Genomic DNA, 47,704 nt, shown 5'->3' with positions numbered 1-47,704 from the left:
TTTGCGCAAGATGCCAGTCTTCAGGTTGTGAACACCATTTGGGTGGGCGGTTCATCTCAGAATTGGGGGCGCGGGTGTGGATTTTTGATATTCGCACGAATAAAAATATGCTTAAAATTCTAATGTGCTGTATCATTAATATTTAGCCTGATGACTTTCCAAAATTTTCAGCTGCTGCATTGTATTACATGAAATTTTTCGTAAATTGCCAGATTAATAACGCAGAATATTTTTTCAAATGTGTATGGCAATAAATATGGGCCTAGTGGTATATATCGAGGTTTTTGCCAGTGTTGTCAAACAAATAATAAACCATTGAATATAGTTATTTGGAAATCTTTTTTTAATCAGATTCAGACACAAAACACTAAAAATTTACGCCCCCAAGGTTGTAAAATGAGTTCCCCGGCGAAGGGTGGTTCACAGCCATGCGGCTGGCAAATCGCATCAAGCCGGGACCTGTTTTGTGACTTTGGGAGAAAATTAGAAACTCTTAGGATGCCTGTCCGTAACACAGTGTTGTGCTGCCACGGACGGCAGCACAAGTCCTAATGTGCCCGGATGGCGCATTTAGGACGCACACGTCACTCCGCCCCAACCTGAATCAGGCATGCTTAGAGTTTCTTATTTTCGGACAACGGAACAAAGCAGTCCCTGCTTGATGCAATTTGCCAATCACAAAACTGCGATATCACCCTTCGCCGGGGAACTCATAGCCCAACAAACCAGTATTTATTGCGTAACCAGTGAATATCAGAATATACGGAGGTATTACTATGGTGGAAAGAATCGTAGGTCTGATAGCATGTGTTATGTGTGCAATCCCTTTTTTATTGTATAAACAATGTTCCATTGCATTTCTCATTACCTGGGCTGGATTTATGGTGATGCCCATTGTGGGAATAATACTGATATGTCTTGACTGTACGTTTGGAATTTATGTTATGTACAAAAAATACAAAAGAATTTTAAATATGCATTCATAACTTTCAATTTTAAGATAGCTTTGTTACCGGACAATATCGAAGAATGGCAATCAGATTGCACTGTATGAAACTTCCGAAAGGAATTTTGCCGGGATCTTTATATAATCCGGACACTATGTTGAAATGTCTGGAGTGGATAAAAGAAAAAAGCAAAGATAAAAATTGTTTGGGAGTATTATGTGCTCATGAATATATGTGATGAAGAAAAAATCTGATTGTGAAACGAAAAGATTTTTATGCCACTTCCACCAAAAAGAAAATTTACAGTAAAAAATAAGAACAGAAAGGACATACACATGAGACAGGTAAAAGTAGCCGCAGTTCAGATGAAATGTGAACCGGAGCAGGAAAAAAATTTGAAGAAGGCAGAAGAAATGATCCGCAAGGCTGCAGCGGAAGGTGCAAATATCATTTTACTGCCGGAACTTTTTGAAAGAGAATATTTCTGCCAGCAGCGCAGATATGATTTTTACAGCTATGCAAAACCCGTGAAAGAGAGCGAGGCTGTAGCAATGGGAGTACGCCTTGCAAAAGAATTAGGCGTGGTGCTGCCGGTCAGCTTTTATGAGCGTGACGTCAATAATCTTTATAATTCGATTGCCTGTATTGATGCGGATGGAACAATCCTTGGTGTGTATCGGAAAACACATATTCCTGATGATCATTATTATCAGGAAAAGTTTTATTTTACACCAGGAGATACCGGATTTAAAGTATTTGATACGAAATATGGCTGCATTGGTATCGGAATATGCTGGGATCAGTGGTTCCCGGAGACGGCGCGTGCGATGGCACTGCTCGGTGCAGAATTATTGTTTTACCCGACAGCGATCGGCTCGGAACCGATTTTAGAATGTGACAGTATGCCGCACTGGAGACGCTGCATGCAGGGACATGCGGCTGCGAATCTGATGCCTGTCATTGCCGCAAACCGGATCGGCAGGGAAGTAGTGCAGCCATGTGCGGAAAATGGCGGACAGGAGTCGGCACTGGAATTTTATGGTTCCTCATTTCTGACGGATGAAACAGGAGAGGTGATCTTAAGTGCTTCCAGAGATAAAGAAGAAATCCTGAGCCAGACCTATGAACTGGATGAACTTCGGGCAAAACGACTGGAATGGGGACTTTTCCGGGACAGAAGACCAGAATATTACGGAATCATAGCAGGAGAAAAAAACGGGAGATAGTGAGAACCAGACGGGATTGAAAAGACCGGAAGATTGTGGAAATCACACGGGATTGAAAAGACCGGAAAATTGTGGAAATCGCACAGGACTGAAAAAACAGAAAGGTGAAAAAAACAGGTATGTTTTTGTCAGCAGGGAGCAGGGAAAGCTCATTGCTGACATTTGAAACATACCTGTTTTTTATCAGGCATCAGTGTTGATGACAGGATATCTGCGGAGCATATGCCCGTTCCTGTTACAAAAGCTGAATACCGTTCTTTTCACATTCTTTTGCGATAGCTTCCGGCCACAGGGAAGACTGTACTTCTCCAATATGTGCCTTGCGAAGGAAGAACATACAGATACGGGACTGTCCGATTCCACCACCGATTGTATAAGGAAGCTCTTCGTTGATGATCGCTTTCTGGAAAGGAAGTTTTGCACGCTCCTCACAGCCTGCTTTTTTGAGCTGGGAGAGAAGCGCTTTCTTGTCAACCCGGATACCCATGGAAGAAATCTCAAGTGCGATGTCAAGTACCGGATAGTAAACAACGATATCTGCGTTTAAGGACCAGTCATCGTAATCCGGAGCACGTCCGTCGTGAGGCTCTCCGTTTTCCAAAGTATCGCCGATCTTCATGATACATACGGCACCTTTGGTTTTTGTAATATAATATTCACGTTCCTTTGGTGTGTTGTCAGGGAACATTTCTTCCAATTCCTGAGTCGTGATAAAGAAGATATCATGTGGAAGAATCTCTTCTATATAATCGTACTGGATCGCCATATATTTTTCTGTCTTGCGCAGGCAGTTATAAACAGTGGTAACTGTTTCTTTTAATGTCTCGATATTACGATCCTCTTTATGGATGATTTTTTCCCAGTCCCACTGGTCTACGAAAATAGAGTGGATGTTATCCGTGTCTTCATCTCTGCGGATCGCATTCATATCGGTATACAGGCCTTCACCGTAGTCGAAACCGTATTTCTTTAATGCGTAGCGTTTCCATTTTGCGAGAGACTGTACAACCTCTGCCTCTTTCCCGTTCTGCTCTTTGATATCGAAAGTAACCGGACGTTCAATACCGTTTAAGTTGTCATTGAGACCGGATAACGGATCAACAAAAAGTGGAGCCGAAACGCGGGACAGATTCAGACGAAGTGCAAGCAGGTTCTGGAAAAAATCTTTTACTGTTTTGATTGCAATCTGTGTATCGTGCAGATTTAATTCTGAATGATAATCTTTTGGAATGATTAAATGTTCCATCTAAGGTTCTCCTCTCTGGTATAAACCGCATGCAGCGGCATGATACCAATCCCGTGTGCCTGATATATGTATGAAAAAGAAAATGGCACACTAATTTATTATAGCACAGCAGGTCTCATTTTCAAGAAAAGATCATACGATTTCTTGAAAAATACATGTATACAATATAAATTTTAGCGAAAACGGTTTGTGATACATATTGACGAAAAACGACGAAGATTTTATAATTTATGTTGTAAATTTTATGTAAAAAAGAGAGGACAGCTTATGAAAAAACAAAAAACGGTGTCGATTAAGGCAAAGTTACTTGGTGTGATCATACCAGTCGTAATTGCGATCGTTGTGGTACTTGTTGTGGCTGCTTATCAGATATCTGCAGGGACGATCAAAAAATATTCCCAGAATTTACTGCAGTCTTCGGTAGAGAACCAGGCATCCCAGATAGAAGCATGGCTGAATGAAAACCTTGCTTCATTTCAGATGGCGAAGACGATCATTGAGGATTTGAAGCCGAGTGATGAAGAGTTAAAGACAATACTGGATGGTTATTATGGCTATAACAGTAATTATCCGGAGGGACTTTATGTGGCAGATTCCACAGGACAGCTCATAACGGCATCAGAATCAACAAAAAAGGAATCAGATGTAACAAACAGTACCTGGTATAAAGAAGGACTTACCAGGGTGAATATGGCAGTCGGTTCAGCTTATCAGAATGCAGATGGCGTGAATGTGATCAGTGCCTCCGGTATTTTAAATGACGGATCTGATAAAGTGCGTGTTATTTCAGCAGACATGACATTAGACCGTATTGCAATTATCGTAAACTCTTTTATTGAAATGAATGATGCGGAAGCATTTCTGGTTGATAAAACCAGCGGTGTGATCCTGGCAAACCGTGATTCATCTCTTATTTCCCAGACACTCGGGGCAGAAGGACAGAGTCATTTTTACCAGCTTACGGCAGAGAAAGCTGCAGAGAAAGACTATAATTTTGCTACACTTGATGGAAATATGACGGTATTTCAGGAAGTAGACGGAACCAACTGGCTTTTGATATCGTATATTCCGACCAGCATTGTACTTTCGGATCTGACACAGCTTCGTAATATTATGATCGTGATCAGTGTGATCTGTATTGCATTGCTCTGTGTACTGATCGAACGTGTAACTCATGTTGTAATCAAACCTGTCAAGGAAATGACAAGAGTGATCACAGCGATGACTTCCGGTGATTTTACGGTTTCTATTAAGACAAAAGGCAATGATGAGATCGCAGTCATGAGCCAAAGTGTGGAGAAGTTTATTGCTTCCATGAAACAGATGATCTCCGAGATGGGAAATGTTTCCGGCAAGTTGAAGAATCAGGCTGACTCAAGTAAGGGTGTTTCCGGTGAGATGAGTTCTGCAGCGGGAATCCAGTCACAGTCGATGAGCGAGTTGAACGCGACGGTTGATCAGTTGTCTGTATCTGTAAATGAGATCGCGGAAAATGCAACACAGCTTGCAGGTGTGGCAGCAGATACCAAGAGCGACAGTGATATGGTTGAAAGCAAGATGCAGGAGACAGTTGCTGTTTCTGAAAAAGGACGTAAGGATATGGAGCGCGTTGGTGAGGCACTCTCAAATATCGAAGTTTCCATTCACAATCTGGAAGAGGCTGTTAATAAGGTAGGAACCGCTTCCGGCGAGATCGTGCAGATCATCAAACTGATTGGTGATATTGCTGACGAGACGAACCTGTTATCTTTAAATGCATCAATTGAGGCTGCACGCGCAGGCGAAGCAGGAAGAGGATTTGCAGTTGTTGCAGCTGAGATTGGTACACTTGCAAAGAACAGTGCGGATTCGGTAGCACATATCACAGAGCTGATCACTGAAATCAACAATCTGGTAGAAGATGCCGTCAGACAGGCAGGAAACAGTGCACAGGATATTTCCGGCAGTGCAGAGCTGATCCATACAGCAGTTGATACATTTGATACGATCTTTAAGAATATCCAGGAGACAAGCACACTGATCGGCAATGTGGTTGATAAGATCAATCAAGTAGATCAGGTTGCTACGAATGTTGCAGCTATTTCGGAAGAACAGGCGGCAAGTTCCGATGAGATCCTTGCAACATCAGAATCCATGTTACAGCAGGCAAAGAATATTTCAAAGAACAGTGACCAGGTAGAACAGGAAGCAGATAACCTTGCTGTTTCTGCAGATCAACTTGCAGAACAGGTAAAACAGTTCCGGATATAGAGAGGAGATCGTGCGATGAAGAAATTAATAAGTACTATCATGTGTCTGGCATTGCTTGTAGGATGCCTTGCCGGATGTGGTGGAAATACACAGACAGGCGCAGCTGATGGAAAAGGTTTAAAAATGCTGCTGTCGTTATCACAGGCGGATACCTTCCGAAATGTACTTGTGGCACAGGCACAGCAGACTGCGGAAGAGTGTGGGGCACAGCTGGATGTATTTGATGCAGAAAATTCCATTGAAAACCAGGTGGAACATATCAAAAAGGCGGTCAGTGAGAATTATGATGTGATTTTATGCGGACCGGTTGATGCCGACACAGCGCTGGAGTTAGAAGCACTTGCAGGTGATATACCAATCGTATTTTTTAACAGCTGCCCGGATGAGTCGAGACTTCAGGCTGGGAAATATATTTATGTTGGATCGGATGAATATGTGGCAGGACAGTATCAGGCAGAGTACATTCTAGATAAATTTGCTTCTGCGGATGAGATTAATGTGGTGTTGTTAAAAGGACCGAAAAAACATTCCGCGACAAAAGGAAGATCTGAGTCATTAAAGGATACTTTAAATGCATCAGGGAAAAAGATCAATTATGTCTTTGAAGATAACGCCGACTGGGAGCAGGATCGTGCGAAAGAGATGTTCAATATATTTTTAAAGACAGGACAGAAGTGTGACGTTGCTGTCTGCAACAACGACTCTATGGCACTTGGTATCATTGATGCCTGTGATGCAGCAGGAATCAGTGATGTGACGGTACTTGGAATCGATGCAACTGCAGACGGATGCAAAGCGATTGAAGATGGAAAGATGGACTTTACCGTATACCAGTCCGCAGTTGGACAGGGTGAGAGTGCTGTTTATGCAGCAATCGCACTTGCAACCGGAAAAGATGTCACGACCTTAGAGGGTGCTACGGAAGATGGTTTATATGTCTGGGTACCATTTGAAAAAGTAGACAGCTCCAATGTCAAAAATTATGAATAGAAAGCGGGTATAAAATGGAATATACACATGTAAAACATACGTTTTTACCTGTATACAATGAGGAATCCAGGATATTGATCCTGGGTTCCTTTCCGTCTGTAAAGTCGCGGGAAAACCAGTTCTATTACGGGCATCCGCAAAACCGGTTCTGGAAGGTGATTGCAGGGATTTTCAAGGAACCTCTGCCACAGACGATCGATGAAAAGAAGGATCTTCTGCTAAGACATCGCATAGCAGTGTGGGATGTGATCGATTCCTGTGATATCGTTGGATCTTCCGACAGCTCCATCAGAAATGTGGTGCCAAACGATATGGATCTGATCTTATCAAATGCAAAAATACAGGGAATTTTTGCAAATGGTGGAAAAGCACATCAGCTTTTTGTAAAATACTGTCATAAAGAGGGAATGCCGCCGCTTGGAAAACTGCCGTCCACAAGCCCCGCAAATGCGGCGTGGAATTTAGAGCGGCTGACGGAGGAATGGAAAACGGCATTTGAAACATATTTAGAAATAACAGAACAGGAGAAAACATTTGAAAAAAGAAGAAATGACAACGGTTGATTTCCTGCTTGAAGCAGTGGGAATCGTGGCTGCACTGGTCTATCTTGGACTGCAGATCTACTATGGAATCGTATATGGAGTATCATTTACCGGGATTATTTTAAATGCGGCAATCCTGATCCTTGTATATGTTGGACTGACGCTGCTTGCACGTTATCCGGAAAGGGTAAATAACCTGCCGAAAGAAATATGTAGTGGGAAAATAAGAAAATATACGATTCATATGGTGCGCGCAGTCAAGCTGATCTTCGTGCTCAGTCTTTTATTTACCAGTATCTGTGATGTCGCCGGAGTGCAGATCAATAAAGGGTATAGTCTGGTGACGGTTGCATTGATCGTTATTGTGACAGTGGTGTATGAGGGGAAGATCATTAAGCTGCTGCGTGGGAAAAAATAAGCATATATTATAAAGAAAAGACGATTCTGAGTGGAATCGTCTTTTCTTTATATATAGTGATCAATGTCTGCGGAGTAGGCATTTTGTGTATTATATTACTTCGTATCAACCCGTCCAACCAGATAATCAATTGAGCAGTGATAAATATCTGCTAACTTTATGAGAATGTCAATTGGAAAATCACGAAGCCCTTTTTCATAACGGGAATAAACATCCCGGTGCAGACCAAGCATGGCAGAGATTTCTTTTATAGTAAGATCGTTGTCTATTCTCAAGTCCTGAATTCTTTGAAACTTCACGTGAGTGTCTCCTCTAACTTAATAGACAAATTATAATCAAAATGCTATAATTTAATTCATAATAAGACCGTTTGGTCGTATTGTAAGGAATGAGATATCTGTGAAAGGAGAAAGTTATGAAAAAACGAATGATAGCATGGCTGCTTTGTGCCTGTATGACGTTTACGGCAGCACCGGAAATGCTGCTGGCGGATGTGGCAGGGAATGCACAGCAGACACAGGAAGAAAACAGTTTTAAAGAGAAAGGGACTGTGGAAACACAGACTGTAGAACAGGATGATGAAAAGTCAGCAGTGACAGAGAAAAAAGAAACAGACCAGGCAGATGAAGAAGATCATAATGCCGGACGTCTGGCAGAGGAAGAGTCCGGGGCGGCCGGGACGGAAATTGTCACGGAAGAGACAGAAGAGCCAGAGACGACGATCGTCACGGAAGAGACAGAAGAGCCAGAAACGAAGGTTGTTACAGAAGAAACAGAGGAGACTGAAACAAAGAATGTCACAGAAGAGCCAGAACAGGCTGAAACAGAGAACGTTACGGAAGAAACGGAGAGTACAGAGGAGATTTTAAAAAGGGCATTATCAGGTGATGAGATCAGCCGTATCGACTGGGTACAGGAACTGGTAACATTATTTGATCTTACGGTAGATGAGGATAATTATCCGGATAATTATTACAGTGACATATCAACGGATGATTCGTTTTATCGTGATGTGATGGTGGCATGCGAGTTCGGAATGATCGATCTTGAGGCAGGAGAAGAATTTCGACCGGAAGATGCAGTGACGCGTGAATTTGCAGCGCAGACCATGAATACGATGCTTGGCTTTGTGCCGGAAACAGACAGTTATACTTATCAGGATACAGCAGATGTTACATATAAGGAAGCAGCACAGATCGCAATCGACAGAGGATGGGTTACGGTTGCTGCCGGTAAATTTCTCCCGGAACAGTCACTTACCACGGAAGAGCATGATGCAATGATCGCGGATGCAAAAAAGGTTTTGGCAGATGCGCAGATAGAGACCGGAAAAGAAAATACCTGTACATTTGCGTCCGGAGTAGTTGTTGTACCAAAGGGAACAGCCGTATCTATTGATGTGGATGGAATAGTTATGATCGAAAACTGTCCGGTTACGATCAAACAGGGAACAACATTTGCCGTGTATGTTAACGATATTGTCATGGCATATAAGGCAGAAAGTGTACGGACAGACGGAACTACAACATATATTACAACCTCAGATGCGGATGATGGCGCGGTTTTAAATGTTGACCAGCAGGGCGAACTGGATGTTGATATGACGGAATTTATTCCGGCAGATGAAGAAACATATGTGGCAAATGGTGTTACAGTCACAGAAGGTATGACAAGGGGGATATCCTATAAAAACAATACCCTGCGTGCAGATAAAACGATTTCCGTCTCAGATGATGTCACAGCGACAGTAAGTGTTGTGATTTCAAACATGAAAGTAAATTACAGTCTGAATAATAATGACTATTATTTTTCAGTCAGCGGAGATATGGAATACTCCTGCAATGTAAAAGGGGATGCATTTAAAGATATTAACCACACACTGACGTTAGGGGCAGTGCCGCTCGGCGGTGTTGGTATGTTGACACTGGCAATGGAATATAATCTTTCCGGGGAAGCAACGCTTACCGTGGAAAAGGAATTTGAAGCCGGATTTGCGTATTCGGACGGATTCCGTATAGTTGGAAACAGTCATAAAAAAGGATTTTCCTTTTCAGCAGAAGCAGATTTGACCACAGGTATTGTACTCTCTGCAAAAGCAACGCTCGGAATTGTCAGCGGAGATATTTATGCAAAAACCGGTGCACGTATGAACATCAAATACGTAAGGTACAGTTCCGGAACACCGACATACTGCGCGTCACAGGCTGCATATCTGTATGCATCGGTGGGGGCAAGTGCAAAGATCGGAGTTGGTATTGCATCAAAGACCTTTAGCAAAAGTATAGAGATCTGGGGAAAGAATAACAGTCCGGTGCGCGTGTACTATCATATTGAGGACGGCGTACTTCGGACATCATGCACGCGTGGAAAAGAATTTGCCGCGCAGGGAGGCTGGACAAGTTATTGGACATCTCCAGGTTCGAGATATTTCAATCCGGCGGGCGCAGGAAGCTATTTTGATGCAGGAGCAGGTGCAGGCGGTGCAATCGTACCGATTTATACCTATACACTTGACGATGCAAACAGGGCTACGATCACAGGATATAGTGGAAATGCGACGGCACTTTATATTCCGGGGGAGATTGACGGGCATGAGGTTGTTGCAATCGGAGATAGGGCATTTGAGAACCGGACGGATTTGAGGACGGTGATGATACCGGATAGCGTGGAAAAAATAGAATTTGAAGCATTTTATAACTGCATAAATTTAAAAATTGTCGATTTGTCTTCAAACTTGACAACAATTGGTTACGACGTGTTTGGAAATTGCAAATCAATTAGTAAAATAGAGATACCTAAAAGCTTAAAGAAATTTGATGGTACGTGGGGAAGAGGCACAAATTTGTCATATGGGGCATTTGGTGGTTGTAGTAATTTAAAAACTGTTAATTTCGAAGCAGGAAGCACCATAGTATGTGCAGCGTTGTTTATGGGATGTGATGGTATTGAAGAAATAGAACTGCCAGATACTATTACGGAAATAGGAGACAGTGCCTTTAAAAGTTGTAAAAATCTGAATAAAGTTATAATTCCTGAAAGTGTGACAAAAATAGATGGTGACGCATTTGCTGAATGCAGTGGATTAGTAGATATAAAAATGCATGAGGGTATAAATACAATAGGTTCAAGAGCATTTTATAAATGTGACAGATTATTGGATATTGTTATACCAGATAGCGTGGAAAAAATAGAATTTGAAGCATTTCGCGGATGCGACAAACTGGAAAATATAAAGTTATCAGAGAATCTTACGATTGTTGGATATGGAGTATTTGGAGATTGCAAATCAATTAGTAAAATAGAGATGCCTAAAAGCTTAAAGAAATTTGATGGTACATGGGGAAGAGGCACAAATTTGTCATATGGGGCATTTGGTGGTTGTAGTAATTTAAAAACTGTTAATTTCGAAGCAGGAAGTACCATAGTATGTGCAGCGTTGTTTATGGGATGTGATGGCATTGAAGAAATAGAACTGTCAGATACTATTACGGAAATAGGAGATAGTGCGTTTAAAAATTGTAAAAATCTTGATAGGATTACAATGAATAACGGGATAGAAATACTGGAAAGTTCTGCATTTGAGGATTGTTTCTCATTAACAACGATAAATATTCCGAATACTGTTAAAGCAATTAGTAATTCAACTTTTCAAGATTGCACCAGTCTGACAGAGGTGCATTTGTCAAATATCCTTAAAGAAATACCAGCAAGCACGTTTTCCGGCTGCAAAAAGTTAACCACCATCAACTTCCCATCCACCCTGACCACGATCGGGAACTCCGCGTTTTCCGGCTGTGAATCTTTGCCGGAAGCAATACTTCCATCCGGGGTGGAAAAAATAGAAAGCAACGCATTTAAAAACTGTAAAGCCATGAAAAAGGCAGTGGTACCGGATACCGTTTCGTCCGTTGGAAGTTCTGCATTTTATGGCTGTGAAGCTCTGGCCGACATTACATTAGGCAGCAAATTAAAGAAAATTGAGAGCCAGACATTCTACGGCTGCACAGTTCTGCCATCCATCGTGCTTCCTTACAATGTGACCACGATCGGTGACAGTGCCTTTGTCAACTGCACGAAGCTGACGCAGATCACAGTCCCGCGCAACACAACTTCGATCGCATCAAATGCATTTTCCTATCCAAAGAAAATGACGATGTACGGTCCGTCTGATTGCTATGCCCAGACCTATGCGAGCGGAAAAGGAATCAAGTACGTCACACAGGATATTCATGCAACCTCAGTCAGTCTGGATATTACAGAAAAAACGGCGGAGCGCTATGACGATTTCCAGCTGACAGCGACGATTGCACCTTTGAATTTCACAGATGCAGTGGTATGGACAAGTTCCAACGAAGAGGTTGCCACTGTTTCGGATACCGGATATGTGGAGATATGTGGTGTTGGAACAGCAGTCATTACGGTAACGGCTGGAAATGTAAAAGCTGCCTGTAAGATAACCGTACCGCAGCTAATAGACTGGATCGAATTTGATGAGGATGAGATCGAATTAAAAGCTGGTCAAACCTATCAGTTGAAACCATATATTTCACCTTCGGATGCCACAAATAAAAAACTCAAATATACTTCTTCTGATACGAAAGTGGCAGAGGTTTCTGCAAGCGGACTTGTCATTGCAAAATCGGAGGGTGAAGCAAAAATCCGGGCGGCGGCAACGGATGGCAGTGATGAATATGCAGTCTGCTATGTGACTGTTACCGGAAAGGCGAAAGTAACAGGAATAACTTTAGACCGGACATCAGCAGAGGTAAAAAGAGGAGAGAAGCTCACCTTAAATGCAACCGTATCACCATCTTATGCCTCCAACAAAAAGGTAGTCTGGAAATCCGCAAATACAAAGATTGCCACCGTGGATGGCAACGGCAGTGTGACAGCAAAGGCACCGGGCAGAACGAAGATCACGGTGACTTCGTCTGAAAATAGTAGTTATCAGGCATCCTGTACGGTTACAGTACCATATAAAATTACCTACAAACTGAATAAAGGTAAAAACAATGCCTCGAATCCGTCAACTTATTATGGAAAGAAAGTAACACTGAAAAACCCGTCCCGCAAAGGATACGCATTTGCAGGCTGGTATACGGATGCAAAATTTAAAAAGAAGATCACAAGTATCAGCAGCAGCGCAAAATCCGATTACATTTTGTATGCAAAGTGGACAAAAGTAAAAGTGGCGAAGGCTTCTCTTACGTCTGCGAAAAACAGCAAGAGTAAACAGATCTTACTGAAATATAAGAAAGTATCCGGCGCAAAAGGTTACGAGATTTCTTACAGTACGGATAAAAAATTCAAAAAGGCGGTCACAAAGAAAAACACGGCGAAGACATCCTATACCATAAGTAAACTGAAAAAAGGAAAGATATACTATGTGCGCATCCGGGCTTATAAAATGGATTCCACGGGCAAAAAAGTGTATGGAAAATATTCATCCATGAAAAAAGTTAAGGTCAGTAAATAGAAAAATTTAAAGTGTGTAACTGTCAGAAAATGACAGGGAAGACAGTGTCCGGATTGATATTCAGCCGGACACTGTCTTTCTTTAAAAATAGCAGCTTGTTTTGTTACTGTTCACTCGGCACCTGAACACTTTGCTGTTCAGGTGCGTATGAACGTGATGTGGGGGTGAGCAGCCCCTTTTGCGAAGCAAAACTTTACATGGGGCTGCGAAGTTACAGTCCGCAGGGTAACCTGTGAACAGTAACTTTGTTTTTGTACAACATGCACAAGAAATTTCAAATGAGTTGCATACTAAGGATGACGTATGATAAAATAACTCAAAGCATATTTCTATTGATGCGGACATTTATCCGATGCCATAATTATGAATCCGGCAATTCTGTCTGCATGACTATCAGGATGTATACATCCGTCTATCTTTCAAAAACATTTCAGAAATCTATGCTTTTTATCCACAAAAATGAAAAGCAGGAGATCTGGATGAGCCTCCTGCACACAGGAGGAACCGAATATGAAGAAGAGCACACAGGTATCAGAAAAGATACCGACAGCCAACCGTCAGTACAAAGACACTGTATTCCGCATGCTGTTCTCAGAGAAAGAGAATCTCTTATCCCTGTACAACGCAGTGACCGGAAACCATTATCAGAATGCGGAAGCCCTTAAGATCGTCACGTTGGAAAATGCCATTTATGCTGCGAGAGTCCGAAAATATGCATCAGAGCTGAATCTGAATGATGCAGTTGAGAAGGCGATTACGGAATGCATTAAAGAAGGAATTTTAGTGGAATTTCTTCGGAAGAATCGCTCGGAGGTAATGTGAAAAATGAGATTTTTCACATGCAAGTTTGTACTTACGTCCAAACTTGTTATGCGCAAAAGACAGCGCAAAAAGGAGAAAAGATGGTGAGTATATTAGAGTACGATAAAGAGTGGGAAGAAAAGAAACTCCGAAAGGCAGAGTATGAAGCTGGTAAAAGTGATGGGATCGAGATTGGCAGAGATAAAGCTATAGCAGAAATCATCTGTAATATGATCAAGTCCGGTTTCACAATAGAGAAAATCATAGAAGTGACAGGAAAGCCAGTTTCAGAAATAGAACAATATTTACAGTGAAACAGACAGTAAAGACATTATATAAGGCAAAAAGACGATTCTGACAAAAGGAATCGTCTTTTTGCTTGTAATCTGGAAAAGCTGTGATATAATACAAACAAAAAGTTAGACAACACTAACAAAAGTAAGAAAAGACTTTAAAACCATTCAGGATAGCAAAAGGATACTGATTATCCTGTAATGGGAAAGGGGAGAATATGTCAGAAGAAGAAAGAAAATTTTTGGAAATTGTTGATCTGAAAAAAGGGTTTGGAAGCGGGGAAACCCGACAGGAAGTACTTCGGGGAATGAATTTTTCCGTGGCAAAAGGAGAATTTTGTGTGCTGCTTGGACCATCCGGTTCCGGAAAGTCGACGCTTCTCAATATTATCGGTGGAATCGATAGTGCGGACTCCGGTTATATTTCCATCAACGGCGATAAGTTAGAAGAACTCGGAGAGAAGAAGCTGACACAGTACCGCAGAAAACATTTAGGTTATGTATTTCAGATGTATAACCTGATCGCAAATTTAAATGTCAAGGAAAATATTGAGGTTGGTGCATATTTATCAGACAGTCCGCTCGATATTGACGATCTGTTACATACGCTGGGACTTTATGAACACAGGCATAAACTGCCGAACCAGCTTTCCGGCGGCCAGCAGCAGAGGGTTTCCATCGGGCGTGCCATTGTGAAAAATCCGGATATCCTGCTCTGTGATGAGCCGACCGGAGCACTTGACTACAACACTTCCAAGGAAATATTAAAGCTGATTGAGGATGTCAATGTCAAATATGGTAATACAGTTATCATGGTTACACATAACGAGGCAATCCGGCATATGGCAGACCATGTCATCAAACTCCGTGACGGGGCAGTGCGTCATAACGATATCAATGAACATAAAATTTCAGCGGCAGATCTGGAGTGGTAGGAAGCTGTATTGGCGTACAAACTTGTGATGCGCTTAAAAACAGCGCAAGAATGGAGATTAGTATGAAAAAGAAAAAAATCAAAAATCCGCTTATCAGACGAATACCGAGAGAACTGACAGGAGACTGGAAAAAATATCTTGTGGTAAGTCTGTTCCTGATTCTGATGATCGGTTTTGTGTCAGGCATGTATGTTGCAAACGAGAGTATGATGACAGCGGCTGGTGAGGGTGTTGGCAGATACAAGCTGGAAGACGGACACTTTGAATTAAAAAAGAAAGCAGACGAAACACTGCTTGATGCAATTAAGACAGGCGATAAAGCAGATGTCAGACAGTATTACATTGATGAGGCAAAAAAGAAGCTGGATAAAAAGTTCGATAGTGAATTTGAAGAAAAGTTCAAAAAAGAATTTGATGAGAAGTTTGAAACAGAATTTAGGGAAAAATTTGATGCAGAGTTCCAGTCAGAATTTGATGTTTCTTTTAATGCACAGATAAAGCAGATGCTGATGGCGCAGGGACTTGATGAAACAACTGCGGGAGTTATGCTTGATACAGCAGTGGCACAGGCAAAACAGTCCGGGCAGTACAACAAAGCCTATGATACAGCATATGAAAAAGCATATCCTAAGGCACATGACGAGGCATATGAGAAAGCGTTTGATGAGGCACATGACGAGGCATATGAGAAAGCATACGACGAAGCCTGGAACAAGGTTTTAGATGAGATCAATGAGAAATATGCGGATGCAGAAGAAAAATATGAATTGAACGATCCTGATTTTAAGGAAACTCCGGTTCATCTGTATGAAAATTTTTACAGGGATGAAGAGGAAGATCATGACAACGACGGAACTTCGGATGGAACAGTCCGTGTTTTTGCAAAGACAGATGATATCAATTTTGCATGCCTGATGGACGGAAGTTTCCCGGAAAAAGAGGATGAAATTGCCATTGACCATATGCATGCTGACAATGTCGGGATAAAAGTCGGCGATGAGATCACAGTCGAAGAAGAAAAATATCAGGTCGTTGGTCTGATCGCATATGTCAACTATTCCACACTGCACGAAAAAAGCACGGATCTGATGTTTGATGCCTTAAAGTTTAACGTTGCAATGGTAACAGATGAGGGATTTGCAAAGTTACATAAGACGATTCATTACGATTATGCATGGAAGTATGAAAATGAGCCGTCAGATGAAAAAGAAGAGAAAAACCAGTCGGATGATTTTATGCGGGCGTTGCTCACACAGACCGTGGTAAATGACAATGAGATTGAAGATTATGTGCCAAAATATGCGAATCCGGCGATTCATTTTGCAACCGACGACATGGGCTCTGATGAGGCAATGGGAGGTGTGCTGCTTGATATTCTGATTGTCATCATCGCATTTATTTTTGCAGTTACGATCAGCAATACGATCACAAAAGAGTCATCTGCAATCGGAACATTGCGTGCGTCCGGCTATACGAAAGGGGAGCTGGTACGCCATTATCTGTCTATGCCGGTTATCGTTACCCTGATTTCCGCATTAGTCGGAAATGTGCTTGGCTATACGGTATTTAAAGATGTTGTGGTATCCATGTATTATAACAGTTACAGCCTTCCGACCTATGAGACGATCTGGAATCCGGATGCATTTTTTAAGACAACCCTGATACCGGTCGTGCTGATGTTTATGGTCAATCTGATCGTCATTATTAAAATGATGCAGCATACACCGTTACAGTTTCTGAGGCATGATCTGAAAAAAACAAAACGCAAAAAAGCAATGCGGCTGCCACATTTTAAATTTTTTAACAGATTCCGTCTGCGCATCATGTTTCAGAATGTGGCAAATTATCTGATTCTGTTTGTGGGAATTTTCTTTATCATGGTGATGCTTGCAATGGCAGTGGGAATGCCGGATACGCTTTCTTATTACAAAGAAAATGCAAAAAATATGATGTTTGCAAAGTATCAGTATGTTCTGAAATCTTTTGAGGATGAAGATGGAAATGTACTGACGACGGACAATAAAGACGCAGAAAAATTCAGTATGTGTTCTTTGCAGAAAAAAAGCGATGTAATAGATGAGGAAGTCTCTGTTTACGGTATTTCAGACAATAGTAAGTATGTAGAAATAAAAGGTATGCAGTCCCTGCAGGAAGATGAAGTTTATATTTCCAGATCATTTTCAGAAAAATATGAACTTAATGTCGGGGATACCGTTTCACTGGATGAAAAATATGAAAACAAACAGTATACGTTTACGATAGCCGGAATTTATGACCAGTGCGTAAACATTGCAGTATTTATGCCGATTGAAAATTACCGCATGGTATTTGAGCTGGACGAAGAGGCATTTAGTGGATATTTTTCAAATGAAGAGCTTGCAGATCTGTCGGAAGATGATATTGCAACGGTGATCACCGAGCGTGATATCACAAAGATGTGTGACCAGTTAGATCATTCCATGGGATCTTATATGGATTATTTCCAGATACTTTGTATCCTGCTTTCCGCAGTTTTGATCTATCTTCTGACAAAGCTGATCATTGAGAAAAATGAGAATGCAATTTCAATGACAAAGATTCTTGGATATGAGAATAAAGAAATCGCCAGCCTGTATCTGCTTTCCACAACGATCGTGGTTGTGATCGAAGATGCGGTCAGTGTTGTATTTGGAGCGTTTGTTATGAATCTGGCATGGAAAGCGATCTTGTTTAGTTACAGTGGATGGTTTGCATTTGTGATCCAGCCAGCCGGATATGTGAAAATGTTTGCATTTGTGCTGATCGGATATCTGTTTGTAATGATACTGGACTTTATGCGTATCAAAAAGATCCCGATGGATCAGGCACTCAAAAATGTGGAGTAGAGATTGCTGCTGTGCATATTTATTGTGTGACCGGTAACGAAAGATTTTTCGTAAAAATTTTTGGTTGCATTAAAAATGGCATTGTGCTACTATTGCAATAGAAATTTAAAGGAGAGGAACCAATGCGGAGATAATTTACTTTTGAAACATGAAAGAAAACAGAGTCAGCAAGAGAATGTGTGTCATATATGGCATGCGTTTGTCTGCTGATTCGGGATGATACATGGCATATATTGCACCGGTATAAGGAATAAAGTGCATGATATGTTGTGTAAATCTGAAGTTACAGCAGTATTGCAGAGGTGCAGTACGGCATATCATGTTGCCAAAAGTGGATTTGATTCTTGTATCCTCTCTTTTTTGTGTTAAAAAATGGCGGAAACGGACATTTTGTTGTCCGGGACAATCGATTTTATCTTACAATGTGCAATCTATTGTCTGCCAGATGTGATCATAAAATATGTGAGGTGTAAGAAAAATCCCATGGCAGCATGGGATTTTTTGTATGGGAGGAAAATCCTCTGCTCCTGCAAGAGGCAAATGCTATAAGAAACATAGCATGCATTTTCCTTCGCAAAACAATGAGGCTAGTGTGAAAAATACATTTTTCTCACGCAAGATTTGTGCTTACGCACAAACTTGAGATGCGCTTGAAAGCAGCGCAAGAATGGAGATTTTTATGTCACAGATTCAGGTAACAGATCTCACATATGGTTATGAGGGAAGTTTTGATACGGTTTTTGAAAACGTATCTTTTGGGATTGATACGGACTGGAAGTTAGGTCTGATCGGGAGAAATGGAAAAGGAAAAACAACTTTTTTAAATTTGCTGCGTGGAAAATATAAATATGAGGGGAATATCACATCGTCTGCAGTGTTTGATTACTTTCCATATCAGATATCTGAAAAACAAAGGGAAAATTGTGCATCCTTGTTTTTAGAAGAAGTAAAACCGGGATGTGAAGAATGGCGCGTGATCGTAGAACTTGGAAAGCTGCATGCGGATGCAGAGTTATTATACCGTCCATTTAAAAGTTTAAGTCATGGAGAGCAGACAAAAGTACTTCTTGCGGTGCTGTTTTCCGGGGAAAATGATTTTCTGCTGATCGATGAGCCAACGAATCATTTGGACATGCATGCAAGGGAATGTGTGAAAGAATATCTGTGCGGCAAAAAAGGGTTTATCCTGATATCGCATGACAGGGATATTTTAGATGCATGCATTGATCATGTACTGGTTTTAAATCGAAAGACGATCGAGGTACAGAGCGGCAATTTTTCAAGCTGGTGGGAAAACAAGACGCGGATGGATCATTTTGCGATGGAGGAAAATGAAAAACATTTGAAAGAAATCGCATCTTTAAAACAGGCGGCGGCAAGAAGCCGAAAGTGGGCGGATAAAAACGAAGCGACGAAAATAGGCTATGATCCGGTCAAAGAGCATGACCGCTCGGGTGCAACGAGAGCATATATCGGTGCCAAGACAAAAAAGATGCAGAGCCGTGTGACACAGTATGAACGCCGGATGGAGAGGAAAATACAGGAGAAAGAGGGGCTTTTGCAGGATATTGAACAGCCTGTCAGTTTAAAAATTATGCCGCTTTCCTATCATAAGGAACGTCTGATTTCCTGCCAGGAACTTTCGGTGCGGTATGAAGGTGCAGAGGACAATGTATTGAAAAATCTGACCTTTGAACTGGTGCAGGGGGAGCGTGTCTTTTTACATGGAGAAAACGGATGTGGAAAATCGACGCTGATCAAGACGATTCTGCAGCAGGTAAATATCGGACAGGCAGGTTATGAGATGAAAAATGTGCAGCAGATCAATACACAGCAGTCAGGCAGCAGTTATGCAAAATTGCTTGTGACAGACGGAGAAATCCGAACAGCTTCTAATCTGGTGGTGTCATATATTAATCAGGATACCAGCTTTCTGCGTGGTGATATCAGAGATTTTTGCAGGGAAAGAAATTTAGAAGAAAGTTTATTTTTTGCATTACTGCGCCAGCTTGACATGGAACGGACACAATTTGAGAAAAGACTCGAAGAGTTTTCGGAGGGGCAGAAGAAAAAAGTACTGATTGCCGCGAGTCTGATGACACCGGCACATGTGTACATCTGGGATGAACCGCTCAACTATATTGATGTTTTTTCAAGAATGCAGATCGAGCAGCTGATCCTTCGGTATCAGCCGACCATGATCCTTGTCGATCATGATATCAGGTTTCAGGAGAAAATCGCAACGCGTGTTGTGGAACTGTAAAGCTGTGATCCGACCGTTTTTGTAATCTGGCGATCAGAAGAGGAGGATAAAAAATGTTAGAACGGATTGAAAATGTAAATGAACAGGTAATAAAAAAAATGTTTTTATTATATGCAGAATCCATGGCGGATATGGAGGGGAAATTTAAAAATCGTGATGAAATGGAGGCATCATATGCGGCGTTTTTAAAGGAGTTTATCGAAAATCCAAAGCAGATGGTGTTTGTTGAAACTGTAGAAAAACAGTGGGTATGCGGACTCAGGGCAGTTGAGTCAGAGCCGGGGAAATGGTTTTTTGAGGCAGTTGAGACGAGGCCGGGGCAGAGAAACAGAGGATATGGTAAAAAACTGATACGTCATGTAACGGAGTTTTTGAAAGGCACAGGCGCAAAAAAGATAGATTGCATTATAGGAAAAAGTAATTTATCATAAATAAAAATGCATTCGGATTGTGGATTTAAAGAAACGAAGGAGCCGCCGGTAAATTGTTGGGGAGAGCTTGAGGAGGGAAGAATTCTTTTCCGGCTTGAAATTTGATCATATGCCATTTTGCACATGGTATAATCAATGAATTTATCTGCCATATGCTCAATCGCTGATACAGGAGAGAAAAGAGGAATACAATGATAAATATTATAGAAATCAAAGATCTGGATGCCCCGGAGCTGCAGATTTATTACAATTTAAATGAAGCACAGCTTTTTCACTATTTTGAGCCGAAGCCGGGGATTTTCATTGCGGAAAGTCCGAAGGTGATCAAGCGTGCCTTAGATGCCGGCTGTGTGCCGATGTCATTTCTGATGGAAAAAAAGCATGTAAAGACGCAGGCAAAAGAAATTCTTGCGCGCTGCGAAAAATTACAAAGCCAGGACATCAAACAGACAGACAAGATGGAAGCAGAGAATGGAAATTCAAGCATGGCGGCGGAGCATGATATTCCAGTCTGCACAGCAGAGTGTGAGATTCCCGTCTACATTGCAGAAATCGAGGTGCTGGCAAAGATCACCGGCTATCAGCTGACACGCGGCATGCTATGTGCCATGTACCGTCCCACACTGCCTTCGGTGGAGCAGATCTGCAAGAATGCAAGGCGTGTTGCAATTTTGGAAAATGTGGTAAATCCAACAAATGTCGGAGCAATTTTCCGTTCTGCGGCGGCACTTGGAATGGATGCAGTTCTTTTGACATCAGCCTGTGCAGATCCGCTGTACCGGAGAGCAAGCCGTGTCAGCATGGGAACAGTATTCCAGATACCGTGGACATATTTTGATAAAAATGCATGCTGGCCGGACGGTGCGATGGATGTGCTGCATAAGCTGGGATATAAAACGGCGGCAATGGCACTTCGGGATGACTCCGTGAGTATAGATGATGAAAAAATGATGGCGGAGGAAAAGTTAGCAATCGTTCTCGGAACGGAAGGTGACGGACTGGCAGATCACACGATCGCAGACTGTGACTATACGGTGAAAATTCCGATGACACATGGTGTGGATTCACTGAACGTGGCGGCTGCAAGTGCGGTGGCATTCTGGCAGCTTGGGATGAAGTGCGAACAGTAACAAACTAACTTCTTAGAGAAAGATGGAAGTGTGAAAAATAAGATTTTTCACACGCAAGAATGGAGATTTATATGAAAGTAGTAGCAGCAATCGATTCATTTAAGGGAAGCATGACGTCCATGGAGGCTGGAAATGCTGTAAAGAAAGGAATTCTGGCAGCAAAACCAGATGCAGAAGTATGGTTAAGTCCACTCGCAGATGGCGGTGAAGGAACCGTGGATGCATTGATCGAAGGCTTGGGAGCAGAAAAAATACCGGTTACCGTGGCAGGACCGCTTGGAGAAAAAGTGTCGTGTTATTACGGTTTTTTAGAAGAGACAAAAACGGCTGTCATGGAAATGGCATCTGCTGCGGGAATCACGCTTGTGATAAAGAAAGATCCGCTGCGTGCATCTACCTATGGAGTGGGGGAGATGATTGCAGATGCCCTGAAACGAGGATGTAAAAATTTCATGATTGGAATTGGTGGAAGTGCAACCAACGATGGCGGCATCGGAATGTTAAAGGCGCTTGGATTTGAATTTTTTGATGAAGATGGAAATGATGTGGGAGAGGGCGCGGCTGCGCTTGCAAAGATTGAGGTGATCCGGACTGAAAATAAAAATTCGCTGCTTTCCGGTGCAAAATTTCAGATTGCCTGTGATGTGAAAAATCCGCTTTGCGGCAAACAGGGTGCAACTTACATATTTGGACCACAAAAAGGTGTGACGGAAGAGCAGAAGTCTAAGGTCGATGAGGCAATGAAACATTATGCGGATGTGACCAAAGAAAGTTTAGGCTGTGACTTTGCGGACTGTGAGGGCGCCGGTGCAGCGGGAGGACTCGGATACGCGTTCCTTTCGTATCTTGCGGGAGAATTAATACCGGGGGTGGAACTGATTTTGCAGGCAACCGGTCTGGAAGAAAAAATGAAAAATGCGGATGTTGTGGTGACCGGAGAAGGACGTCTGGATGCACAGACGGTTATGGGGAAAGCACCGGTCGGTGTTGCTGCGCTGGCAAAAAAATATAATGCGAAAGTCATCGCATTTGCAGGGAGTGTTGCACCGGAAGCTTCCGTCTGTAATCAGGCAGGGATTGACGCATTTTTCCCGATCGTAAGAGGCGTGACAACATTAGAAGAAGCAATGAAAAAAGAAAATGCAATGGAAAATATAGCCGCCACGGCAGAGCAGGTATTTCGGCTGCTGTGAGGGAAAAGAATGGAGATTTGTGTGAAAATACATTTTTTCACACGCAAGAAAGGGGGTTAATATGATTCGTTTACTTCGGCTGGTGTTAGAAGGTAGGTAGTCTATCAAAGATAGAGGAGTTAGTGTAAAAGTAAGATTTTACGCAGGAATGGAGATAAACATGAGATATAAGATCAGTCATGCCCTCGTGCAGTTTGGCGGAGATGTGATTTTACGTGATGTCAATTTTGAGGTGCATGATAAAGAAAAAATCGCCATTGTAGGACGAAACGGCTGTGGAAAGACCACGCTGCTGCGTCTGATCGCGGGCGATATTTCGATGAATAATTTAGACAGCGATGAAGAATGTGGTATTACGATGGCAGGAAAACAGGAGATTGGTTTCCTGCGTCAGGTTAATTTTACGGAAAAAGATGTGACCGTGGAAGAGGAAATCAAGAAAGTATTTGAGCCGGTGTTTGCGTGTGAAAAGCGGATGCGGGAACTTGAAAATGAGATGAAAACTTCCGCGGACAAACAGCTTTTGCGCGAATATGACAACTTACAAAGCCGTATGGAGGCAATGCGGGGATATTCGTGGCAGCAGGATATGGAGACTATGTTTCAGCGGTTCGGGTTTGCGTTAGAAGATCTGAAACGCCCGATCGGAAGTTTTTCCGGTGGACAGCAGACGAAAGTGGCATTTATCAAACTGCTGTTAAAACGTCCGGATATCATGCTGCTCGATGAGCCGACCAACCATCTGGATCTTCCGACAATCGAGTGGTTAGAAGGATATTTAAAGACTTATGATAAGGCGGTCATCATTGTTTCACATGACCGTATGTTTTTAGACAAAGTGATCGATGTGACCTACGAGATCGAATATCATGAGATCAAGCGTTATGCCGGCAATTACACGGCATTTATGAAGCAAAAAGAAGAGGCACTGATCAAACAGGAAAAAGACTATGAGGAGCAGCAAAAGGAGATCAAACGTCTGACGGACTGGATCGAAAAATGGAAAAATACGCCGACGAAAGTGGCGGCGACACGTTCAAAGCGCATGGCGATCGAACACATGGTAAAAATCGAAAAGCCGAGACATTTTGATACGAAAGCATTTCATGCGAGATATGTACCGCGCATGGAAAGCTACACGAATGTGATTCATGCCAAAAATCTTGAGATCGGTTACGATACCGTCTTAAGTAAAGTCTCATTTCTGCTTCAAAAGAAAGACAGACTTGCAATCATTGGGGAGAACGGTAAAGGAAAATCCACACTTTTGAAAACCTTAGTCGGCGAACTGCCTGCGTTAGGTGGTGAATTTTCATTTGGACAAAATGTAGAATGGAGTTATTTTGACCAGCAGAAAGCAGTGCAGGAGCATTTCCGGGAAGATCAGACCGTGCTTGAAAATTTCTGGGAGGAATATCCTTCCTATATGAGGGAGGAAGTCCGCAGTGCACTGGGGGGATTTTTATTTTCCGGAGAAGATGTAGAAAAGAAGATGGGACAGCTTTCCGGCGGAGAAAAAGTCCGCCTTGCACTCTGTAAAATGCTGCAGACAAGACCGAATCTTCTGATCTTAGATGAGCCGACGAACCATATGGATATTGTTGGAAAAGAGGCATTAGAGCGGATGTTAAGAGAGTACGAGGGAACGGTTCTTTTCGTCTCACATGACCGTTATTTTATCAGCAGGATCGCAACCGGGATTTTGGAGTTTTCAGAGAGTGGTGTGAAACAATATGCCATGAGCTATGAGGAGTATCTTGCAGAAAAACAAAAAGAGATGGAGATTTCCGGAAAAGGGCGAGGAATGTCACAGAGTGCGAGGTATGTGTCAGGAAATGATACACAAAATTCTGTGGGGAATGAGAAACACAATCAGCATCAGAGTGGCATAAAAACAGACGCAGATGTTCCTACTTTAACGGATGTGTTTGACAAAAAAACTTATTACAATCCGGGCAAAATCCGTTCAAGACTGCATCACCAGTTAGAAAAATATGAAAATATGTTAGAGGAGAGCGAAGAAAAACTCGCTGAAATAAAAATGCAGTTCATGGATCCGGAGCTTGCCAGTGACTATCCGAAGCTGATGGAACTGCAGAATGCACTTGACGCAGAGGAAAAGAACCAGGAGAGTCTGTTAGAGCGGATGCTTGAGACGGAGACCGAACTTGCGGAATTTGAGGAGGAGTGAGTATGAAATAATTGGACCAAAAGTTCTTGGATGAACTTTTGGTCCTTGTTTATATCTATATCCGTTCAAACACTGGAATATGTTCGATCGGTGCATCTGCTATAATAGTCTGACAACCCTCATAGGTTGTGCCGTCTGTTATGTTTACCCATTTTCCTGCAGGAAGATATACATCGCGTTTATTTATATCTGCGGAGAGAACCGGTGCTACAATGCTCATGTGCGGTAAAGTAACACACAGAGCTTGACAGACAGCAGCCCCCTATTCTGAGTGTCAGATACAGCTATTTTTGATAACTGTATCTGGCAATTTTATTTTGAGGGTTGACTATGAGTTTATAGATGCTATAATGTAACTGTACATTAAGTACAATCAAAAAAACGAAGGCGGTGAGTTATGGAAATCATTATAAGTAATAACGCCAACAAGCCGATATATGAGCAAATCACATCGCAGATAAAAGCAATGATAATGAGTGGAGAACTGCAAGCCGGAGACGCTATTCCCTCAATGCGTTCACTGGCAAAATCTATTCATGTTAGTGTGATTACCGTCCAAAAAGCATATGAGGATCTGCAAAGGGACGGTTTTATTGAAACAACTGTCGGCAGGGGGAGTTTTGTATCGGCACAAAACAAAGAATTTTATCAAGAAGAACAACAACGTATTGCAGAGGAACATTTACAAGCCGCCGCAGAGATTGGACGGACAAGTAATATTTCCCTTGAAAAATTGACGGAGTTGTTGGCTTTATTCTATCAGGAGGACGAATGAGCATGGAAAATATTTTAGAATTACAACAGGTTTCCAAAACATTTTCTAAGTCAAATTTTGCGTTAGAAAATGTGACTTTTTCTCTGCCGTATGGTTCTATTTTGGGTTTTGTCGGGGAAAACGGAGCCGGAAAAACTACAACGATTGGCTGTATTCTAAATACAATCGCCAAAGACAGCGGAATGGTAAAGTTGTTTGGAAAAGAAATGACAGACGCAGATACAGATATGCGGGAAAGAATAGGTGTTGTTTATGACGGAGATAATTTTCCAGCTTATTGGACAGCAGCACAATTAGCGAAAGTTATGTCAGGATTTTATAAGCAATGGGACAATATTTTGTTTCAGAAATTTTTAAAAGAATACAAATTACCTGCAAATCAAAAAATTAAGCAATATTCCAGAGGGATGACAATGAAATTAGCGATTGCGGTTGCTTTATCACACCATCCACAACTGTTAATTCTGGATGAAGCTACTGGCGGACTTGACCCTGTTGTACGCGACGAGATGTTAGATACATTCCTTGATTTCGTACAGGAAGAAGACCACTCTATTTTACTTTCTTCCCATATTACAAGTGATTTAGAAAAAGTGGCAGACTATATTACATTCATTCATAACGGAAAACTGATTATGACCGTATCGAAAAATGATTTGGTTTATAATTATGCGGTTATGCGCTGCAAGGAAAATCAATTCCTTGCATTAGATCCGGCAGATATTATTGTTTATCGGAAACGTGATTTTCAAATTGATGTTCTGGTTTCAGATTGTAAAGCAATGCAGAGAAAGTACAAAGAAATCGTGATAGACCACGTTTCTGTTGATGAAATTTTTTTGCTTTTAGTAAGGGGGGATCATGTATGAAAGGTCTTTTTAAAAGCAATTTTCTTGCTGTATGGACAAATGCAAAAATTTTTTTGCTTTTTATGTTTGCAATGGGGATTGCCGTTATCATTATTCCAGACCAGACATGGCAAATGTATTTCATAATTATTGGAATTGTCGGATTAGCAGTAAATGCAGCTACCGTTATTGGAAATGAATTTTCCTCAAAATGGGGAAAATATAAACTTACTTTGCCAGTAAAGCGGATTGATATTGTAAAAAGTTTATATATAAATCAATTATTATGGATTATGATAGGAGTGCTTTTCGTTGGCATTATAATAGCCCTATCCTATCTGTTACATGGAATTACTTTTGAACAATTTGAGGGTATCTCAGGTGTACTTGTAATAGGAATTAGTATAAGTCTTACAATGGGAGCAATATTTATTCCTATGGTTTATTTAGCGGGGGAAGATAAAACCATTGTGTTTCTTATCATATCTTTGATTTGTGCATTGGGTATTGCCACAATGCTTTTTAATATACCGTTGTTCGGGCCGTTTATTTTAATTGGTTGTTCTATATTGTTATTTATCGTGTCCTTTCCTTTGACTGTAGGTATTTTCAAGAAAAAGGAATATTAGGTGATAAAGCAAAACCAGACGAGCCAGTCAACGGTCATGATGCTAGAAATTTTCAGTGCTGATTGAAATGCTGTATGAATGATAAGATTTACAGCATGTATAGCTAGTATTTAATAGGGGTGAGAATACAGACATGAATCAATTAAAAAAGAACACAGCATACTACCATCTTCCGGGTTTGTTTGAGTTTTATGAATTATATCGTGTGTTTCTGCCATTATTCCGGGAACACAGAGAATACTTTTACGACTGGTGTGAGATAGGTTCTGTCTATGGTGCTCCGTCAGACTGTATCTGGGGTGGAGGCCGTACTTCGTTCGGGGATCACGACCCACAGGAGGTTTTTGCGTTGATGCAGGAATACGGAATCTCAGCGCGGCTTACATTCAGCAATTCCCTGCTTGGGCAGGAACATCTTTGGGATAAGAAATGCAATCATCTCTGCACTTTATTTGAGAAAAGTGAGGGTGTCAGAAATGGTGTCATTATCTATTCGGACCTGTTACTGGAATATCTGAAAAAAAATTATCCGGGATTTTATTTTGTTTCTTCCACCACCAAGGTCCTGACGGATTTTGAGCAGTTCGTAAGGGAAGTAAACAGAGATGAGTTTCTTTACGTCGTACCGGATTTCCGGTTGAATAAGGTTTTTGATAAATTAAATACATTGACAGGGGCACAGAAAGCCAAAGTGGAATTCTTATGTAATGAATGCTGCTGGTTTGGCTGTGGGGACAGGAAAATCTGCTATGAAGCTGTCAGCCGCAAAAACCTTGGAGAAAATGGCCCGGATCACCACTGTGCAGCTCCGGATGCAGGGAATGGCTATCGTTTTTCGAAGGCAATGGAAAATCCCGGGTTTATTGGAGTGGATGATATGAAAAACAGCTATCTGCCGATGGGATTTTCCAATTTTAAAATCGAAGGCAGGGGACTTGGCAGCGCCCTGATTCTGGAGTTTCTGCTCTATTATATGACAAAACCTGAGTATCAGCTGCAGGTCAGAGAGGAGATATATCTGGATAATATGCTGGATCTTTTTTAAATAAGTCCCTTTAACACTTTCTTGTTATGGTACATCATCTCATCTGCACGTTCACGCACTTTTTCTATATCGGTATCATCCGGTGTGACCAGCGCATATCCGCATGCGATTTCCACTTCAGTCGGAATGATATTCTTATTATTGAGTATCGCTACGTCCTGATGCATTTTTTGAATAAAATGTTCTATCTGAAATTCTGTTGCATCCGGTATGATGCAGCAGAATTCATCGCCGCCGATACGGTAACATTTGCCAAAACGATCAAACGCAGTCTCTATGATATGTGCCGAATTGATGATATAGGCATCCCCGGCACTGTGTCCATAGTTGTCGTTACACATCTTGAGATTATTAAGATCAAATGTAACCACCATATGATTTTTAATATCCGATTCATTATTTATAAAGTAATCATAGGCATTTCTGTTGTAGAGTCCTGTCATGGAATCATTCAGTGCAAATTGTTCGAGTTCCTCCATCCTGCGTCTTTTTTTCAAACTGGTAACAGCCTGTCTTGCGGATTCTAAACCGAGAATTATGATAAATACAAGGAAGGATGATCTTCCAAACATTCCGGAATTATTTCCTGTTTTGTAATAACCGACCATATCCACGATAGTTGCAATAATGACAAGCGTAAGAGCCATCATGCAGGCTTTCAGTTTCTGGTCTGTCTGTTTTTTTACAATCTTATATATGATAACTGCAATGAGGTAAACGAGCACCATACAAATGGAAATGTGAGTGATCCAGATGCTTCTTCGAAACTCATAGAATCCGGTAAAGTGCAGCAAACTGCAGACAACTGTCTGAAGTATACAAAGATCGCAGATGATTTTCCAGATTTTATCATCATTGATCTCAAGGAAGCTCTTTACAAACATCAAAAATGGGATAGGCATTATCATCAGAAACATAAAAGCAGCAAAAGCAGATGATCTTCTGTTTAGGAGCATCAGAGAACAAACATCTGTCTCGTTGGCGGTCCAAAGTCCAAGCAATATGGAGAAGATCCCTAGATAAAAAAGGGTTCCGTCTATATGGCTGCTGTTGTGAATAAACACCCAGTAACACGTGATAAAAAAACCGGCTAACAGAATAAATACACTCGCTATAAAAGTGGGCATAGACTGACGCAATATGCCTGTATAGATTTCATTTCCGGTTCCTATATAATATTGTTCAATTTGACCGGCTGTTTCCGGATAACAGGGTTCCAGCCTGACTATGACTGTTTCTGCATGTGTCGGCAGTTTGACAAAATTCCATACATTTCCTGTTGTATGCCCCCATATTCCACCGGAGTCATCTAATCTGTATATTTCATTGTTTTTCGTAGAAACGGTCACATGCTGATGTGAGGTAAAAAATACAAGGGAACCGTTGTTGCTTTCATTGCGGTTAATGTTAAAACTAAGCAGTACCATTCCATCATCCAGGTATTGTATTTTGTCAGGCTGACGCGCTTTGAGTTTGCTTACAGAGGCTGCATCCTGATTTGTAAATATGGTACAAAGCAGGAGCATGATAAATAATGTCAAAATTACACCTGTCAACATTTGCTGTGCGTTTTTTTCTTTATTTTGTCTTAAGTTCATCTATGATCAGATCTCCACAAATAATACTTTTACTTTATTTTACCATGTTATGGGATAATATTCTATAATATTGCGTGGATTTTTGGTGGCGTTCAAGATATAATAAGACTGCCGGGCGAAGCGAGTCAAGATACTTGTATAAGTGGCAAACGGCGAATTGGATAAATAAAGGAGCAAAAAATGTACACACTATTATTACTGTTAATTTACATGGCATTTATAAGTCTTGGCTTACCGGACTCTCTGCTTGGTTCGGCATGGCCGATCATGCATGAGGCATTTTCGGTGCCGCTGTCCTATGCGGGACTGGTCACAATGATCATCTCTGCAGGGACGATCTGTTCAAGTTTAATGTCGGAACGCCTGACAAAGAAATTTGGAACACAGATCGTTACGGTATGCAGTGTCCTGTTAACGGCAGCTGCCTTGTTTGGTTTTTCGATGTCGAGCGCATTTTACATGTTGTGCCTGTGGGCGATTCCGTATGGACTTGGCGCAGGAGCTATCGATGCGGCACTCAATAACTATGTTGCACTGCATTATTCATCAAAACATATGAGCTGGCTGCATTGTTTCTGGGGCGTGGGAACAATCATCAGCCCGTACATAATGAGCTATGCACTGACCACCTCATCCTGGCAGAACGGTTACCGCATGGTATCTTTTCTTCAGATGGGGATCACAATGATTCTGTTTGTGACACTTCCGGTCTGGAAAGTCAATAAAACGGCAGAACAGCAGGAAGAGCAGCACGAGGTGATTGGAATACGCGGTGCAGTGAAGATCAAAGGCGTACCACAGCTCTTGCTTGGATTTTTCTCTTACTGTGCATTGGAATCTACACTGATCCTCTGGTCAAGCAGTTATCTGGTCGGTGCAAAAGGTATCTCTGCGGAGCGTGCGGCGGCATATGCGGCATTGTTCTGCAGCGGTATCACGCTCGGAAGATTTTTGGCAGGATTTGTGACGGAAAAATTAGGGGATCATAAGATGATCAGGCTTGGCACAACTATTTTACTGGCTGGCTGTGCTGCAGTACTTCTGCCGATTCCGTCTGACACGGCAGCTCTGGCAGGACTTGTCGTGATGGGGATTGGATGCGCACCGGTCTACCCATCGATCATTCACGCAACACCGGCAAATTTTGGAGAGAAAAATTCCCAGGCGATCATCGGTATCCAGATGGCGAGTGCTTATGTTGGTTCTACATTTATGCCTCCGGTCTTTGGACTGATCGCAAACCATATTTCCATCACACTGCTGCCGGCCTATGTGCTGATTTTCATTGTGTTAATGTTTTTCATGGTGGAAAAGACATTCCGGCTGGTGCGGTAATAGAGAAGAAAACAAAAAATGAAGGGAGACTGTTTCACAAACCGTGAACAAAAAGATATGAGCAATTTACACACACACGACAACAAAAGAAGTTCTTTTTCCGGGAAACTGGGTTATGTACTGTCCGCCGCAGGTGCGTCCGTAGGACTTGGAAATATCTGGAGATTTCCATATCTGGCGGCAAAATATGGTGGAGGGATTTTCCTTCTGATCTATATTTTACTGGCACTGACGTTTGGATATACGATGATCATGGCTGAGTCGGCACTTGGACGCATGACAAGGAAAAGTCCGGTGGGAGCATTTCAGGCATTTGGAAAAGCCGGATGGCTGTCAGCCGGTGGATGGATCAATGCGATCATCCCGGTATTGATCGTGCCGTATTATTCCGTGATCGGCGGCTGGGTGATCAAATACCTGATCGAGTATATCAGGGGAAATGGAAAAATGCTGGCGGCAGACGGATATTTTTCGGAGTTTATCTCAGATGGAGTATCCACGGAACTCTGTTTTATCCTGTTCTGTCTGTTCACTCTGACGATCATTTACGCAGGGGTGCGAAACGGAATCGAACGTGTATCGAAATTTATGATGCCGATACTGATCGTGTTATCCGTCCTGATTGCGGTGTATTCCGTGACAAGACCGGGCGCCATGGAGGGAGTAAAATATTTTCTTGTGCCAAATGTGAAAAACTTTTCCTGGATGACGGTGGTAGCGGCGATGGGACAGATGTTTTATTCGCTGTCGATTGCAATGGGAATCCTCATTACCTTTGGATCCTATATGAAAAAAGAAACATCACTGGAAGATTCCACAAGAAATGTGGAAGTGTTTGACACGGCGATCGCTATTATGGCGGGACTGATGATCATTCCGGCGGTGTTCGCATTTTCGGGCGGCGACCCGGATACTCTGCAGGCGGGACCGGCATTGATGTTTATTACAATTCCAAAAGTGTTTGAGAATATGGGATTTGGGACAGTAGTTGGAATCTTATTTTTCCTGCTAGTACTGTTTGCAGCAGTAACAAGTTCTATCGCATTGACTGAGAGCGCGGTTTCTACCTTTGAGGATGAGCTGGGATGGAGCAGAAGAAGAGCAACGGTTTTAGTCGGAGTGATCATGATCGCGCTTGGAAGTTTATCTTCACTGGGATATGGACCGTTAGTAGGCATTAAAATTATCGGCATGCAGTTTTTGGATTTCTTTGATTTTCTGACGAACTCTGTGATGATGCCGATTGCGGCAATGCTCACAAGCCTGTTTGTATCGAGAATCGTCGGAATGAAGCGGATGGAAGATGAGATCATGCACGGAGAGAGCACATTCCGCAGGAAAAAGATTTTTATTGTGATGATCAAATATCTGTGCCCGGTCTTTGCACTGATCATACTGATCAGTTCCGTGGCAAATGCATTTGGCTGGATTGCAATGTAAAAAGGAGAAACAAATTTTGAATTTATATCAGACACTCAAACACTATTTTGGATACGACACCCTCCGCCCCGGTCAGCAGGACTTGATGGAAGGCATCTTAAATGGCAGCGACGTCCTCGGCATCATGCCGACCGGCGCCGGAAAATCACTCTGTTATCAGGTTCCGGCACTGATGCTTCCCGGTATCACAATCGTGATCTCACCGCTCATCTCCCTGATGTCTGACCAGGTCAAGGCACTGAACCAGGCAGGCGTACATGCGGCATACATCAACAGCTCACTGACGGAAAATCAGATCCGGGCGGCGCTTTTGTATGCGGCACAGGGACAGTACAAGATCATCTACGTCGCGCCGGAGCGGTTAAATACCATGCGTTTTTTAAATTTTGCATGCCGGGCAGACATTTCGATGGTGACAGTGGATGAGGCACACTGTATTTCCCAGTGGGGACAGGATTTCAGGCCAAGCTATTTAGAGATTGCAGATTTTCTTGCAAGACTGCCGAGACGCCCTGTGGTCAGCGCATTTACGGCGACAGCGACCGAGCGCGTCAAACAGGATATCACGGGAAGTCTGCACCTGCAGAATCCGGTGACTGTCGTGACCGGGTTTGACCGGCCGAATCTTTTCTTCCGTGTCGTAAAGCGAAAAGGTGGAAAAGAGACGGACAACAGCATTTTAAATTATGTCAAAAGGCATGAGGATGAGAGCGGGATCATCTACTGTGCGACAAAAAAGAATGTGGACAGTGTCTGTGAACTTTTATTGCAGCACGGCATTCTGGCAGGGCGGTACCATGCGGGGCTTTCTTTGGAAGATCGGAAAGAGAGTCAGGATGATTTTACCTATGACAGGATCCGTGTGATGGTTGCGACCAACGCATTTGGAATGGGGATCGACAAATCCAATGTGCGTTATGTGCTCCATTATAATATGCCGCAAAGCCTTGAATATTATTATCAGGAGGCGGGAAGAGCCGGGCGCGACGGGGAGGAAGCGGAGTGTGTGCTTTTCTTTTCCAAACAGGATATCATGATCAACAAACGGCTGCTTGACTATAAGGCGACAGAGGGCGGATATACGTCGGGGGATCCGGCAGTCCGGGCAAATGAACAGCGGAAACTGAATCAGATGATTCACTACTGTGAGACAGATGAGTGTCTGCGCCAGTATATCCTGAACTATTTTGGGGATCACAGTCCGTGCATCTGTGAAAAATGCAGTAACTGTGTTGTGCCAGAGGACGAGGCGGAGGAAAATTATATCGAGACCGGACGTGCAAAGAAAAAGACAGCAGAACTTGCAGATTTAACGAAAGAAGGGCAGGAGCTGTTTGAGAAACTGCGCAAATGCCGGTCAGAACTTGCTGCAAAACAGGGTGTGCCGCCGTTTATCATCTGTTCTGATAAGACGTTGAAAGATATGTGTGCCAGATGTCCGGCAGATAAAACACAGATGGCGGATGTATACGGAATGGGTGCACAGAAGATTGCAAGCTACGGGGAAAGTTTTGCAGAGATCATCCGGATGTTTTTGCAGACACATGAATCCGGAAATATGACGACAGGAAAGACAGAAGGAGCTGCGGTAGTAGAAATTGTGTCGAAGCCCCCGGCGGGAAAAAAGAAACAGCCGTTTTATATTGCACCGGAAAAATTAGATCAGGTAACGTTTTCTGACGCCTGCATGGTATCGGAACTGACCGACCGGATCAATGCGCTCTGTGAGGAAAAAGACCGCAAAAAGCTGACGGCTGCTTTTGTCAATGATCTGCTCGTACAAAAAGGCTATTTGAAGGAAGAGGAACAGGACGAAACCCGCATCAGACGTGTGACCGAAAAAGGCATTGCAGCGGGAATATGCGAAGAGGAAAGACGGTCAAAATTTGGCGGCGGGCATTATTATGCACTGATCCACACGAGGGAGAGTCAGGAAATGATCGTGGCGGAGCTGAAAGCATATTTTACTGATTTTCCATCCGGTTCAGCTCCGGCAGAACTGTAAACAGCATTGTGATAAAACACAGACTGCCACCGATCACATTTGATACGGGTTCTGCAAGAAATACGCCGTCCGTTCCCATGTGGAAAGTGTATGGCAGAAGATAGGTCAGCGGTACAACGATAAACACCTTGCGCAGCAGGGAAAAGAAGATCGCCTGTTTCCGTTTGTTTAAAGATTTGAAAACAGTCTGACCGATATACTGCAGATCCATAAAGATAAATGCAGCAAAATACAGTTTTAATGCGGGAACGGCATCTGCTGACAGTGCTGTATCCGAACTGAAAACACTAATTAAATATTCCGGGGCGAGAATGATCACGCTCCACATGAGGCCGGTATAGACGAGCGCCATAAGAGCCATCGTGATGCCGGCTTTTTTGACGCGCGTGGGGCGGAGGGCACCATAGTTGTAGCTTATGATTGGGGAGGAACCTTCCGTGATCGCATAGATCGGAGTTTCCACCATCTGGCGGACACTTGAGACAATTGTCATGACAGAGACGTACACATCGCCACCGGTGACGGAGAGTACATGATTGCAGCAGATGGAGACGAGACTGTTGGTGAGCTGCATGATAAAACCGGATGTACCGAGGCTGATGATACTTTTCGCGAGAGGAATGCAGGAGGAAAGTTCATTTTTTCGAAGCAGGCGGACTTTGATCTCCGCTTTGCGGCGCAGAAAATGAAACACAAACAGTGCAGATAAAATCTGTGACAATACAGTGGCGACCGCTGCACCGTTTACGCCCAGATGGAAGGTAAAAATAAAGAGCGGATCCAGGAGAATGTTTGCGATTGCACCGATTGCCACGGAAAACATCCCGGTTGTGGAATACCCCTGTGCATTGATAAAAGGGTTCATGCCGGTAGCAATCATGGATGGAAGTGTACCGAGCAGATACAGCATCATATAAGGTCTGGCAAAAGTCAGAGCATTTTTTGAGGCACCAAAAAGAATGAGAAGCGGTTTTGCAAAGAGAAGACCGGTTCCCATCAGGAGGAGTGCACTGGCACATACCATGGAAAAAGAGGTATTTAAGATCCTGTTTGCCTGTTCTTTATCACCTTTCCCACGGTTGATCGAAAAAAGCGGTGCGCCGCCGCTCCCGAACAGATTGCTGCATGCCGTGATGATCATAATAAGCGGAAAACAAAGTCCGACTGCGCCAAGAGCCGTGGTTCCGATATCCGGGATTCGCCCGATATAAATGCGGTCTACAATGTTATAGAGCAGACTTAAAATCTGGGCTGCCAGCATAGGCAGTGCAGCGCTTAATATATTTTCTGTGACGGTTCCGTTTTCAAAATCAATGCGTTTCATGGTAATCCTCATTTTTGTGAAAAATTTAATTCTTGAAAACCAGTATAGCATAAATTATAATATATAAAAAATATTTATTTTATATCATAAAACAATATTTTTTATATATACTGACAAAAACAGGAGAGGAGGGAAACATGGAAATCAGACAGTTGGAATATTTTCGTGCAGTGGTGGAAGAGGGAACGGTGAGTGGTGCTGCGAAAGTTCTTAAAATGACACAGCCACCGGTCAGTTATCAGATGAAAATGCTTGAAGAAGAACTTAATGTACAGCTTTTTTTTCGTGGAACAAAGAAAATTACATTGACAGAAGCTGGAAAGGTGTTGTATGCAAGGTCTGGCAGTATTTTAAAAATGTTAGATGTTACAAAGCGTGAGGTGGTCAAGGCAAGCCAGTCTGCAACGATACATATTGGTATTACACCATCTACGGTTCTGATGATGTCAGAATATATTGAGAGGTTTTCAAAACAATATCCGGGGATTCATTTTGATATTCATGAGGGATCGACATTCAATTTAAAAGAACAATTAGAAAAGCACATGATAGATATCACAACACTGCGTACGCCGATCACGCTGAACGGTTGTAAGACAAAGAGGCTGATTCGGGAAAAACTGGCTGCCGTGGCAGCAGATGGATATGAGGGAATAGAGGGATTCAGGAAAAAGGATGGATCACAGATTAGTTTGAGAGAATTGTCAAAGGAACATCTGATATTATCACACCGGTATCGGAATTATATTATTTCAGCGTTTGAGGCTGTTGGACTGACCTGCGATATCTATTATGAATGTGAGGATGCAAGAACAGCGATGACAATTGCAGAAAAAGGGATTGGAGTGGCAATTTTGCCAGAGTCCATGCGTGTGTCTGACTCGATGAGTGTTTATGGCATTACGGACGCTGATCTTACAACCGAGATATTGTTAGCATGGCGCGAGGAACGTTTGCCGGCAGAAGTGGAAGCATTTATTAAGGAAATGGAATTCGAGGAGGATTAACATGACGAAAGAAGAAAAAATTGCACGTTACAGTAAATTGAATCAGGAAGTGGTACCGGGGAAAATTGTATGCGCAGGTTCCTCACTGATGGAGATGTTTCCGGTCGAAAAATTTATTGACGAAGACCATCTGGATATCACGGTCTATAACCGTGGAATCGGCGGTTTTATCACAGACGAGCTGCTTGAAAATGTAGATGTCTGCATCCTGGATCTAAAGCCGTCCCGCCTTTTTATCAATATCGGGACAAATGATCTGAGTGATCCTGCGATATCCATCGACCGGATGATCGCAAACTATGACAGGATACTTTCCATTGTAGAAAACAAACTGCCTGATATTGAAATTTATATGATGGCATATTATCCGATTAATTATGAAGCAGCAGCCGAGGAGATGAAACCATGTCTGCGTGTCCGCACGAACGGGAAAATTGCGATGGCAAATAAGGCAGTGCAGGAGCTTGCGGAAAGACATCATGCAAAATATATAGATATCAATGATCCGTTAAAAGACCGGGATGGAAATCTCAAAGCAGAGTATACGATTGAGGGAATGCATATCAAGGAAGAAGGCTACCGTGCGATCTTTGATCTGTTTATGGGGTATGCAAAAGAGCCACGATGGAACGTCTGAAATATAGTTTGTCTTGTATGCAGGTCATAAAGATACATAGTCTTTTGCTTCCTCTGTGACAGTTTCGTATGCGAAAAGAATCATTTTCAAAAGATTTTGGCTCTGCAATCCAGCAGAATGTATCAGCCATTCGAAATAGCGTTGTCGTGTGAAAATAAATGTGTTAAAATATTCTAATTCACGACAATAGTTCTGGCAGGGATTTATGCAGCCGGTTGTTGCACAATTGAGGTAATGGTTCGGGATAGAAGAGGAAAAGCATGAATAAAAAAAACATAAAAGCCGTAATTTTTGATATGGACGGCACACTGATCGATACGGAAAAATATTACCGCATGTTCTGGCCAAAGGCACTGGCGCATTTTGGGTATGAAATGACGGATGAACAGGCACTTACCATGCGGTCGCTTGGGCAGCCATATGCACCACAGCATTTAAAAGAAATGTTTCATGATCCGGATCTGGATTATACGGCGATACGAAATTATCGCAAGCAGATCATGGGAGAGTGTCTGAAAAAAAATGGAATTGAGATCAAAAAAGGTGCAATCGAACTTCTTGATTATTTAAAGGCACAGGGTATTCGCCGTGCAATCGCGACGGCGACAGATCAGGTGCGTACGGAACAGTATTTAAAGCAGCTTGGTCTTTACGGTTATTTTGATCAGATCATCTGTGCAACGATGGTGGAACATGGAAAGCCTTCACCGGATATCTATCAGTATGCATGCAGACAGCTTGCACTTTTGCCGAATGAATGTATGGCGGTTGAGGATTCCCCAAACGGTGTATGCAGTGCTTATGATGCAGGCTGTAATGTTGTGATGGTGCCGGATCAGACCGAACCGGATGAGACACTGCGTGGGAAACTGGCAGCGAGGGTGGATTCGTTAGATGAGATCATAAAGCTGTTTGAGAAATTCCCCGGTCTGACAAAGGAAGACGAGGAGCATCAGCTCAGTAAAATCATAGAGATCGCGCAGGATAATTTAGATCATGCGAAAGAAGATATCCGGAAGATCAATGAAGATCTTGCCGATCTCCTCGAAGTCTACGATGCAAAGGATAAGGAAGGACTGGCACTCTGGAACAATGCGACTGCGAGGTTAAAAGAGGAAGAACGGGAACTGGTGCGCTATGAAAAGGCACGTAAGAAGCCATATTTTGGGCGCATTGATTTCAGGGATCCAAAGGCGAAAGCGGATGAGACTTTTTATATTGGAAGAGTCGGCATCACGGACAGCAGCTCTGATCCGGTTGTGCTCGACTGGAGAGCACCGATCGCATCAGTATACTATGAGAGCAGGATGGGAACGTGCCAATATACCGTGAGTTCTGAGGGAACATTTGAGATTGATCTGAAACGCAAGCGCACTTACGAGATTGAAAATGACCGGTTAAAAGATTTCTTTGATTCGGATGTGGTCGCCAACGATGAACTGCTGACAAAATACCTTGCCAAAAATAAAAAGGCAGTTTTGGGCGAGATCATTGCGACGATCCAGAAAGAGCAGAACCTCATTATCCGCCGTTCACCGAAAACAAACATCATTGTGCAGGGTGTCGCTGGTTCCGGAAAAACGACGGTGGCGATGCACCGCATTTCCTATATTCTATATAATTATAAAGATGATTTCCGCCCGGAGGACTTTTATATTATAGGAAGCAACCGGATTCTTTTGAATTATATCACAAGTGTTCTGCCGGAACTTGATGTGTATGGAATCCGTCAGATGACGATGGAGCAGCTTTTCATCCGCCTTTTGTATGAGGATTGGGGCGAGACGCGGTTTTCTTACCACAATATCGACAAGACAGATGCAAAAAACAGCATCAGGGGCGGCACGGCGTGGTTTCTGGATTTAGAAAAATTCTGCCAGAACTATGAGAATCAGTCGATCGCAAAAGAAGACATTTATATGGAAAAGACTGGAAATCTCCTGTTATCAAAGGAGCAGATCGGACGTTATTTAAAAAATAATCCGAAAGTTTCCATGCAGAGCAAGATACTCATGTTAAATGAGATTTTGTATGCAAAATATGAAAATGAGGTTTCCGGGAAGTCCGTGACTTTTCCGCCAAAAGAGAAAAAGATTTTAGACAAAAAATACGCGTCTTATTTTGGGGATGGAAAATGGAGAGAATCTGTATTTACTTTTTACAGAGAATTTTTACTTGCGCAGCAGGAGGCAGGAAAAGAAGTCGATGTGTCGGAAAACTCGTTTGATGTCTATGATCTTGCGGCACTTGCATATATTTACAAGAGGATCAAAGAGACGGATCCGGTGCGTGAGGCGAGCCATGTAGTGATTGATGAGGCGCAGGACTTTGGCATGATGTCATACAGATGCCTGCATTACTGTCTGTATGACTGTACTTACACGATCATGGGTGATACATCCCAGAATATTCATTTTGAGTATGGTTTAAACGACTGGGAAGAGTTGAAAAAACTGATTTTGACAGGGACATTTGATGCGTTCGGACTTCTTAGGAAAAGTTACCGCAACACGGTGGAAATTTCTGGGTTTGCAAATGAAATTCTGCGTCATGGAGATTTTTCCATTTATCCGGTAGAGCCGATTATCCGTCACGGAAATCCGGTGCAGACGGTGGCATGTCCGGATGAAAATCAATTGCTGGCAGATACCGTCACCACGATCAAAAAATGGCAGCAGGACGGTTATGAGACGATCGCTGTGATCTGTCGTGATGAGGCGGAAGCGGCACAGGCTGCGGAAGAACTAAAGAAATATGTAAAAATTGTAGAAACAGATCTGGAAAAAGCCGAGTTCGGGGATGGCGTCATGGTGCTTCCTGTCTCCTACACGAAAGGACTTGAATTTGATGCTGTGCTGCTGTTTGATCCGACGCAGGAAAAATACCCGTCGGATAACGGGCATGTCAAACTTCTGTATGTGGCTGCGACCCGCGCACTGCATGAACTTGTGGTTTTGTACCGTGGAAAACTGACCGGGATCCTTGCCGACAAAGTCCCGGAAGGAAAACATATGAAAGAGTTTACGGCAGAAACACTGACCAAAGCAGCGGAATTTGAACGGGTGCAGCACACGGAAAAAGAGATCGAACAGCAGCGCAGGATCGAGGGCGCAAAGGATATGGCAGAGCGCGAGTATATCGGTCCGAAGCGCATTGTCATTAAAACGCAGGGGAAAGAGAATGAGGCTGAGACAAGAGGAAAAACATTGACAGGGCAGAAAATGGCATCTGCCTATAAGAGAGCTGTGGCAGCGCCAGTCAGAAAAGCAGCAGACAGCTCTGGAAAAAACGAAGGAAACCATACGGAGGAAATCATTATCTCTCCCTATGAATTTGGCGCGATCCCGGACAATGCGATCCTCCGTGTCAAAGGTCACTCCCGAAACAATTTTGCCATCAAATGGATCAAAAAGACGAAAAGCTATGTGGAACTTTCCAGCATGTACGGACTTTTACGCATCACGCCGATTACACCGGAGGTGATCCGGGTCAGTTTCGTGAAGGGTGTCACGGAAAAAATTGGCGATACCGCATGGAAAGGAAAGGCGGATACAGCATTTTTATGGAATGCAAAGGAATCCAAAAAACTGGTGGAAATCGCAACGGAAAAAGTTACCGTGCGCATTGCAAAAAATAATGGAGCGGTCTGTTTTTACAATGAGAAAAAGCAACTGTTGCTTGCGGAAAAAGCGGAGAAGCCAAGGTTTCAGGAAGGCAGATGTAACTGGACATTTTTTGACTGGGAAAAGTCCGAACATTTGAAAGCAAAGGGACTGCTTGCCGCTGATTTTATGGATGTGACAGCAAAAGCAAAATACATTTCCTATGGTGGGAAAAAGTTAAGAATGCCGCTTATTTTATCAGAGAAAGGATACGGGCTTGCCATTGCATCGAAAGGAACTGTGCTGTTTTGTGGGATACGGACTTTTGGACCTTATATCATGGCAGAGGGGAGTCAGAGCGATTATTATTTTATCAGCGAAAAGAACCGTGAAAAATTGGTTGAGATCTACCAGAGAACATTGACTTTACGCTACTGTTCACAGGCAGGCATTTTCTGAACTGAAAATGCCGTATGATACAGTGGTGGCAGCAGATTTTGCCGATTTGGAATGCGAAGCATCGGCAAAATCCGTTACTGGAACGAGGTACGAGTGAACAGTAACGACTTTATAACTGAAGATTTAAACATGATACGGATATTGATTGAATCAGAAAAGCAGGTTGTTTTATAATGGAGTGGATAAGAAAGAATAGGAGATCAGTGTGCAAAACTTGTTTTCATTAGAAAGCAGCGCAGGAAAGGGAGTTTAAATGAATATAAAAAATTTAGAAAACAACGCAAGAAAATATGTGAGCAGTCTTGGAAATTTTCATGTATTAGAGTATCAGTCAGACGCCTCCGTTGCGCCGGAAAATGCGAGAAATGAGTACTTTATGAGTAAAATGGGTGTCCGCAGACGCCAGATCGTTATTGAACTAAACGGAAAAGAGTCTGCCATTATCCAGGCGGGCAGCATGCAGTGGATGGCAGGTCATGTGAAAGCAACCACAGGGATCAAGGGAGTCGGTGACCTTGTCGGCAAGATGGTCAAAGGTGCAATCACAAAGGAGACAGCGGTTAAACCGGAATATGTCGGCAACGGCATTCTGGTGTTAGAACCTACCTATAAATATCTGATCTTAGCGGATGTCGGATCCTGGGGTGAAAAGGGCATGACGATCGAGGATGGCATATTTTATGCCTGTTCCGGAACCGTAAAAAACAAGCTGACGGCGCGGAAAACAATTTCATCGACCGTGCTTGGCAAAGAAGGATTTTTCAACTTAAGTCTGGTCGGGGAAGGTGTCGCAGCATTGGAGAGTAACGTGCCGTATGAAGAACTGATTGAGGTAGAACTTGACAATGATGAATTAAAAATTGACGGAAATCTTGCAGTCTGCTGGTCCTCTGGTCTGGAATTTACTGTGGAGAGATCGACAAAAACGCTCGTGGGTTCGGCCGTCAGCGGTGAGGGACTTGTCAATGTGTACCGTGGAACCGGAAAGGTTCTTATGAGTCCGGTCGCACCGACTGCGTCACTCTATGAGGCAACACATACGGTGGAGGCAAAGCCAGTGGCAGAAAAGTATGAGGCAGAGTAGAAGTGAAAGTTATACTGCCAGAATAAAGATGGAGGAAACACATGATTACCGGAGAATTACGAAATAAAATAGACAGAATATGGGAAACATTCTGGACAGGAGGAATTACAAATCCGTTAGATGTCATAGAGCAGTTTACATATTTGAAAGTTGAAGTCCAAAAATCTCTTGATGAAACTCAAACACTATTTGAAAGTCTGATGCAGAAATATTTTGGATAGAGGGGGAGAAACACTATGGCGAAAATGACAGTTTATCATGGTGGTTATACACCTGTTGAAACCCCGGAAATCCGCATAGGACGCAATACAAAAGACTTTGGCATTGGTTTTTATTGTACGATCATAAAAGAGCAGGCGCAGAGGTGGGCAAGACGTTATGATACGAAAATTGTGTTGATTTATGATGTGCGTTTAAATCAGGATTTAAACATCAAAGAATTTCGTGAGATGACGGATGAATGGCTGGATTTTATTATTTCGTGCAGAAGTGGGAAAGTACACGATTACGATATAGTGATCGGTGCAATGGCAGATGACCAGATTTATAACTATATTTCCGACTATATGGATGGCACGATTACAAGAGAACAATTCTGGGTATTGGCAAAATTCAAATATCCAACGCATCAAATCACGTTTTGTACGAAAGAGGCATTAAAATGTCTGGAATATAGAGGTTACGAGGAGGTAACATTGTAATGATCGGAGAAGGGCGCGAAGATCAAAAGGACAATGATTTATTTTTTGTATGTGGTCTGATTGATTATATTGCAAGAAAAACAAAAAACAAGAGGGCTGATATTGTAAACTGGCTTGGCAAAGAACGGCTGCAGAAAATCTATGAGCTGGCAGATATTTATCATTGTGACAATATTGACAGGGTATGTGAAGATTTTGTGGAAGAAGCGAAGATCCCGAATGGAACCTTTGATAATGTAGCAGATTGCAGATACGTGATTCCCTCACATTGGGATATTGCAAAAGTATATAAACGTTTGATCAAACAGGTGGCACAGGAAAAACAAATAGATATAATGGATGCATTGATAAAAGTATATAATTCGTTTCTAAGTCCGAAAATTGATGATTATAACAGTAGTCTTTATTACGAAAATCCATCTTATTTACTGGAGTGTTATATAGAAAATACAATTCTTTAATTTGATAAATAATAGTTTCGTTTGCACGCTGTCAGAAATACGTGCCTTAGTTAAGGTAGCTAAAAGTAGAGGATAATGTTATACTATGCATTATAGGAACATGGAAATCAAGAAACAGACACAAGAATTTATGATAGCATCATATTATTTTTGTCTGCAAACATAGAAAGAAACTAGTGGTATCAAAGCAGGTATCAGACGATATAAAACAGTTTTTTATGAGATATGTCAGAAAAACAATGTCTTTCATATAATGAATAGACAGAAGGAAGGAGACAGTTAAGATGTTAGAAATGAATGAATTGGATTCTATGTGTGGAATTTCAGATGATGAATTAACAGAGCGTTTTAAAGAGGCTATTCGGATTGATAATGAGATAAAAAAAATAAAAGGTGTTCCAATTGCAGGCTATGATGTTGAAAAAAAGACGGCTTTTTTAGAGTATCCGGATGGAAGGAGAAAATATGCCTCAGTATAGGGAAAAGTTTCCAGAAATAATTGTATTTGCAGGACCTAATGGTAGCGGAAAATCAACTATTACAAAGATGGTAAAAGTTATTGAACCGTATATTAATGCAGATGATATAAAAAGAACAAACTATTGTTCTGATCTTGAAGCAGTGCAATTGGCTGAAAAGATGAGAGAACAGGCGATTGTTAATCATAATAGCTTTACTTTTGAAACAGTTATGTCAACGGACAGAAATCTGGAATTATTGAAAAAAGCGAAAGAGAAAGGGTATTTTATTCGATGTATATACGTGTTGACTGCTGATGTAAATGTTAATATATTACGTGTGGAGTCTAGAAAGGCGTTAGGTGGACATGGGGTACCGGAAGATAAAATTCGTTTCAGATACTCGAAAGCGTTAAAACTTATTCCAGAATTAGTTCAAGTTGCAGATATAATGCATATTTATGATAATACATCTGTCCCGTATAGGATTTTTAAAAAAAGAAAAACAGAGTATTTTATATGGGAAAATAATAATTGGAGTGAGGAAACAATAAAAAAATTAGTTGGTTTACAGTAGAAAAGAACCTGTGTAATTTCTTAAATTGCATAGGTTTGTTTTATAAGTCTGAAAAACGTAAATAATAAATTAAATTTTGACAGTGATGTTGGCGCAGGATGTTGGTACGAAAGGAAAAGAGTACCAACATGGATGAAAAATTAGTATGCATATTAAATGAAATGGCAGATTTTTTAAGTATTGCGCAAATGAAAAAATTGCAGGAAGTATTACTTAAAAACTTATCCAGTGAAACACCGCAGAGAGAGCAGACATCCAATGAAACATATTTAAAAATGTTTATAGATGCAAAGCAGATCGAAGGATGTTCAGAGCGGACGCTGCAATATTATAAAATGACAGTGGAACATTTGCTTGCAACTTTAGATGTTCCGGTTCGAAAAATGACAACCGATGAGATCCGAAGTTATCTGGCAAATTACCAGCAGCGTAATAATTGCAGTAAGGTTACGGTTGATAATGTGCGTAGAAATATATCTAGCTTTTTTTCATGGTTAGAGGAAGAGGATTATATTTTAAAAAGCCCTATGAGACGAATACATAAAATTAAAACAAAACAGTCTGTGAAAGAGACAATTTCTGATGAAATGATTGAAAAACTCCGTGATAACTGCGAATGTGCGAGGGATTTAGCGATGATTGATCTTCTGTATTCAACCGGAATTCGTGTCGGAGAGCTGGTAAGATTGAATATCTCAGATATTGATTTTGAAGAAAGAGAATGTATCGTTTACGGAAAAGGAGATAAGGAGCGCAGAGTTTATTTTGATGCAAAAGCAAAACTGCATCTGCAAAATTATATCAATAGCCGCCATGACGATAATCCGGCATTATTTACAACTTTAGATGCTCCGTATGATAGATTAAAAATCAGCGGCGTGGAAATACGGGTGCGTGAGCTTGGCAGAAAAATCAGCATGGAGAGAATACATCCGCATAAGTTCCGACGAACGATGGCAACGAGGGCGATTGATAAGGGAATGCCGATTGAACAGGTACAGAAAATTTTGGGACATTCTCAGATAGACACGACGATGCAGTATGCAATCGTAAATCAGAATAATGTAAAAACAGCACATCGGAAGTATATTGCATAGACATATACATATGATGGTAACGGGGGAAAATAAATGGACAAAGTAATTGTATATCATGGCAGCAATGTTGTGGTTCCAGAACCTAAAATTATGATTAATGGACATTATAAAGATTTTGGATATGGATTTTATTGTACCAATATAAAGAAACAGGCAAAAAGATGGGCATTAACAAAACGTGGAGAATCTATTGTAAATATATATTCATATTCGGATATATCATCTCAGGAAGCAAAAATTTTTTCGGAAATGACGGAAGAGTGGCTTCAATTTGTTGTGGATTGTAGAAGAGGAATTGAGCATAATTATGATATTGTGGAAGGACCGATGGCTGATGACCAGATATGGGATTATGTAGAAGACTATATGGCAGGAAATATAAAAAAATCTGCTTTTTGGGAATTGGTAAAATTTAAATATCCGACGCATCAAATTGTATTTTGCACAGAGCAATCGCTAAGAATGCTGCAGTTTGAAGGGAGCGAAAATGTATGACAAATAAGTATTTTCCAGATGAAGAAATTCAAAAGAATGATTTATATTTTATATGTTATATGATTGAACGGGTGGCAAGAAAAATTCATCAAAAGAACCGTTATGTTGTAAATAGGATCGGAAAAGATGAATTATACCACTTGATTAGTGTGGCAAATGTACTTCATGCAGAAAATCCAAAAGATGTAGAGGATGACTGGATTGCAGCTTATCAGTTAAAAAAAGGCGATTTTGATATTGCGGATGTGAATAAAGAATTAGTGAGACAGATCCCATCGGCAATGCAGATGGGAAAAGTATATCAGCGTTTGATTGTCGATACGGCTCTTTGGAATGAAAATTATGTTGATGGAATATGCAGGGTTTATAATAATGATATTTGTGATATAATAGATAATTATAATTGTAGCGCATATTACGAGCCATCCTATATTATTGCCAGAGCATATCAGAATGGCGGTTTTTAAGGGAGTAAATAAGGTATTTTATCTCACAATCTGATCCCATAAATTCGGATTTGCAGGGCTGCGAACAGCCCGCGGAGGAATGATGTAGATGGAAATGATGTATGTGGAAGATTGTTGTGAAATACTTGATTCAATGAGAGTACCTATTACAGCATCGGATAGAGAAGAGGGAGAATATCCTTATTATGGAGCAAATGGTATTCAAGACTATGTTGCTGATTACATTTTTGATGATGAACTTGTTTTACTAGCTGAGGATGGTGGAAACTTTGGTTCAAAAGAGAGACCTATTGCTTATAGAGTTTCTGGAAAATGTTGGGTTAATAATCATGCTCATGTATTAAAACCAAAGGTGGGATTAAATGTAGATTACTTATGTTATTCACTTATGTTTTATAAGGTTGATGGAATGATAAATGGTGCAACGAGACAGAAATTAACGCAAGCTGCAATGTGCAAAATGA

The 47,704-nt window shown here is 41.9% G+C and carries 38 protein-coding genes and 2 pseudogenes (1 of these 40 running past the window's edge); 35 read left to right on the top strand and 5 right to left on the bottom strand.

Annotated elements, in window-relative coordinates; all coding sequences use genetic code 11:
- The first annotated feature begins 1,282 nt into the window (after positions 1-1,282).
- Positions 1,283-2,173 carry an N-carbamoylputrescine amidase gene (gene aguB / locus DW650_RS07965; protein ID WP_118209572.1) on the top strand — a complete coding sequence of 297 codons (891 nt, stop codon included), beginning with the start codon at positions 1,283-1,285 and terminating at the stop codon, positions 2,171-2,173.
- 235 nt (positions 2,174-2,408) lie between these two features.
- On the opposite strand, the gene asnA is transcribed toward aguB, so the two are convergent.
- Positions 2,409-3,419: an aspartate--ammonia ligase gene (gene asnA / locus DW650_RS07960; RefSeq protein WP_015520213.1), complete on the bottom strand. Its 1,011-nt coding sequence runs from the start codon at positions 3,417-3,419 to the stop codon at positions 2,409-2,411.
- A gap of 267 nt (positions 3,420-3,686) precedes the next feature.
- Here asnA and DW650_RS07955 point away from each other — a divergent pair, with 267 nt between their 5' ends.
- The 4 genes from DW650_RS07955 to DW650_RS07940 are packed head-to-tail and all read left to right on the top strand — an operon-like array spanning position 3,687 to position 7,619.
- Positions 3,687-5,669 carry a methyl-accepting chemotaxis protein gene (locus DW650_RS07955; protein WP_118209559.1) on the top strand — a complete coding sequence of 661 codons (1,983 nt, stop codon included), beginning with the start codon at positions 3,687-3,689 and terminating at the stop codon, positions 5,667-5,669.
- 15 nt (positions 5,670-5,684) lie between these two features.
- A complete protein-coding gene (locus DW650_RS07950) occupies positions 5,685-6,659 on the top strand; it encodes a sugar ABC transporter substrate-binding protein (protein ID WP_006857026.1) in 975 nt (324 codons plus the stop codon).
- 14 nt (positions 6,660-6,673) lie between these two features.
- On the top strand, positions 6,674-7,222 hold the full coding sequence (locus tag DW650_RS07945) for a DNA-deoxyinosine glycosylase (RefSeq protein WP_006857027.1): 549 nt from the start codon (positions 6,674-6,676) through the stop codon (positions 7,220-7,222).
- Positions 7,194-7,619, top strand: a complete 426-nt coding sequence (locus DW650_RS07940; RefSeq protein WP_044998977.1) for a hypothetical protein — start codon at positions 7,194-7,196, stop codon at positions 7,617-7,619. The genes DW650_RS07945 and DW650_RS07940 overlap by 29 nt, the downstream gene beginning before the upstream one ends.
- Before the next feature lie 95 nt (positions 7,620-7,714).
- On the opposite strand, the gene DW650_RS07935 is transcribed toward DW650_RS07940, so the two are convergent.
- Entirely contained in the window at positions 7,715-7,918 is a 204-nt protein-coding gene (locus DW650_RS07935; protein WP_006857028.1) for a helix-turn-helix domain-containing protein, read from the bottom strand.
- Positions 7,919-8,034: 116 nt separating this feature from the next.
- Here DW650_RS07935 and DW650_RS07930 point away from each other — a divergent pair, with 116 nt between their 5' ends.
- The 9 genes and pseudogenes from DW650_RS07930 (at position 8,035) to DW650_RS07890 (ending at position 25,196) form a co-directional block, all read left to right on the top strand.
- Positions 8,035-13,095 carry a leucine-rich repeat protein gene (locus DW650_RS07930; RefSeq protein WP_118209558.1) on the top strand — a complete coding sequence of 1,687 codons (5,061 nt, stop codon included), beginning with the start codon at positions 8,035-8,037 and terminating at the stop codon, positions 13,093-13,095.
- Positions 13,096-13,605: 510 nt separating this feature from the next.
- Positions 13,606-14,210: pseudogene (locus DW650_RS20605) on the top strand (hypothetical protein).
- 197 nt (positions 14,211-14,407) lie between these two features.
- Positions 14,408-15,124, top strand: coding sequence for an ABC transporter ATP-binding protein (locus DW650_RS07920; protein ID WP_006857030.1), 717 nt, complete (start codon positions 14,408-14,410; stop codon positions 15,122-15,124).
- A 62-nt stretch (positions 15,125-15,186) separates the two neighbouring features.
- Positions 15,187-17,988, top strand: a complete 2,802-nt coding sequence (locus tag DW650_RS07915) for an ABC transporter permease (protein ID WP_118209557.1) — start codon at positions 15,187-15,189, stop codon at positions 17,986-17,988.
- A gap of 679 nt (positions 17,989-18,667) precedes the next feature.
- Entirely contained in the window at positions 18,668-20,251 is a 1,584-nt protein-coding gene (locus DW650_RS07910) for an ATP-binding cassette domain-containing protein (RefSeq protein WP_118209556.1), read from the top strand.
- 53 nt (positions 20,252-20,304) lie between these two features.
- Complete coding sequence (locus tag DW650_RS07905) at positions 20,305-20,682, top strand: GNAT family N-acetyltransferase (protein ID WP_118209555.1); 378 nt, start codon at positions 20,305-20,307, stop codon at positions 20,680-20,682.
- A gap of 191 nt (positions 20,683-20,873) precedes the next feature.
- Positions 20,874-21,812, top strand: coding sequence for a TrmH family RNA methyltransferase (locus tag DW650_RS07900; RefSeq protein ID WP_118209554.1), 939 nt, complete (start codon positions 20,874-20,876; stop codon positions 21,810-21,812).
- 71 nt (positions 21,813-21,883) lie between these two features.
- Positions 21,884-23,005, top strand: a complete 1,122-nt coding sequence (locus DW650_RS07895) for a glycerate kinase family protein (protein ID WP_118209553.1) — start codon at positions 21,884-21,886, stop codon at positions 23,003-23,005.
- 160 nt (positions 23,006-23,165) lie between these two features.
- Positions 23,166-25,196 carry an ABC-F family ATP-binding cassette domain-containing protein gene (locus tag DW650_RS07890; RefSeq protein WP_182002556.1) on the top strand — a complete coding sequence of 677 codons (2,031 nt, stop codon included), beginning with the start codon at positions 23,166-23,168 and terminating at the stop codon, positions 25,194-25,196.
- 55 nt (positions 25,197-25,251) lie between these two features.
- Here DW650_RS07890 and DW650_RS20765 read toward each other — a convergent pair whose 3' ends face one another.
- The gene (locus DW650_RS20765) at positions 25,252-25,416 is read right to left on the bottom strand and encodes a TIM-barrel domain-containing protein (protein ID WP_015520231.1); all 165 of its coding nucleotides are present in this window, start codon (positions 25,414-25,416) and stop codon (positions 25,252-25,254) included.
- A gap of 177 nt (positions 25,417-25,593) precedes the next feature.
- Between DW650_RS20765 and DW650_RS07880 the strand changes: the two genes are divergently transcribed.
- From DW650_RS07880 to DW650_RS07865, 4 genes are all read left to right on the top strand, one after another.
- Positions 25,594-25,971 (top strand): GntR family transcriptional regulator, encoded by a 378-nt coding sequence (locus DW650_RS07880; protein WP_015520232.1) that lies wholly within the window; start codon positions 25,594-25,596, stop codon positions 25,969-25,971.
- A 2-nt stretch (positions 25,972-25,973) separates the two neighbouring features.
- The gene (locus tag DW650_RS07875; RefSeq protein ID WP_173885109.1) at positions 25,974-26,840 is read left to right on the top strand and encodes an ABC transporter ATP-binding protein; all 867 of its coding nucleotides are present in this window, start codon (positions 25,974-25,976) and stop codon (positions 26,838-26,840) included.
- Positions 26,837-27,448 (top strand): ABC-2 transporter permease, encoded by a 612-nt coding sequence (locus tag DW650_RS07870; RefSeq protein ID WP_015520234.1) that lies wholly within the window; start codon positions 26,837-26,839, stop codon positions 27,446-27,448. Before DW650_RS07875 ends, DW650_RS07870 begins: the two co-directional genes overlap by 4 nt.
- 133 nt (positions 27,449-27,581) lie before the next feature.
- The gene (locus DW650_RS07865; RefSeq protein WP_118209551.1) at positions 27,582-28,493 is read left to right on the top strand and encodes a hypothetical protein; all 912 of its coding nucleotides are present in this window, start codon (positions 27,582-27,584) and stop codon (positions 28,491-28,493) included.
- Here the strand turns inward: DW650_RS07865 and DW650_RS07860 are convergent.
- Positions 28,490-30,091, bottom strand: coding sequence for a sensor domain-containing diguanylate cyclase (locus DW650_RS07860; RefSeq protein ID WP_118209550.1), 1,602 nt, complete (start codon positions 30,089-30,091; stop codon positions 28,490-28,492). The two genes, DW650_RS07865 and DW650_RS07860, sit on opposite strands and share 4 nt — an antisense overlap.
- Before the next feature lie 180 nt (positions 30,092-30,271).
- Between DW650_RS07860 and DW650_RS07855 the strand changes: the two genes are divergently transcribed.
- From DW650_RS07855 to DW650_RS07845, 3 genes are read left to right on the top strand one after another with little or no spacing between them, the layout of a single operon-like run.
- On the top strand, positions 30,272-31,426 hold the full coding sequence (locus DW650_RS07855) for an MFS transporter (protein ID WP_199654220.1): 1,155 nt from the start codon (positions 30,272-30,274) through the stop codon (positions 31,424-31,426).
- Between the two features lie 57 nt (positions 31,427-31,483).
- The gene (locus DW650_RS07850) at positions 31,484-32,866 is read left to right on the top strand and encodes a sodium-dependent transporter (RefSeq protein WP_370778482.1); all 1,383 of its coding nucleotides are present in this window, start codon (positions 31,484-31,486) and stop codon (positions 32,864-32,866) included.
- A gap of 16 nt (positions 32,867-32,882) precedes the next feature.
- Positions 32,883-34,871, top strand: coding sequence for a RecQ family ATP-dependent DNA helicase (locus tag DW650_RS07845; protein WP_118209548.1), 1,989 nt, complete (start codon positions 32,883-32,885; stop codon positions 34,869-34,871).
- On the opposite strand, the gene DW650_RS07840 is transcribed toward DW650_RS07845, so the two are convergent.
- Positions 34,831-36,195 carry an MATE family efflux transporter gene (locus tag DW650_RS07840; RefSeq protein WP_118209547.1) on the bottom strand — a complete coding sequence of 455 codons (1,365 nt, stop codon included), beginning with the start codon at positions 36,193-36,195 and terminating at the stop codon, positions 34,831-34,833. The genes DW650_RS07845 and DW650_RS07840 overlap by 41 nt on opposite strands.
- Positions 36,196-36,332: 137 nt before the next feature.
- Here DW650_RS07840 and DW650_RS07835 point away from each other — a divergent pair, with 137 nt between their 5' ends.
- The 14 genes and pseudogenes from DW650_RS07835 to DW650_RS07770 all read left to right on the top strand — a co-directional run.
- Complete coding sequence (locus DW650_RS07835; protein ID WP_006856869.1) at positions 36,333-37,202, top strand: LysR family transcriptional regulator; 870 nt, start codon at positions 36,333-36,335, stop codon at positions 37,200-37,202.
- Position 37,203: 1 nt separating this feature from the next.
- A complete protein-coding gene (locus DW650_RS07830) occupies positions 37,204-37,839 on the top strand; it encodes a GDSL-type esterase/lipase family protein (RefSeq protein WP_015560282.1) in 636 nt (211 codons plus the stop codon).
- A gap of 260 nt (positions 37,840-38,099) precedes the next feature.
- Positions 38,100-41,900, top strand: coding sequence for an HAD-IA family hydrolase (locus tag DW650_RS07825; RefSeq protein ID WP_118209546.1), 3,801 nt, complete (start codon positions 38,100-38,102; stop codon positions 41,898-41,900).
- 253 nt (positions 41,901-42,153) lie between these two features.
- Positions 42,154-42,984, top strand: a complete 831-nt coding sequence (locus tag DW650_RS07820; protein WP_118209545.1) for an AIM24 family protein — start codon at positions 42,154-42,156, stop codon at positions 42,982-42,984.
- A 41-nt stretch (positions 42,985-43,025) separates the two neighbouring features.
- Complete coding sequence (locus DW650_RS07815) at positions 43,026-43,205, top strand: hypothetical protein (protein ID WP_118209544.1); 180 nt, start codon at positions 43,026-43,028, stop codon at positions 43,203-43,205.
- Between the two features lie 15 nt (positions 43,206-43,220).
- Positions 43,221-43,685 carry a DUF3990 domain-containing protein gene (locus DW650_RS07810; protein WP_118209543.1) on the top strand — a complete coding sequence of 155 codons (465 nt, stop codon included), beginning with the start codon at positions 43,221-43,223 and terminating at the stop codon, positions 43,683-43,685.
- On the top strand, positions 43,685-44,146 hold the full coding sequence (locus DW650_RS07805) for a hypothetical protein (RefSeq protein ID WP_117919447.1): 462 nt from the start codon (positions 43,685-43,687) through the stop codon (positions 44,144-44,146). Before DW650_RS07810 ends, DW650_RS07805 begins: the two co-directional genes overlap by 1 nt.
- A 92-nt stretch (positions 44,147-44,238) precedes the next feature.
- Positions 44,239-44,390, top strand: a pseudogene (locus DW650_RS20760) (IS200/IS605 family transposase); the annotation flags it as partial.
- 40 nt (positions 44,391-44,430) lie between these two features.
- On the top strand, positions 44,431-44,625 hold the full coding sequence (locus tag DW650_RS07795; protein WP_117919445.1) for a hypothetical protein: 195 nt from the start codon (positions 44,431-44,433) through the stop codon (positions 44,623-44,625).
- Positions 44,597-45,181 (top strand): zeta toxin family protein, encoded by a 585-nt coding sequence (locus DW650_RS07790; protein ID WP_241070707.1) that lies wholly within the window; start codon positions 44,597-44,599, stop codon positions 45,179-45,181. The genes DW650_RS07795 and DW650_RS07790 overlap by 29 nt, the downstream gene beginning before the upstream one ends.
- Positions 45,182-45,309: 128 nt before the next feature.
- On the top strand, positions 45,310-46,278 hold the full coding sequence (xerA, locus tag DW650_RS07785) for a site-specific tyrosine recombinase/integron integrase (RefSeq protein ID WP_117919441.1): 969 nt from the start codon (positions 45,310-45,312) through the stop codon (positions 46,276-46,278).
- Between the two features lie 33 nt (positions 46,279-46,311).
- Positions 46,312-46,773: a DUF3990 domain-containing protein gene (locus DW650_RS07780; RefSeq protein ID WP_117919439.1), complete on the top strand. Its 462-nt coding sequence runs from the start codon at positions 46,312-46,314 to the stop codon at positions 46,771-46,773.
- Positions 46,770-47,240 carry a hypothetical protein gene (locus DW650_RS07775; RefSeq protein WP_182436992.1) on the top strand — a complete coding sequence of 157 codons (471 nt, stop codon included), beginning with the start codon at positions 46,770-46,772 and terminating at the stop codon, positions 47,238-47,240. The genes DW650_RS07780 and DW650_RS07775 overlap by 4 nt, the downstream gene beginning before the upstream one ends.
- Positions 47,241-47,328: 88 nt before the next feature.
- Positions 47,329-47,704: the beginning of a restriction endonuclease subunit S gene (locus DW650_RS07770; RefSeq protein WP_118209541.1), read on the top strand. The gene runs 713 nt beyond the window's last position; 376 of the gene's 1,089 nt are visible here — the first part of the coding sequence; the start codon lies at positions 47,329-47,331; its stop codon lies off the right edge, out of view.

The sequence above is a fragment of the Roseburia sp. AM23-20 genome, from assembly GCF_003470905.1.
Classification (GTDB): domain Bacteria; phylum Bacillota; class Clostridia; order Lachnospirales; family Lachnospiraceae; genus Roseburia; species Roseburia rectibacter.
The sequence above is the reverse complement of the archived record's forward strand: the minus strand, read 5'-3'. Positions and strand labels throughout refer to the sequence as shown.

Coding starts and splice junctions, on each gene's coding strand:
- DW650_RS07855 (WP_199654220.1), top strand. CDS start 30,272: ATGTACACACTATTATTACTGTTAATTTACATGGCATTTATAAGTCTT.
- DW650_RS07835 (WP_006856869.1), top strand. CDS start 36,333: ATGGAAATCAGACAGTTGGAATATTTTCGTGCAGTGGTGGAAGAGGGA.
- DW650_RS07865 (WP_118209551.1), top strand. CDS start 27,582: ATGAATCAATTAAAAAAGAACACAGCATACTACCATCTTCCGGGTTTG.
- DW650_RS07775 (WP_182436992.1), top strand. CDS start 46,770: ATGACAAATAAGTATTTTCCAGATGAAGAAATTCAAAAGAATGATTTA.
- DW650_RS07915 (WP_118209557.1), top strand. CDS start 15,187: ATGAAAAAGAAAAAAATCAAAAATCCGCTTATCAGACGAATACCGAGA.
- DW650_RS07880 (WP_015520232.1), top strand. CDS start 25,594: ATGGAAATCATTATAAGTAATAACGCCAACAAGCCGATATATGAGCAA.
- DW650_RS07810 (WP_118209543.1), top strand. CDS start 43,221: ATGGCGAAAATGACAGTTTATCATGGTGGTTATACACCTGTTGAAACC.
- DW650_RS07815 (WP_118209544.1), top strand. CDS start 43,026: ATGATTACCGGAGAATTACGAAATAAAATAGACAGAATATGGGAAACA.
- DW650_RS07825 (WP_118209546.1), top strand. CDS start 38,100: ATGAATAAAAAAAACATAAAAGCCGTAATTTTTGATATGGACGGCACA.
- DW650_RS20765 (WP_015520231.1), bottom strand. CDS start 25,416: ATGAGCATTGTAGCACCGGTTCTCTCCGCAGATATAAATAAACGCGAT.
- DW650_RS07840 (WP_118209547.1), bottom strand. CDS start 36,195: ATGAAACGCATTGATTTTGAAAACGGAACCGTCACAGAAAATATATTA.
- DW650_RS07955 (WP_118209559.1), top strand. CDS start 3,687: ATGAAAAAACAAAAAACGGTGTCGATTAAGGCAAAGTTACTTGGTGTG.
- DW650_RS07920 (WP_006857030.1), top strand. CDS start 14,408: ATGTCAGAAGAAGAAAGAAAATTTTTGGAAATTGTTGATCTGAAAAAA.
- DW650_RS07930 (WP_118209558.1), top strand. CDS start 8,035: ATGAAAAAACGAATGATAGCATGGCTGCTTTGTGCCTGTATGACGTTT.
- DW650_RS07890 (WP_182002556.1), top strand. CDS start 23,166: ATGAGATATAAGATCAGTCATGCCCTCGTGCAGTTTGGCGGAGATGTG.
- xerA (WP_117919441.1), top strand. CDS start 45,310: ATGGATGAAAAATTAGTATGCATATTAAATGAAATGGCAGATTTTTTA.
- aguB (WP_118209572.1), top strand. CDS start 1,283: ATGAGACAGGTAAAAGTAGCCGCAGTTCAGATGAAATGTGAACCGGAG.
- DW650_RS07895 (WP_118209553.1), top strand. CDS start 21,884: ATGAAAGTAGTAGCAGCAATCGATTCATTTAAGGGAAGCATGACGTCC.
- DW650_RS07780 (WP_117919439.1), top strand. CDS start 46,312: ATGGACAAAGTAATTGTATATCATGGCAGCAATGTTGTGGTTCCAGAA.
- DW650_RS07905 (WP_118209555.1), top strand. CDS start 20,305: ATGTTAGAACGGATTGAAAATGTAAATGAACAGGTAATAAAAAAAATG.
- DW650_RS07860 (WP_118209550.1), bottom strand. CDS start 30,091: ATGAACTTAAGACAAAATAAAGAAAAAAACGCACAGCAAATGTTGACA.
- DW650_RS07820 (WP_118209545.1), top strand. CDS start 42,154: ATGAATATAAAAAATTTAGAAAACAACGCAAGAAAATATGTGAGCAGT.
- DW650_RS07900 (WP_118209554.1), top strand. CDS start 20,874: ATGATAAATATTATAGAAATCAAAGATCTGGATGCCCCGGAGCTGCAG.
- DW650_RS07945 (WP_006857027.1), top strand. CDS start 6,674: ATGGAATATACACATGTAAAACATACGTTTTTACCTGTATACAATGAG.
- asnA (WP_015520213.1), bottom strand. CDS start 3,419: ATGGAACATTTAATCATTCCAAAAGATTATCATTCAGAATTAAATCTG.
- DW650_RS07950 (WP_006857026.1), top strand. CDS start 5,685: ATGAAGAAATTAATAAGTACTATCATGTGTCTGGCATTGCTTGTAGGA.
- DW650_RS07850 (WP_370778482.1), top strand. CDS start 31,484: ATGAGCAATTTACACACACACGACAACAAAAGAAGTTCTTTTTCCGGG.
- DW650_RS07805 (WP_117919447.1), top strand. CDS start 43,685: ATGATCGGAGAAGGGCGCGAAGATCAAAAGGACAATGATTTATTTTTT.
- DW650_RS07870 (WP_015520234.1), top strand. CDS start 26,837: ATGAAAGGTCTTTTTAAAAGCAATTTTCTTGCTGTATGGACAAATGCA.
- DW650_RS07910 (WP_118209556.1), top strand. CDS start 18,668: ATGTCACAGATTCAGGTAACAGATCTCACATATGGTTATGAGGGAAGT.
- DW650_RS07790 (WP_241070707.1), top strand. CDS start 44,597: ATGGAAGGAGAAAATATGCCTCAGTATAGGGAAAAGTTTCCAGAAATA.
- DW650_RS07875 (WP_173885109.1), top strand. CDS start 25,974: ATGGAAAATATTTTAGAATTACAACAGGTTTCCAAAACATTTTCTAAG.
- DW650_RS07795 (WP_117919445.1), top strand. CDS start 44,431: ATGTTAGAAATGAATGAATTGGATTCTATGTGTGGAATTTCAGATGAT.
- DW650_RS07830 (WP_015560282.1), top strand. CDS start 37,204: ATGACGAAAGAAGAAAAAATTGCACGTTACAGTAAATTGAATCAGGAA.